Below are 57671 nucleotides of genomic sequence, written 5' to 3' on the forward strand. Positions count from 1 at the left end.
GTGAGACCCCGCAGACGCGCAGCGTCGAGGAGGCTTACCGACCGCCCGCGGAAAGCGAAGTGCCTGGAGCGCAAATCAACAGACTTATTTAACAACCATTGAAAAAATAATGTTGTATTCTTTAGGATAATGGTATTCTACATTGTTTTGCTGTAAAATAAGGTGAATCTTTTATTAGAGAAATTTTTAAAAGTAGAAATTGGTTTTTTTTGCAAAAAGGCAAGAGAGGATTTGAGATATGAAACTACAGAACCTACTTCAACAATTGCACCTCCTCGTTCCTTATCAAGGGATTAATCCTGAAATCACTTCGATTGAAAACGACAATCGAAAGGTGCAACAGGGAAGCTTATTTATTTGTATTAAAGGTTATACCGTCGATGGGCATGATTTTGCTGAATCGGCAGTGAAAAGTGGTGCTGCCGCAGTACTAGCCGAGAGAGAATTAGCTCTTTCAGTCCCCGTGATAATCGTAAATGACACTACTCGAGCAATGGCAGTACTTGCTGATGCTTTTTATAACCATCCAACTAAATCACTGCATTTAATTGGAATCACAGGGACAAATGGAAAGACGACGACCAGTCATCTAATCGAAAAAATATTTTCTGATGTAAACCGGAGCACTGGGTTAATCGGTACCATGTATACAAAAATTGGTGATCAAAAGTTTGAAACGAAAAATACAACTCCAGAGAGTCTTGTTCTCCAAAAAGGTTTTCACCAAATGCTTGAAGCAGGTGTTGATACAGCTATAATGGAAGTTTCATCGCATGCCCTACATATGGGAAGAGTCCATGGTTGTGACTACGATATCGCTGTATTTACTAACCTTACCCAAGACCATTTAGACTATCATAAAACGATGGATGACTATATGCATGCCAAGGGTTTATTGTTTTCGCAGCTTGGAAATACCTTTGACGCTAATAAACCTAAATTTGCAGTTTTGAATGCTGATGACTCCGCCTCCGAACTATACCGGAAATCGACTGCTGCACATGTTGTTACATATGGAATTGATCATGAGGCAGATTTCCATGCTAGAAATATTCAAATGACTTCTGCAGGAACTAGCTTTGAAATAGTCATAAAAGAGAAGGTTTATCCAATCAACATTCAGTTAATTGGGAAGTTTAGTGTTTATAATGTGCTGGCGAGTATTGCAGCTGCTTTTATTTCAAGGATTCCGATGGAGGATATTATCGATTCTATTGAGAGTGTTAAGGGAGTAGATGGTAGATTTGAGTTAGTCAATGCAGGTCAAGAATTTACTGTTATCGTAGATTATGCACATACACCAGATAGTTTAGAAAATGTTTTAAAAACAGTACAAAGTTTTGCGAAAAAACGTATCTATGTAATAGTAGGCTGTGGAGGAGACCGTGATAAAACGAAGCGGCCGCTTATGGCAGAAATTGCTTGTCGTTATGCTACAGATCCGATATTTACCTCTGATAATCCAAGGAGTGAAGATCCATTAGCCATTTTAAAAGAGATGGAAGATGGTGTCATGGGGAAAAGTTACATCACAATTCCTGATAGAAAAGAGGCCATAAGAGCAGCTATAAACCAGGCTGATGCTGGTGATGTTATCTTAGTTGCAGGTAAAGGTCACGAAACCTACCAGATTATTGGCAGTAAAGTTTATGATTTTGATGACCGAGTGGTGGCTCGGGAAGCTATCGAGGAGAGATAGAAATGTATTTAGCATTTAATGATTTAGTAACATTATTCTCTGATTTTAAGGGAGTAAAAGAGGCAGACCATTTATATTTTACGATAACAGACAATGCCGCTGTAGCTCAGCCGAGAGGTTTGTTTATACCGTTAAATGATAATTCCGGGGAACTTTTAGATGCGATTGCCAACGGGGCCATCGCGGCTATTTGGGAAAGAAATAAACCAATACCTAAGTATGCACCTAATCATTTTCCAATCTTTTTTACAGATAACCCCATCGAAGGAATGACACAACTATTACGATTTTACTATGAAAAAATAAACGGAGATAATGCTAAGAAAATGAATGTGACCAAATTCGTATTTTTAAATAAAAAACTTCTCAAAGAAAATAAAGAAACATATGATATAGCTGTAATGTTAGAAAAAGGATTGTTAAAAAATACTAATGATAATTCAGAGGGGAGGGAATAAAATGCTGGAGCAAGTTATTTTTTTCACAATTTTAATGGGTTTTCTTATTACCGTTCTACTTTCTCCCATATTTATTCCCTTCTTAAGAAGGTTGAAATTTGGACAAAGCATCCGTGAGGAAGGTCCTAAGTCCCATCAAATAAAAACAGGTACACCAACGATGGGTGGAATCATGATTTTATTTTCAATTATTATTACCACTCTTGTCATGACAGAGAAGTTTTCTGAACCGACTGTAAAAACATACCTATTGATTCTTGTGACATTTGGTTTTGGATTACTCGGATTTTTGGATGATTTTATCAAAGTAGCCCTAAAGCGTAATTTAGGATTAACCTCTAAACAAAAGCTTTTAGGACAGATTATTATATCTGTTATTTTTTATCTTGTTTATAAACAAAATGGATTCCCGACAGATGTAACAGTCCCAGGTACAGATTACTCCATTGAACTAGGCTGGTTTTTTGTATTTTTCATTGTTTTTTGGCTCGTAGGATTTTCAAATGCTGTCAATCTAACCGATGGTCTGGATGGATTACTGTCAGGTACTGCTGCTATTGCATTTGGCGCCTTTGCGGTACTAGCCTGGAACCAATCGCAGATGGAAGTAGCAATTTTTTCAGTTGCAGTAGCTGGAGCAGTACTAGGTTTTCTTGTTTTTAATGCCCATCCTGCAAAAGTGTTTATGGGTGATACTGGATCGCTGGCACTTGGTGGCGCGATTGCGACTATTGCTATTTTAACTAAATTAGAGCTATTGTTAGTCATTATTGGTGGAGTATTTGTTATTGAAACACTATCTGTTATTCTTCAGGTTATCTCATTTAAAACGACAGGTAAGCGAATATTTCGTATGAGTCCACTCCATCACCATTATGAATTGCTTGGCTGGTCAGAATGGAAGGTTGTTGTAACGTTTTGGAGTGTTGGATTACTATTAGCGATACTAGGTATCTATATTGAGGTGTGGTTATAAATGAAGCAGATAAAAACGTATCTTCATAAGAAAATTCTTGTCCTTGGTTTAGCGAAAAGCGGGGTAACAGCTGCAGCGCTATTACATAAGCTTGGAGCGTTCGTAACAGTAAATGATAAAAAGCCATTATCAGAAAATCCAGAAGCTCGAGGGTTGTTAGAGCAAGGAATAAAAGTCATCTGTGGTGAACATCCTGTAGAACTTTTAGATGAGGGTTTCGAACTCATTGTTAAAAATCCAGGAATTCCATACGAAAACCCCATTATTAAAGGTGCTATAGAGAAGGGCATCCCCGTATTAACCGAGGTGGAGCTTGCCTATCAAATTTCAGAAGCACCTTTTATCGGAATTACAGGTACGAATGGGAAAACGACGACGACGACACTTATTTTCGAAATCTTAAATCAAGGCAAGAAGAACCCTTTAATTGCTGGGAATATTGGAACGGTTGCATCTGGTGTTGCAGAAGAGGCATCCCAAGATAATAATATTGTGATTGAGTTATCTTCCTTTCAATTAATGGGGATAGAAACCTTTACTCCTAAGATAGCAATTATTACTAATCTTTACGATGCTCATTTGGATTATCATGGAACTCGTGATGAGTATTTTAAAGCAAAAGCAAATATCACTAAAAATCAGACTATAGAAGACTACTTTATTTATAATGCAGATCAGCAGGAAGTAAGGGAGGTTGCTGAACACTCTCTTGCCACAACGATTCCATTTTCAACGAAGAAAGTCCTTAATGAAGGGGCTTATTTAAGCGAAGGTTACATTTGTTTTAATGGTGAAAAAGTTATGTTAGTGGAGGAAATCGCCCTTCCTGGAACTCATAATCTTGAAAATATCTTATCCGCAATGGCAGCTGCTAAGTTAACAGGTGTTAGTAATGAAGCCATTCAAAACGTTCTTAGAACATTTGCTGGCGTTAAACATCGTCTTCAGTATGTTACCGAAATGTCTGGGAGAAAGTTTTATAACGACTCAAAAGCTACAAACATACTAGCGACTATTCCTGCGTTACAGGCATTCAAGAATCCAATTATCTTGTTAGCGGGCGGCCTTGATCGTGGAAATGAATTTGATGAATTACTACCATATTTAAAACATGTAAAAGCATTACTTACCTTTGGGCAAACAGCAGCAAAAATTGAACGTGTTGGAAGAGAGGCAGGAATAAAACAAATCACTCGTGTCGATAATGTTGAAAAGGCCGTGCCGGTTGCTTATCAGTATTCAGAACCAGGCGACGTGATTTTGTTATCTCCTGCATGTGCAAGCTGGGATCAATATAAAACTTTTGAAGTCAGGGGAGACATTTTTATCGAAGCGGTGCATAAGCTTAAGTAAGGGCAGCTTGTCCAACGAAAGGCTCCCAGCGACTGTCGCTGGATCTGGACAACAATTAATGCCCTAAAACTTGCTACTCGAGGTGTTAGGTGTGCCGACAAAGAGAACTACTCCTGATTTTATATTATTAATTGTAACCATTACCTTATTGGCTGTAGGGCTGATTATGGTTTATAGTGCGAGTGCAGTATGGGCTGAATTTAAATTTGATGACTCCTTCTTCTTTGCAAAAAGACAAACGCTTTTTGCTGGTGTCGGGATTGCTGCTATGTTTTTTATTATGAATATTAATTATTGGACTTGGAGAGAGTGGTCAAAGGTCATATTGATTGTCTGCTTTGTGTTACTCATACTTGTTCTTATCCCTGGAGTCGGAAATGTTAGAAATGGTTCTCGCAGCTGGATTGGAGTTGGGGCTTTTTCCGTTCAGCCGTCAGAGTTTATGAAGCTCGCAATGATTGCCTTTTTAGCCAAATTTCTTTCTGAGCGGCAAAAATTAATAACGTCCTTTCGGCAAGGACTAGTTCCTTCATTAGGACTTGCATTTATCGCCTTTGCTTTAATTATGCTCCAGCCAGATTTAGGTACTGGAACTGTAATGATTGGAACCTGTGTTGTCATGATATTTATTGCAGGTGCAAGAGTTGGCCATTTTGCTTTTCTAGGATTATTAGGCTTAGCAGGCTTTGTTGGCTTAGTTGCTTCAGCACCATATAGGATAAAAAGAATAACTTCCTTTTTAGACCCATGGCAAGACCCATTAGGCAGTGGATTTCAAATTATTCAATCACTTTATGCGATTGGACCAGGTGGACTATTCGGACTAGGACTTGGTGAAAGCAGACAGAAGTTTTTTTACTTGCCTGAGCCTCAAACTGATTTTATATTTGCAATTTTGTCTGAAGAACTAGGATTTATTGGCGGCTCCTTCATTTTACTTTTATTCGCCCTGTTACTGTGGAGGGGAATACGCATCGCCCTGGGGGCACCTGATTTATATGGGAGTTTTTTAGCGGTAGGTATTATTTCTATGGTTGCCATTCAGGTAATGATTAATGTCGGAGTTGTAACAGGTTTAATGCCTGTTACCGGAATCACGCTTCCGTTCCTAAGTTATGGGGGATCTTCACTAACCTTAATGTTAATGGCAATAGGTGTTCTTTTAAATATTAGCCGTTATGCGAGATATTAAATTACCCTGTTGCGAAGGCAGGGTTCTTTTTATTTATCGGTTTATTTGTTTACAATTAGATAACAATCTTTTTTCAATCATTAACTTCTGTTAATTTTATAGTAAGATAGGATAAGAAATGAACTTGATGCAATTAATTATTGGGGTGGACATATGAAAATAGTAGTAAGTGGGGGCGGGACTGGCGGACATATTTATCCAGCTCTTGCTCTCATAAGGGAAATACAAAAAGAAAATAAAGACGCTCAAGTTTTATACATAGGCACAAAGAACGGTTTGGAAAGCACGATTGTTACACGGGAAAAGATACCTTTTAAATCTATCCATATTACTGGGTTTAAAAGAAAACTTTCCTTGGATAATATCAAAACAGTAGTAAGATTTTTAAAGGGTGTTAAAGATAGCAAAAAAATGTTAAAAGAATTTAAGCCTGATATCGTGATTGGTACTGGTGGTTATGTTTGTGGGCCAGTTGTCTATGCAGCAGCAAAATTGAATATACCTACGATTATTCATGAGCAAAATAGTGTGCCTGGGTTAACAAATAAATTCCTAAGTAGATATGTTAATAAGGTTGCTATATGTTTTGAAGAGGCTAGAGAATATTTTCCAAATGAGAAAGTTGAATTTACAGGAAACCCAAGAGCTTCGGAAGTCATTGGTAAAGATGGAATTAGAGGAAGACTTTCCGCGGGATTAAGTACGACAATGCCGGCAGTATTAATATTCGGTGGGAGCCGTGGTGCTAGACCGATTAATGAAGCGGTTGTGAAGGCACTATCTGAATTTGCCGATAAACCATATCAGGTACTTTACATCACTGGTGATGCACATTTTAATGACGTACAGAATGAAGTGGAACTAGTGGGGAATCCGAAAAACGTAGTGATAAAACCTTTTATTCATAACATGCCAGAGGTTTTGGCGGGCATTGATCTAGTTGTTTCTAGAGCTGGTGCAACAACGTTGGCTGAAATCACTTCATTAGGAATTCCGAGTATACTCATACCAAGCCCGTATGTTACAAATAATCATCAAGAAAAAAATGCAAGGTCACTTAGTGATCATGGCGCAGCAGAGCTGCTTCTTGAAAAAGACTTAACGAGTAACAGTTTAATTCAACATATTGATAAAATTCTGTTAGACACTGAAAATCAGAAAATGATGAAAATGAAAGCAAAGAAATTAGGTGTACCTAATTCAGCTGAAAAACTATATAAACTTATGAAACAGCTAATACAAGGAAAACAAAAGTAGCCCAAATAGGTTTTTAGCATAAACTAAAACTATACGTTTGTTTTGAAAGATAGGGTGATAGGAATGGACGGATTATTAACTGAAATTCAAGAATTGAATATTGGGAAAGTGAAAAAAAATGAACTGCTTTCATTGCATACGACAATGAAAATTGGCGGACCTGCAGACCTCTTAATTGAACCATCTTCTTTGGAAAATATTCAAAAAGTAATGAGCATTATTAAGGACCGTCAACTCCCATGGAGAGCGATTGGCAGAGGATCTAATTTACTTGTTTCTGATAAAGGGATTGAAGGTGTAGTAATTAAACTAGGTTCGGGGTTAGACCATCTATCGATAAATGATTCTACAATTACAGTTGGGGGTGGTCATTCCTTAGTGAGCTTATCTACCATAATTTCCAAGAAAGGGTTGTCCGGACTTGAATTTGCAAGTGGCATCCCAGGTTCAGTTGGTGGAGCAGTTTATATGAATGCAGGGGCACATGGATCAGATATTAGTAAGATCTTAACGAAGGCGCATATACTGTTTGAAGACGGGTCAATCGAATGGTTGTCTAATGATGAAATGGAGTTCACCTACAGAACCTCAGCCCTTCAAAAGAAGCGTCCGGGTATCGTTTTAGAAGCGGAATTCAAATTAACCAAGGGTGATAGGACGGCTATCGTTTCCCAAATGCAAAAAAACAAAGATTATCGCAAAGAAACCCAACCATGGAATTTTCCTTGTGCAGGAAGTATCTTTCGTAACCCACTGCCTCATTATGCGGGAAAACTGATTGAAGATGCTGGCTTAAAAGGGTATCAAATTGGCGGGGCAAAAATATCAGAAATGCATGGGAATTTTATTGTAAATGCAGGTAATGCAACAGCAAAGGACGTTCTTGATTTAATTCAATTTATAAAAGACACCATCCTAAATTCTTATGGAGTGAAAATTGAAACTGAGGTAGAAATTGTTGGGAGACAATAAAGAAATAGTCGTACTAATTACAAATTTTGTGTTATAATTACACATTATAAATATGGAAAAAAACTAAGAAAATGAATGACGGCATGATTTTTCGTGCCGTTGTTTTCGCTTTTTTGGCAGTAAAAGCGAGTAGTAATACATAGGTTTTCTTTTGGGACATGCTAAGTGTTATTCTTGATGGGGGGAAGTGTATGGATAAAGGTAAGATTGTTGCCCTTGAGGACCGAATACCGAAGCTTAAAGAGCAAAGACGGCGCAAAGCTAACAGAAGGCTAATTTTTCTTCTGTTTTTGTTCTTTACCATGATTGTCATTGTCGCTTATGGACAATCACCCTTAAGTCATGTGAAAAAGATAACCGTAAAAGGAAATGAATTACTGTCAGCAAGTGAAATTATTAAAAACACCGGAATATCAAAAAAGACAAATATTTGGAGTATCAAGAAAGAAACAATTACCCATGACCTCCAAAAGCTGAGTGTGATAAAGAAAGCAGAAGTAAAAATTAATTGGCCAAATACGGTAATTATTGAAATCAAGGAACGGAATAAAATAGCCTATTATGAGTTGGATAAATCCTATTATCCGGTCCTGGAAAATGGAAAAGTTCTTAAAGATAGACAAGTTGCTGAAATACCTGTAAATGCACCAATTCTTTTTAAATTTGATGAAGGTTCTATGCTTAAAGAGATGGTATCTGCCCTGGAAGAACTTCCTGATGAGATTCGAAATGCTATTTCAGAGATACACTATACCCCAAAAAAAACGGATGATTATCATATATCGTTATTCATGAACGATGGTTTTGAGGTAAGTGCCACGCTGCGAACTTTTTCGAAAAAAATGATACATTACCCTTCAATCATAAGTCAATTAGATCCGAGTATTAAGGGTATTATCGATTTAGAGGTCGGCTCATACTTTAAGGCCTATGAATTGGAAGCGGAGGATACAAAAATTGAAAATGATAAAGGTGAAGGGTAAGCATGTAATATTATCCCTAGTCTGCCTTGTTCTTGGGTTTATGATAGCATTTTCCTATCATTTTACTCAAAAAGAAATCAATCAACAAAGCACAAATATATCAAGTAAACAGTGGGAAAAGACATTAGACCTTCGAAATCAACTGATTGAATTAGAGGAATTAAATCTCAAGCTCCAGAAGGAATTAAACCAAAAGCAAGAAAAGGTGTTACAAAACGAAAAGGATCTTTCCAAAGAAGCAGAGGTTTACTCTACCCTAGCTGAAGATGCAGAGAAATACAGAATGTTCTTAGGTAAAGTTAAGGTTAAGGGCCAAGGGGTAATGGTGCAGCTTTCAGATGGCGAATACGATCCCAAGGAAGCAAATATTAATAACTACCTTGTCCATGAATACCATGTATTTAAAGTAATTAATGAGCTATACATTTCTGGTGCAGCCGCCATTGCCATTAATGGCCAAAGGTTGACAAGTCAGTCTTATATTCTTTGTAATGGTCCCGTTATTACGGTAGATGGCATTCAACATCCAGCACCTTTTGTCATTACAGCTATTGGTGACCCTGAGGTATTAACTTCTGCCCTGAATTTAACAGGCGGAGTTAAAGACCAACTTGTAAATGATAATATTGTTTTTACCCTTGAAAAAATGAATGAAATCATTCTAAATCCAATTTTAGGAAAATCATAAATATTCGATATGTCCACATAAGGAAAAAATAAAAGGTTAGGTGAAAAAAGTGGACAAGCATAAAAAAAATATAAGTTTTATTGCAATCTCTGCTGTGATTGGTTTTATGATTGCGATTCAATTTCAAACGGTCAAAAATCCCGTTGAGCGGGATACTCGTGATTTATGGCAGCTGCGGGAAGCATTACTTCAGGAAAAAGAAATGCAATCTGATTTACTTAGAGAAATTCGTTCCAATGAGGAAAAATTGCTCGCTTATGAATCAAAACAGAAACAGAGTAAGGAACAGACATTGATTGACACGATTCAAGAATTAAAGATTGAGGCTGGAATGACAGAGGTTCAAGCTCCCGGAATAACGCTGAGAATCGAACCAATACTTGAGAAAGTTCAAATTGGTGCACCAATATCAAATAGCGTGTCACCTGAACTTCTAAAAAGACTATTGAATGAATTGAATAGGTATGACGCTAAATACGTATCTGTTGATGATCAACGTATCATTAATACAACGGTTATTAGAGACATTAACAATGAAACGAAAATTGATGGTCACGCACTGTCAAGTTTACCAATCGAAGTGAAGGTAGCTGTTGATAAAATGGCAACTGCTGAAAAGTTATATAATCAGATGAAAGTCTCTAAAGCTACAGAAGAATTTTTCATTGAAAACCTCAAGCTAAAGGTTTTGGAACCCAATCCTGAAATCACGATTCCAGGATATGATAATCCCATCCGGATTCGATACTTAGAGTCAATAAAGGCGTCTGAAGGAGGGAATTCATAATGTGGCTCCCGTTATTAGGGTTGATTGTGGGAATAACACTTGGGTTATTAACAGATATAAGTATTCCAGAAGAGTATTCTAATTATCTATCTATAGCAGTTTTGGCTGCTCTTGATACGTTATTTGGTGGAATAAGGGCACATCTGCAAAATATATATGATGAAAAAGTATTTGTTTCTGGATTCTTTTTTAATATTATACTTGCTGCAAGTTTAGCTTTTCTAGGCGTTCATCTTGGTGTAGACTTGTATTTAGCAGCAGTTTTCGCCTTTGGTGTCCGCTTATTTCAAAATATTGCGGTAATAAGACGAATATTATTGACAAAATGGTCAACAAACAAAGAAAAATAAGAAAAAAATTGAGTTTTTTTAAAGGGAATTATTCAGTTGTGACGAATAATTTTATAAGATATAGGTATGAATTGTTTATTTATATATCTTGTTAAAATGAAATTGTTGTTCGACTCAAAGGAAAGCTAAGGAGGTGCCAAAGAATGAACAGCAATGAAATATATGTAAGTCTTGACATCGGTACATCCAGTGTAAAAGTAATCATTGGTGAAATTGTCAACGACACGATAAATATAATTGGTGTTGGAAACGTTAATTCTGAAGGGTTACGTAAAGGGTCTATCATTGACATCAATGATACCGTTCATTCTATTAAACGTGCAATTGAAGAAGCAGAGAGAATGATTGGAATGGAAATCCGACAGGTGATTGTTGGGATTTCTGGCAATCAGGTTGCTCTGGAACCGTGTCGGGGAATTGTTGGTGTTTCCAGTCAAAATCGTGAAATCACAAATGAAGATGTTAGACGTGTTATTGAAGAGGCTCAAGTTGTTTCCATCTCTCAGGATCGAGAAATTATTGGAGTTATACGGAAACAATTTATTCTTGATGGCAAGGATGAAATTAATAATCCATGTGGTATGATTGGTGTCCGCTTAGAAGTAGAGGGTACACTTATTACGGGTTCCAATGCAATCATTACGAATACACTGCGATGTGTAGAACGGGCTGGATTAGAGATTACGGACATTATTCTACAGCCGCTTGCTGCTGGGGAATATGCACTATCAAAGGATGAGAAAAATTTAGGGGTTGCTTTAATTGACTTAGGTGGTGGTTCAACAACCATTGCTTATTTTGAGGAAGGATTCCTGGCAGCTACTAGTGTTTTACCAGTAGGTGGAGATATGATTACAAACGACCTTTCAAAGGTTTTGCACACTTCTACCGAAGATGCCGAAAAAATTAAAGTAAAATATGGACATGCTTTTTACGATGATGCATCAGAAGATGAGTTTTTTAGTGTTCCCATTATCGGAAGTGATCAACATCAACAATTTAATCAACTTTATGTTTCTGAGATCATTGAAGCCCGAATGGAAGAAATCTTTGAATTGATTGCCCATGAACTAAAGCGATTAGGTATAAATGATTTACCAGGTGGATTTGTATTTACAGGCGGTACTGCAAATATGCAAGGCGTATTAGAGCTAGCTCAATCAATTTTCCAAAGCCCAGTTCGTAAGGCCGTTCCTAATTATATAGGTGTAAGAGAACCTCAATATACAACAGCGGTTGGTTTGATTAAATATGCTTACAAGAATGCTAGATTACCAGGTGGGACATTTGTTGCTTCTGCACCTGTTTCTGAACCAATCGAGAAGAAAGTTCAAAAACAACAACAACAGCCAAAAGCAAAAGTAGAAAAACATCCGGAAGATAAGATGTCATCAAAAGTAAAAAAATTCCTTGGTCTCTTTTTCGAATAGGCTAACACGAAAAGGAATATCAATGAATTAGGAGGATTTGTCATGTTAGAGTTTGATACAAATTTAGATTCTCTTGCAACAATAAAAGTAATTGGGGTTGGCGGCGGAGGAAACAACGCGGTAAATCGAATGATTGAACATGGTGTTCAAGGGGTAGAATTTCTAGCAGTAAACACCGATGCACAAGCACTTAACCTTTCAAAGGCAGAAGTTAAAATGCAAATTGGTTCAAAGTTAACACGAGGACTTGGAGCAGGTGCTAATCCTGAAGTTGGGAAGAAAGCTGCAGAAGAAAGTAGAGAGCAATTAGAAGACGCATTACGCGGCGCGGATATGGTGTTTGTTACAGCAGGTATGGGCGGCGGTACTGGTACGGGTGCCGCACCAGTTATTGCTCAAATTGCCAGGGATTTAGGTGCCTTAACGGTTGGCGTTGTTACACGTCCATTTACATTTGAAGGTAAAAAACGTTCAAACCAAGCTGCTGGCGGTATTGGCTCCATGAAAGAAGCTGTGGATACGCTGATTGTTATTCCTAATGATCGACTTCTAGAAATTGTCGATAAAAGTACTCCAATGCTTGAAGCTTTCCGTGAAGCGGATAATGTTCTTCGCCAAGGGGTTCAGGGTATTTCAGATTTAATTGCAGTTCCTGGTCTAATTAACTTGGACTTTGCAGATGTAAAAACAATTATGTCAAACAAAGGATCCGCATTAATGGGAATTGGAATGGCAACAGGGGAAAATCGTGCCACTGAGGCAGCAAAGAAAGCAATTAGTTCTCCTTTGTTAGAAACCTCTATAGATGGAGCACAGGGAGTTCTAATGAATATTACAGGCGGCAGTAACTTGAGTCTTTATGAAGTCCAAGAAGCAGCTGATATAGTTGCTACAGCCTCTGATCAAGAAGTAAATATGATCTTTGGATCTGTAATTAATGAAAATCATAAGGATGAAATTATTGTTACCGTTATTGCCACCGGCTTTAATGAAGAAGTAGTACAACCTAAAGCTGTTCGTCCAACATTTGGCCAAGCCAAACCACAGGTGAACACTAGTAAGAGAGAGCAAAAACGTGAAGAGGTCCCACAGGAATCGGTTCGCAATAACAATGTTTCTCAAGAGGATGCTTTAGATATCCCTACTTTCTTACGAAACAGAAATCGTAGAAGATAATTTTTTATAGAAGGGCATGGTCCAATAGGACTATGCCCTTTTTGATGTCAAAAAAAATAGACAAAATACGTTGTTTATAGTGAAAATTTCTGTTTTTTTGATTACATAAAGTGACACACTTCAGCCCCTAAGGTAGGTTATACTTTTTCCTAAACAGATTAATAGATATGAATAGATGGTAATAACACATATGTATAATCGATCATGCTACTAACTTGCTGGAGACATTAAAGGGGGAAGGCTAGTTGTCGGTATATTTAGACGTTATTTGGGCCCTTAATATGTTATTCGATAGCCTGCTTCTGTATCTCTCAGCCATTTTTTTAAAAAGACGAATTAAGATTTGGAGGTTATTAGCAGGTGGTTTTATCGGTTCATTAATTATTCTATTTTCGTTTACACCATTACATTCCTATTCGAACCACCCGATATCCAAGCTTCTTTTTTCGGTTGTAATGGTATTGATTGTCTTCGGTTATAAACGCCTATCCTTTTTTATTAAGGCATTAATGACTCTTTATGTAACAACGTTTTTAATTGGAGGAGCATTAATTGGAGCTCATTATTTTGTTCAATTTGACTCTGAAATGTCAACAAAGGTAATGATTGCAAGTGTTACTGGGTTTGGTGATCCGGTTAGCTGGCTTTTTGTTTTGTTAGGTTTTCCAATTGCATGGCATTTCTCAAAAAGGAATATTGAAAACATGGAAATGACTAAGATTCAATTTGATCAGATTGTTACTGTCACACTAAAAATAAATAATGAATCCTTTACTTTTAAAGGGCTTGTTGACAGTGGTAATCAGCTTTATGATCCATTATCCAAACTTCCAGTAATGTTTGTCTCAATAAAGAATATGGTAGAAGGGTTGAGCGAACCAATTCAAAAAATGGCAACCGATCCCGAATCTCTGATTCTTGGAAATCTAGAGTTTCCGGTAGATTGGCAAAATAGGCTAAGGATTGTTCCTTGCCGGGTGGTGGGACAAGAGAATCAGCTCATCGTGGCCGTAAAGCCTGATACAATTTTGATTGCTTCTAAAGGTGAGAGTTATTTATGCGAAAAGGGTCTTGTATCATTTACTATGCAGCAATTATCTGCTGATGATGCTTTTCAATGCATTGTTCATCCCAAAATGCTCACCGGACCAAAGCAGCATGATGATTCGGTGAAGGTAAGCTAATAATACTATACTCGTAAAGAACATATTTTAGAAGGAGGAACTTGCGTGAAAAAATGGAGACTTCGCTTATCCTACTACTGGTATAAGATACTAATCAAATTAGGAATTAAAAGTGATGAAGTTTATTATATTGGCGGCAGTGAAGCCTTACCGCCTCCTTTAAGTAAGGATGAAGAAGAGCTGCTTTTAAATAAGCTTCCAGGTGGGGATAAGGCGGCAAGATCGATACTAATAGAACGAAATCTACGACTTGTTGTCTACATCGCCAGGAAATTTGAGAATACCGGAATTAATATTGAGGACTTAATTAGTATTGGTACCATCGGCTTAATTAAGGCTGTCAACACGTTTAATCCAGAGAAAAAAATTAAGCTAGCTACATATGCCTCCAGATGTATTGAAAATGAAATTCTCATGTATTTGCGAAGAAATAATAAAATTAGATCTGAAGTTTCCTTTGATGAACCATTAAATATTGATTGGGATGGGAATGAATTACTTTTATCTGATGTATTGGGAACGGATGATGATATTATTACCAAGGATTTAGAAGCAAATGTAGACCGTAAGCTACTGACAAAGGCACTACATCAACTTAGTGACAGAGAGAAGCAAATTATGGAACTGCGCTTCGGACTTATCAATGGTGAGGAAAAGACACAGAAGGACGTAGCTGATATGTTGGGAATATCGCAATCATATATTTCCAGGTTAGAAAAAAGAATCATCAAAAGATTACGAAAAGAGTTCAATAAAATGGTATAAGTACGAAAAGCGGAAGCGCCTTGTTCAGCCCCGACAAGCGTAAGACGAGCGCTGACAGAAGGCGCTCTTTTTGCCTTCCGAAGCGATTGGCTTATGACCTCGAGGGGCTAGGCGCTGGAGCTAGACAAAAAAGAAAAAAGAAATTTTTTCTTGCTAAGTTATCTATAAAAATTGAGATTTCATCAGACTTTTGACAATTTCATGGCAATTCCTTGGAAAGTACAAGTGCATATTTTTCCTGCTCAAGGAAATACTGTTTTTTGTACAGCAACTCCTATGAGGAGGGAAAAGGGATTGACTCGAAATAAAGTTGAAATTTGTGGCGTGGATACATCAAAACTTCCTGTATTAAAAAATGAAGAAATGCGAATACTCTTCAGGCAAATGCAAGAGGGCGAAATTACAGCACGAGAAAAACTCGTCAACGGAAATTTACGACTCGTTTTAAGTGTCATTCAGCGGTTTAACAACCGAGGTGAGTTTGTTGATGATCTGTTTCAGGTTGGCTGTATTGGGCTTATGAAATCGATTGATAACTTTGATTTAGGTCAAAACGTAAAGTTTTCCACGTATGCCGTACCAATGATTATTGGCGAAATTCGCAGGTACCTGCGCGATAACAATCCAATTCGCGTTTCGAGGTCCTTGAGGGATATCGCTTATAAGGCACTTCAAGTTAGGGAACGATTAATGAGTGAAACTTCACGGGAACCAACGGCGGAGGAAATTGCAAAAGTATTGGAAGTCCCTCACGAAGAAATAGTATTTGCATTAGACGCGATTCAAGACCCGGTATCCCTATTTGAGCCAATCTATAACGATGGTGGGGACCCAATTTATGTGGTGGACCAATTAAGCGATGAGAAAAGTAAAGATATCCATTGGATTGAAGAAATAGCCTTAAAAGAAGGTATGCGGAGATTAAATGAACGTGAAAAACTAATTTTAAGAAAACGATTCTTCCAAGGTAAAACGCAAATGGAAGTAGCCGATGAAATCGGAATATCACAAGCACAGGTTTCACGGTTAGAGAAAGCTGCCATAAAACAAATGAATAAAAATATTCAAAGTTAAAGCTGTCCTACAAGGGCAGCTTTATTTTTTCTTTCATTTACAGATAAAATAGCGAAACAAATCATATATTCTTATAAGGATAAAATAGTGGGAGAGTGGGAAAAAATGGTGAAAATCTCTGAATTTCAAATAAAAGATGTTGTAAATGTATCTGATGGCAAAAAACTAGGTAACATTGGTGATATCGAAATTAACCTTACTACTGGTAAAATAGAAGCGGTTATTGTTAGTGGTAACGGTAAAGTGCTGGGCTTTTTTGGGAGGGAAGAGGATATTATTATTCCTTGGAAAAATATTATTAAAATTGGTCAGGATGTAATCTTAGTAAGATACAAGTTAATGGAAGAAAGGTCCGCGGAGGAAATGGAAGGTTAGGATATCATTGTCATCTTACGGTGACCAATTAAACGATTCATGGTACACTAGAAAAAAACAAAAGAGGTTGAATATGGAGCCCTTTGTATATGATCATCAATCCTATTTTTCAATTAACCACTGGATACACCAGTATCCTGGGCTTGTTGCCGGCATAACAACAAAAAAAGGCGGCAGCAGCAAAAATATTTATGAAAGTTTTAATATGGGTTTTCACGTTGGAGACCTAAATGAGGCAGTTTGTTTAAATAGGAACAAGCTGGCCGAATTAATTCACTTTCCTGTTCAACAATGGGTAGGGGCAGAACAGACCCACGATACTCTAATCAGAAAAATTTCTAAGGCTGACCGAGGGACAGGGGCAGATTCCTATGAATATGCTTTTAAGGGGACAGATGGCTTTTACACAAATGAAGAGGGGATTTTATTAACATTATGCTATGCAGATTGTGTCCCTCTTTTTTTTATTTCTCCTGAACATAAAATGATTGGTACTGCTCATGCTGGCTGGAAAGGTACGGTAAATAAAATTGCACAAAAAATGATCGACCATTGGAAAGCCGAAGGGATTGCAGCGAATCAAATTCTAGTAGCAATAGGTCCGTCAATTTGTGAAAAATGTTATATTGTTAATGATTATGTTATTAACTTTGTAGAAAATACACTAGTAGATGTCGAAAAAAAACCATATAATTTAATTAGTGATGGTCAATATACATTAGACTTAAAGGAAATAAATAAACGGATTCTTCTGAAGGCAGGGGTTCCTGAAGAAAATATTACCATTTCTAAACTTTGCTCCAGCTGTGACCAATCTGAATTTTTTTCTCACCGCCGAGATAAGGGACAAACGGGAAGGATGTTAAGTTTTATTGGATGGAAGGAGACCTCAGAACAGAATGAAAGTAGCAGATAATCTCTTACATATTAAACAGCAAATAAGTCATGCTTGCCAAAAGGTAAATCGGGCTCCTGATGAGGTGAAACTGATTGCAGTTACTAAATATGTCAGCACTGAAAGAGCCCAAGAAGCGTTGGATGCAGGGATCATAAATCTCGGTGAAAATCGTGATGAAGGACTCTTGGCTAAGTGGGAAGTATTAGCGGACAAGCCCTTATGGCATTTTATTGGAACCCTGCAGACACGTAAAGTTAAAAATATTATTGATAAGGTAGAATATATTCATTCCTTAGATCGAATTTCACTTGCTGAGGAAATTAACAAACGTGCAGTGAAAAAAATGAAATGTCTTGTTCAAGTAAACGTATCTCAAGAAGAATCAAAGCATGGTTTAGCTCCAGAGGATGTTCTGGACTTCATCGAAAGCCTGCGTCCTTTTGAAAATATTATCATTGCAGGATTAATGACGATGGCACCATTTACGGAGGATGAAGAACAACTTCGAAATTGTTTCCGAAAGTTAAAGGAGCTTCGTGAACAAATAAAAAATTGCAATTTTGATTTTGCCCCTTGTAATGAACTTTCTATGGGAATGTCTAATGACTTTGGTATTGCCATAGAAGAAGGCGCAACGATGATTAGAATTGGAACTGCACTTGTCGGTGAAACAGGTGAGGAGGAAAAGAAATGACGATTAAATCAAAATTAAAAACATTTTTCTTTTTAGATGATGATTATGATGATAATAATCAGGATGAATATGAAAAGGTAGAGCCGATAAAGCCTCAAAAGCAGCCAACTAAGCCTCAAAATGTTGTAAGTTTACAGAGTGTACAAAAAGCGGCAAAAGTAATTTTAGTAGAACCTAGAGTATATGCGGAGGCACAAGACGTTACGGACCATTTAAAAAGCAGACGTGCCGTAATTGTGAATCTTCAGCGTATTGGTCATGAAGAAGGAAGGCAAATTGTTGACTTTTTAAGCGGAGCTGTCTATGCATTAAGCGGAGACATACAAAAAGTAGGCTCAAATATATTTTTGTGTACCCCTGATAATGTTGAGATATCCGGCAATATCTCCGAATTAATTAAGGAACAAGAAGAATATCAAGATACGAGGTGGTAGATAGAAATGGATATAATTTTTAACGTTTTGGTCCAATTACTTGGGATCTATAAATGGATGCTTATTATCTATATCCTTTTATCGTGGTTCCCGAATATGAGAGATTCACAAATAGGAGCGATTCTTGGTAAGTTATGTGAACCATTTCTAGAGCCTTTTAGAAAAATTATTCCCCCTTTAGGGATGGTGGATCTCTCTCCTTTAGCAGCTTTCTTGGTTTTATCTTTTGCCCCTAATGGCTTAAGAGTAATTCAAAGCTTAATTTCTTAATCTAGCCAATTGGTCTAAGGAGTCAAACATGAATATTTATCAGCATTTTCGCCCAGAGGAACGGGAATTTATTGATCAAGTATTATCTTGGAAGGATTATGTTGAATCCAGCTATTCACCTAAACTAACCGATTTTCTAGATCCAAGAGAGCAGCATATCTTAAAGGTTTTAATTGGTGAGCATGGGAGTGTAAAGGTTCAGCTTTTTGGCGGGATATCAAATAGTGAAAGAAAAAGGGCATTAATCATGCCCGATTATTTGGTTCCTACTGAAGAGGAATTTCAAATTAATCTCTTTGAAATTGATTATCCGATTAAATTTGTTTCCATTGAGCATCCACAAGTGTTAGGTTCACTTATGTCTTTAGGATTAAAACGCGGGAAATTTGGCGACATCCTTATCAAGGATGGACGGATACAGTTTTTCATTGCAGTAGAAATCAGTGACTACATTAAAATTAATTTGGAATCGATTGGCAGGGCATCAATACGCTTAAAAGAGTTAGCACTTGAGGAAGCTGTTACAACAGATGAAGTATGGATGGAGCAAGACATAACCGTTTCATCCTTACGTCTTGATACGATTATTTCAGGTATTCACCATATATCTAGGCAAAAATCACAGCTTTTTATTCAACAAGGATTGATAAAGGTGAACTGGACAACGATTGAAAATCATTCGTTTGAATGTGCAGAGGGTGATTTGTTATCAGCTAGAGGCTATGGCAGGGTGAAAATTTTGTCAATAGAAGGTAGAACAAAAAAGGATAAGTGGCGAATAGTTGTCGGAAAGCAAAAATAAATTTATTATTTAAGCAGGGAATTTGAAAACTTTGTCGAATATTTGCTTATACATATATTTAGAAGAAAGATTCTTGGAGGTGGCATCATGCCGTTAACGCCGTTAGATATTCACAATAAAGAATTTAACAAAGGTTTTCGTGGTTACGATGAGGACGAGGTAAATGAATTTTTAGACCAAGTCATAAAGGATTATGAATTAGTCCTTCGTGAAAAAAAAGAAATAGAAGAACGTTTAAATGAAATGAAAGACCGTCTTGGTCACTTTGTAAATATTGAGGAAACGTTAAACAAATCAATTATTATTGCTCAAGAAGCTGGTGAAGATGTAAAAAGAAATGCCCAAAAGGAAGCAAAGCTGATTATTAAAGAGGCAGAAAAGAATGCTGATCGGATTGTAAATGAGTCACTTTCAAAAGCTAGAAAAATTGCTCTTGAAATTGAGGATTTGAAAAAGCAATCAAAAGTGTTCCGTACCCGTTTCAAAATGTTGATCGAAGCTCAGCTTGATATGTTAAACACGGATGACTGGGATCATCTATTAGAGTATGAAGTTGACGCCACAGAACTTAAAATCCATGAGGAAGAAGATTCCTTAGCTTGACGAATTGGTATTATTTCGCATATAATTTCTTAATAGATTATAAAGATTGTTAAATGGCAATGACAGGGACAGTACAATTTTTCATAAACTTTTGGCAGCGAGCTGGGGATGGTGGAAGCCTGGTAAAAGAGAGGAATTGGAAGATCACCCTTGAGTCCCATACTGAAACTTTTTTTTAAAGAGGATTAAGTTATGGCGGGTTATTCACGTTACGAATCTTCAAGAGGATAGTACCTAGTTGTACTATCTATCAGGGTGGTACCGCGGGAATAAAACCTTCTCGTCCCTTTTATGGGATGAGAGGGTTTTTTTATTTGGAAAAAAGGCCATTCTGTTTATATAGGAATACAGGAGGATGAAAAAAATGGAATATAAAGATACGTTATTAATGCTAAAAACTGAATTTCCAATGCGTGGAAATCTTCCGCAAAGAGAGCCTGAGATTCAGGCAAAGTGGGAGGAATTAAATATTTACAAAAAGGTTCAGGAGCGAACTGCAGGACGTCCCATGTTTGTGCTCCATGACGGCCCACCATATGCAAATGGTGATATTCATATGGGTCATGCCCTCAATAAAGTATTGAAAGACTTTATTGTGCGCTACAAATCGATGAGCGGCTTTCATGCACCATATGTACCGGGTTGGGATACACATGGTTTGCCAATTGAACAGGCATTAACAAATAAGGGAGTAAAACGTAAAGAGATGACGGTTGCTGAATTCCGTCAGCTTTGTACAAAATATGCTCTTGAACAAGTGAGTAATCAGCGTGAACAATTTAAACGTATCGGCGTTCGTGGAGATTGGGAAAACCCGTATATTACACTTAAGCCTGAGTATGAAGCACAGCAAATTAAAGTCTTTGGAGAAATGGCGAAGAAGGGCTACATTTATAAAGGTCTTAAACCTGTATATTGGTCCCCGTCAAGTGAATCAGCTCTTGCAGAAGCAGAAATTGAATATCAAGATAAAAAGTCACCCTCTATCTATGTTGGCTTTAAAGTTAAAGATGGAAAAGGCGTTCTTGATACGGATGTCCAAATTGTCATCTGGACGACTACTCCTTGGACGATTCCAGCTAACTTAGGAATTTCCGTACACCCAGACCTAACCTATGTAGTTGTAGCAGCAAATGGAAACAAATACTTAGTAGCAGAAGCTCTTCTAGAAGCAGTAACGAAGGAAGTTGGTTGGGAAGATGCTGCTGTTGTCCAAAAGGTAAAGGGCAATGAATTAGAGAATATTCTTGCAGCACACCCATTATATGACCGTGACTCCTTACTAATGCTTGGTGAACATGTCACAACTGATGCTGGAACAGGCTGCGTTCATACAGCTCCAGGACACGGGGAGGATGACTTCCAAGTTGGTCAAAAGTATGGACTTGAAGTACTTTGCCCTGTAGATGATAAAGGTGTAATGACAAGTGAAGCGCCTGGTTTCGAAGGATTATTTTACGATACGGCCAACAAGCCAATTTCTCAAGCATTAGAAGATGCTGGAGCGCTTTTAAAACTTTCATTCATCACTCACTCCTATCCACATGATTGGAGAACAAAAAAGCCAGTAATCTTCCGTGCTACAGCGCAATGGTTTGCATCGATAAAAGACTTCCGTGATGACCTGCTTGAAGCTGTTAAAGAAACAAAGTGGGTACCGGCCTGGGGTGAAACCCGACTATTTAACATGGTCCGTGACCGCGGTGACTGGTGTATTTCACGTCAGCGTGTATGGGGAGTTCCAATTCCAGTGTTTTATGATGAAAGTGGTAAGGAAATCATCACAGATGAAACGATTGAACATGTTTCTGGTTTGTTCCGAGAATACGGTTCAAATATTTGGTTTGAGCGTGATGCAAAAGACCTTCTACCTGAAGGATTTACGCACCCGGGAAGTCCGAATGGTTTGTTTACAAAAGAAACAGATATCATGGACGTTTGGTTTGACTCTGGATCTTCTCACCAAGCCGTACTTCTAGAAAGAGAAGACCTAGTTAGACCAGCTGATTTATATCTAGAAGGTTCAGACCAATATCGTGGCTGGTTCAATTCTTCGTTATCAACTGCTGTAGCCGTCACAGGGAAAGCTCCATATAAAGGTGTACTAAGCCATGGATTTGCCCTGGATGGTGAAGGAAGAAAGATGAGTAAGTCAATAGGAAATGTTGTTGTTCCTGAGAAGGTAATGAAACAATTAGGTGCAGATATTTTAAGGCTTTGGGTTGCTTCTGTTGATTATCAGGCGGATGTTCGTGTATCGGATGCTATTTTAAAGCAGGTTGCTGAGGTTTATCGAAAAATCCGTAATACCCTCCGTTTCTTGCTGGGTAACTTATCCGATTTCAATCCTACAACCGATAGGGTTTCATATGAAAACCTTCGTGAAGTGGATCAATTTATGCTGGTAAAATTAAATAAGCTGATCAAATATTCTTTAAATGCCTATGAAAATTACGAGTTTGCTGGAATTTACCATGCGGTTAACAATTTCTGCACTCTAGACTTAAGTTCCTTCTATCTTGATTTTGCTAAGGATGTTCTTTATATTGAGGCTGTTAACAACCATGAACGTCGTGCAATCCAAACGGTTCTCTACGATTCATTAGTGGCATTAACTAAGTTAGTTACTCCAATTCTTCCTCATACTGCAGATGAGGTCTGGAAATTCATTCCTGCAGTTTCAGAAGAAAGTGTACAATTAACCGATATGCCTGCGTATCAGGAACTTGCGAATGCAAAAGCCATAGAAGAGAAGTGGACTGCATTCATGAAGCTGCGTGATGATGTTTTAAAAGCACTTGAAGAGGCTAGAAATCAAAAGGTTATTGGTAAATCTTTAACGGCGAAGGTTTCTTTATATGTGAATGAGAATACGAAAGACTTGTTAAACTCCATTGATGAAAATGTACAACAGTTATTTATCATCTCAGCATTTGAAGTTGCGGGTAGTTATGATCAAGCACCTGAAAATGCAATTAAATTAGATACGGCTGCCATTGTTGTTACGAAAGCAGATGGCGAAATCTGTGAACGCTGCTGGGTAGTTACTCCTGAAGTAGGTCAGGACAGTGAGCACCCTACACTTTGCCCACGCTGTGCTGAAGTAGTTAAAGGGAACTATTCCCACTTAGCATAAAGAGAAAACCCCATGATTAAATCATGGGGTTTTTTCAATTTTTAACCTTTTCCGTTAATTGTTGTAGGGGTTGTCAAATCTTTTTCCGGTTCACTTGTTGATACTAGGAGATACTATTAGAAATCAATATAACGGAGGTTACAACTATGAATGCATTGCAGGAACAGCTGTTTTGGGAACTCCGTAAAACTCAAGTAGAACTTTTAAGATCATTAAAGAATAAACAGCAAGACGATTGGTTAATCCCGATATTGCAGGATGAACTTGCAGATATTTCATCCGCTATTTATAAGATAGAACATGGCAACTTTGGTCAGTGTGAGATGTCAGGTGAACCATTGCCCGAATATCTTTTGAAAATAATGCCAACGATAAAATCCTCTAAGGATTCCGATGATTTAGAAAACTACTATAGGAAACCGATTATTTCCGCCTTTTACTAACCTTTCATTGTTGTTTCGTCCAAGATTATGCTAAAATGCTAAGGGTAAAGTCAACGCATGAGATGGGGGTATTCCTTAGTGTTTTATTATTTAATCGCAATTGTTATTATTTTTTTAGATCAAGTGACGAAGTGGCTGATTGTCTCTAAAATGTATCTTGGAGAAAGTATCCCTGTTGTTGATAATTTCTTGTATATTACTTCTCATCGAAATCGGGGAGCAGCATGGGGTATCTTGCAAGGTCAAATGTGGTTCTTTTACGTAATTACCATTATAGTAATCATTGCGATCGTTTTTTACATTCAAAAAGAGGCGAAAGGTAAATGGCTGTTAGGTGTTGCCCTGGCTTTCATGCTTGGTGGGGCAATAGGTAACTTTATTGACCGTGTGCTTCGTAAAGAAGTTGTTGATTTTATTCATACGTATATTTTCAATTATAACTTCCCAGTATTTAATATAGCGGATTCGGCTTTAGTCATTGGCGTAGTATTATTAATGATTCAAATGCTGCGTGATGAGCGAGGAACAAAGGAGAAATCATATGGAGAAAATGGAACACATCATTCTTGAACAACAAAAAGGTGATCGAATTGATAAGGTTATTTCAACTTTAGATGAAGAATGGTCACGAACGCAAGTTCAACAATGGATAAAAGAAGGAAATGTTCTTGTTAATGGACAAAAGATAAAAACAAATTATAAGTGCAGTTTAAACGATCAAATTGAGATTACCATTCCAGACCCTGAACTATTAGATGTTATTCCTGAAGAGATGGATTTGGAAATCTATTTTGAAGATAGGGATGTATTAGTGGTTAATAAACCAAGCGGAATGGTCGTTCACCCTGCTCCAGGTCATTTGACAGGTACACTTGTTAATGGCTTAATGGCCCATTGTAAGGATTTATCAGGGATAAATGGTGTTCTACGCCCTGGGATCGTTCATCGCATTGATAAAGACACCTCAGGTCTTCTCATGGTGGCTAAAAATGACATGGCTCATGAAAAGCTTGTTAATCAATTAGTGGAAAAAACAGTAACTCGAAAATATCGAGCCATTGTTCATGGGGTAATCCCGCATGATTTTGGAACAATCGATGCACCACTTGGAAGAGATACAAAAGACCGACAAAGTATGACCGTTGTGGATAATGGAAAGCATGCCGTTACTCATTTCCATGTAATTGAAAGGTTTAAGGATTTTACATTTGTGGAGTGCCAACTCGAGACAGGCAGAACACACCAAATTCGTGTCCACATGAAGTATATTGGCTACCCGCTAGCTGGGGATCCAAAGTATGGTCCTAAGAAAACACTTGATATAAATGGACAAGCATTACATGCTGGAGTCCTTGGGTTTAACCACCCGAGAACCAACGAATACGTAGAATTCGAAGCTCCCTTACCAAGAGAATTTGATGAGGTTTTAGAACAATTACGAAATAATCATTGACATATTTGTCGAATTAAAGTACGATTACAACAGTTAAATATGCCTTTAAATCAGTCCTGTGAGGCTGAGAAGGAACGGATTAATTAGATGGGATACTTATGCCCATACTAACATGCTCTCGTACCTCTCACCTCAAGGTGAGAGGTTTTTTTATTATAATAGGCAGGTGATGATTATGAACCAAAAAGCCGTAGTGCTAGATACGCAAGCTATTGGTAGAGCATTAACTAGAATATCCCACCAAATTATTGAAAAAAATAAAGGGATTGAAGATTGTGTTCTGGTAGGTATTCGAACCAGAGGAATTTTCATTGCGAAGAGGCTTGCAGCCAAAATCGAAGAAATTGAAGGCAAATCAATTCCTGTTGGTGAATTGGACATTACCCTTTACCGAGATGATTTAACGAAGAAAACAGAAAATCCTCTAGTTAAGGGATCTGATATTCCTGTTGAATTGAGAGATAAAAAAGTGATCCTTGTTGACGATGTTCTATATACAGGTCGAACTGTTAGAGCGGGTTTAGACGCCATTATGGATCTTGGTCGACCATCGGTTATACAACTGGCCGTTCTGGTTGACCGAGGACACCGGGAGCTTCCAATTAGAGCAGATTATGTTGGAAAAAATATCCCAACTTCAAGTAGTGAAAAAGTAATCGTTGAATTACTTGAAGTCGACAAGCTAGACCAAGTGAGTATCTTTGAAAAATAAATAGAAACCCTTTTAATTCCAGTCCTGTGAGGCTGAAAAAGGGGGGATCCTGCCTGAAAACTTTGTTTTCAAGGCAATTCTAAACCCTCTTTGTAAACTCCTAGACAAAGAGGGTTTTTTGTGAAAAAAATACTAACAATAAATGAAAAGATTGTGGAGGAGACAAAATGAACAACAACAAACCCATCTTAGACGTACACGAGATTCCAAAACCTACCCAATGGATTACATTAAGCTTACAGCACTTATTCGCAATGTTCGGAGCAACCATTCTCGTTCCATATCTCGTCGGCTTAAGCCCGGCAATTGCCTTAATATCAAGTGGTTTAGGAACACTTGCCTTTCTAATGATTACAAAATGGCAAGTACCTGCATACTTAGGTTCGTCATTTGCTTTTATTGCACCAGTCATAGCTGCAAAAGCAACTGCCGGACCAGGAGGAGCGATGATTGGTGCCTTCTTAGCAGGTTTGGTTTATGGAATAGTGGCACTAGTGATCAGTAAAGCAGGTCACCGCTGGATTATGAATTTACTTCCTCCGATTGTTGTCGGTCCAGTCATTATCGTAATCGGTTTAGCTCTCGCTGGGACAGCTGTTAGTATGGCGATGAATAACCCTGCAGGTGAATATAGCCTGCTGCACTTCTCGGCAGCTTTGGTAACATTAGCAACAACGATTATTTGTACCATCTACATGCGCGGTATGTTGAGTATAATTCCAATTTTAGCTGGGATTGTCGTTGGTTATCTTTACTCCTTTGCAATAGGAATCGTTGATTTTAAGCCAGTATTGGAAGCAAGCTGGTTTCAAATGCCAGAATTCATTATCCCTTTTGTAAGCTACGAGGTTAAAATAACGTGGGATTTAGCACTATTAATGGTACCAGTCGCAGTTGTAACTCTTTCAGAACACATTGGTCACCAGCTCGTACTTAGTAAAGTCGTTGGCCGTGATTATATTAAAGAACCAGGTTTACACCGCTCCATTTTGGGGGATGGAACAGCAACAATCATCTCAGCTTTGATTGGAGGACCTCCAAAGACTACTTATGGTGAAAATATTGGAGTGCTGGCCATTACACGAGTATATAGTGTGTATGTCGTTGCGGGTGCAGCAGTTCTTGCTACTATCTTTGGATTTGTCGGAAAAATAACAGCATTAATCAGTACAATCCCAACACCTGTTATGGGTGGTGTCTCCATACTACTCTTTGGAATCATCGCATCATCGGGTTTACGTATGCTCGTTGACAGTAATATTGACTTTGGAAACAATCGTAACTTGGTTATATCGTCTGTCATTCTTGTGATCGGAATTGGCGGTGCCTTTATTAAAGTATCAGAGTCCTTCCAAATTCAAGGAATGGCATTAGCCGCAATAGCGGGTGTCCTTTTACACCTAATCCTTCCAGGCAAAGAGCCAGTTAAGGAAGACATGTTTGAACAAAAAGTAGAAAAAGAACATAAAACTGCATAAGGAAAATCAACCTTTTAAAGTAGTCCCAGAGAGGCTATAAGGGTGTAACACTAAGTGCCATGGATGCAGTATCTTCATGGACTTAGTACGATTAATTGCACCCTGATCAATTAGATCAGGGTCTTTTTTTACCAAAGGCTCTTTTCTTAAACTTTGTTGCTTTAGGATTTTAACAACAATCGTTTCGAAAACAGTCTTACCATATTGAGGGATGGGGGAATAGCATGTTAACTCACTTGCTAACCACAAATGAATTGAAGGTAGATGAGATTTACCAAGTACTTTCCGAGGCGCAAGAGTTTGCTGAGGGGAAAACATGGCGGCCGAAAACTCAAATGTTTTCAGCAAACTTATTTTTTGAAGCTAGTACAAGAACAAAGTCCAGTTTTGAGATAGCTGAAAGAAGGTTGGGGCTTGACGTCATTCCGTTTGAAGTGAACACTTCGAGTGTTCAAAAAGGGGAGACCTTGTATGATACTGTAAAAACTCTAGAAGCCATTGGCGTGAATACCATTGTCATCCGCCATGGACAGGATCGTTATTTTGATGAGCTTGTTGGGAAGATAAATATTCCAATTATAAATGGTGGAGATGGCTGTGGCCACCACCCAACACAGTCACTTTTAGACCTTTTAACCATCTACCAGGAGTTTGGTGGATTTTCAGGTTTGAAAATTGCCATCATTGGTGACATAAGACATAGCAGAGTAGCACGCTCAAATGCTGATACACTCACACGACTAGGAGCAGATGTGATTTTCTCAGGACCGCTAGAATGGTTTGACCAACATAGTTTAAGTGCAGCAAGATATAGACCCATAGATGAAGCAATTCGGGATGCCGATGTTGTTATGCTCCTACGTGTACAGCACGAACGTCACCAAAAGAAGGGAAGCTTTACAGCCGCGGATTATCATAGACAATTTGGTCTCACCTTAGAAAGGGAAAAGACAATGAAGCCAAATAGTATTATTATGCATCCGGCCCCTGTAAACCGAAATGTTGAGATATCTGATAGCTTAGTAGAGTGCAAACGTTCAAGAATCTTTAAGCAAATGGAAAACGGTGTATATGTAAGAATGGCTGTCTTAAAAAGATCAATTGCAAGTATAAAAGGAGTGTATGGGAATGAAACTACTTATTCAGAACGCCAGCTACATAGCATTTAACAAGCAAAATAAACAGGCTGATATTTTAATAGAAGATGGGATCATTGTAAAAATTGACACAAAAATAGAAGAAAATGTTGATCGAAAAGTAGATGCTTCAGGAATGTTAGTATCACCAGGTTTTATTGATTTACATGTTCATCTGCGCGAGCCAGGGGGCGAGAAGAAAGAAACAATTGCCACCGGAACCCTCGCTGCTGCAAGAGGTGGTTTTACTACACTAGCGGCAATGCCAAATACGAGACCAGTTCCAGATTCTAAACAACAAATGGAATGGGTGCAAAAACGAATACAAGATACTGCGAATGTACGGGTTTTACCCTATGCTTCGATAACGGTAAGGCAGCTAGGCAGGGAATTAACAGACTTTATGGCGCTGAAGAACGCGGGTGCATTTGCTTTTACCGATGATGGTGTTGGCATTCAATCTGCAGAGATGATGTTAAAAGCGATGAAGAAAGCTGCAGAACTAAATGTAGCGATTGTTGCGCATTGTGAGGAAGATACATTAATCAATAAAGGCTGCGTCCATGAAGGTTCTTTTTCAAAAAGGAATGGTTTAAACGGAATTCCTTCCGTTTGTGAGTCCGTTCAAATTGCAAGGGATGTGCTGTTGGCAGAGGCGGCTGACTGCCATTATCATGTTTGCCATGTAAGTACAAAAGAATCGGTACGCGTGATAAGGGATGCAAAGCGAGCAGGGATTAAAGTCACTGCGGAAGTAACGCCACACCATTTATTATTAACTCAAGAGGATATTCCAGGTCTTGATCCGAATTTTAAAATGAATCCACCGCTTCGTGATAAAAGTGATCGGGAAGCTTTACTCGAAGGACTTTTGGATGGAACGATTGATTTTATTGCCACAGATCATGCACCGCATACGAGTGAAGAAAAAAATGAGGGAATGGAGCTAGCCCCATTTGGGATTGTCGGCTTAGAAACAGCTTTCCCACTCCTTTATACACATTTAGTCTTAAAGAACATCATGACACTTGAACAGTTAATTGGTTATTTGACGAAAAAGCCTGCAGAAAGCTTTGGGCTTCCTTACGGAAAAATTGAAGAAGGTGCCCCAGCTGATATTGTTCTCTTAAATCTTGATGAAGAAAAAGATATTAACCCACAAGAATTTTTATCAAAAGGGAAAAACACCCCATTTACTGGCTGGACTTGTAAGGGTTGGCCGCAAATGACGATCGCGAGTGGCAAAGTAGCTTGGGAAAAAGGAAGTGTAACCGTATGAAAGCACAGCTTATTTTAGAAGATGGAACTATTTTTATCGGTGAAGGTTTTGGCAGTCATATGGATACAATCGGAGAAGTCGTCTTTAATACTGGAATGACTGGCTATCAGGAAATACTTTCCGACCCATCCTATTGCGGTCAAATTGTGATGTTAACATATCCATTGATTGGAAATTACGGGATTAACAGAGATGATTTTGAAACGATTAATCCAGCAGTAAAAGGTTTTATTGTAAAAGATGCGACAGAATTCCCTTCAAATTGGAGAAGTGAATTTACACTTGATGAGTATTTTAAAATGAAAAAAATTCCGGGCATTGCCGGTATTGATACCCGCAAATTAACAAGAATTATCCGTAAATATGGGACATTAAAAGGGGCAATCTGTTCGATTGAAAGGGATCCAAATGAGGTAATAAGTAAACTAAAACAGACAAAGCTTCCAATTGATCAAGTCAGAAGCGTCTCTACAAAAAATTCCTACCCAAGCCCAGGTAGGGGAAAAAGAATTGTGCTCGTTGATTTTGGGATGAAGCATGGTATTTTACGAGAATTAAATAAACGGAATTGTGATGTTGTTGTAGTTCCGTATCATACAACTGCAGACGAAATTCTCCAATTCCGTCCGGATGGAATTATGTTATCGAATGGTCCTGGGGATCCAAAAGATGTCCCAGAAGCCATCCATATGATTAAGCAGATTATGGGGTTAGTACCGTTATTTGGAATCTGCCTTGGGCACCAATTATTTGCCTTAGCTTCCGGCGCAAATACAATCAAAATGAAATTTGGTCATAGAGGTTCTAACCATCCTGTTAAGGATTTAGCAACTGGGAAAATTGCGATAACAGCACAAAACCATGGCTTTACGGTTGAAGAACAATCATTACAAGGTACAAGGCTGGTTGTTACGCATATCGCTTTAAATGATGGAACTGTAGAGGGATTAAAACATTTAGATTATCCTGCCTTTACCGTCCAGTATCATCCAGAGGCATCACCAGGACCTGAGGATGCAAACCATTTATTCGATCAGTTTCTCGCAATGATTGAATCTGAAAAACAGGAGGTTACAACAACATGCCAAAACGTACAGATATAAACTCCATATTGGTGATCGGATCAGGACCAATTGTCATTGGCCAGGCAGCGGAATTTGATTATGCAGGCACTCAGGCTTGTATCGCTTTAAAAGAAGAAGGGTATCGGGTTATTCTGGTTAATTCAAATCCAGCCACGATTATGACGGATACAGAGATTGCAGACGCTGTCTATATTGAGCCCTTAACAGAAGAATTTGTCAGCAGAATTATTCGGAAGGAACGTCCTGATGCACTTTTGGCTACTCTTGGCGGTCAAACAGGTCTGAATCTTGCGGTTGAATTAGCAAACTCCGGAGTCTTAGATGAGTGTGAGGTTGAGATCCTAGGAACGAAATTATCAGCCATCAAACAAGCAGAGGACCGTGATTTATTTCGCAGTCTCATGAATGAACTAAATGAGCCAGTTCCCGATAGTGAAATTATCCATAAATTAGATGAAGCCCGGTCATTCGTTGAAAAAATTGGGTTTCCTGTGATTGTACGCCCGGCCTATACGCTTGGAGGAACAGGTGGAGGTATTTGCCATAATTCAGAAGAGCTTGAAGAAATCGTAGCGAGCGGATTAAAGCATAGCCCAGTAAATCAATGCTTACTAGAAAAAAGCATTGCCGGATATAAAGAGATCGAATACGAAGTCATGCGTGATGGAAATGACAATGCGATTGTTGTCTGTAATATGGAAAACATTGATCCTGTTGGTGTACACACAGGTGACTCAATTGTAGTTGCACCAAGTCAAACGTTAAGTGACCGAGAATATCAGCTATTAAGAAATGTTTCACTTAAAATCATTCGTACACTTGGGATTGAAGGTGGCTGTAATGTTCAGCTAGCCCTAGACCCATATAGCTTTAACTACTATATTATCGAAGTAAATCCCAGGGTAAGCCGTTCTTCCGCTCTTGCCTCAAAAGCAACCGGCTATCCAATTGCCAAGCTTGCAGCAAAAATTGCGGTTGGTTTAACACTGGATGAAATGCTTAATCCTGTAACCGGGAAAACGTATGCAAGCTTTGAACCTGCACTTGATTACATCGTAACCAAAATTCCGAGATGGCCATTTGATAAATTTGAATCAGGGAACCGTTCACTTGGTACCCAAATGAAAGCAACCGGCGAAGTAATGGCAATTGGCCGTACCTTTGAGGAATCATTATTAAAAGCAATTCGTTCCCTTGAAGCTGGAGTTTACCATTTCGAGTTAAATGGAGCAGCAGAAATCAGTAATGAATTACTAGAAAAAAGAATTCACAAAGCTGGAGACGAAAGACTATTTTATATCGCAGAAGCAATTAAGCGAGGGATCACAGTAGATACCATTCACCAATGGAGCCAAATCGATTTATTTTTCCTACACAAATTTCAGGGGATCATCGAATTCGAAACAAAAATAGCTGCCAATCCAAAAAATTTGGAAGTACTTAAGGAAGCTAAACAAAAGGGGTTCTCAGATAAAAAGATTGCCGAGCTTTGGGAACAAACAGAAGAAGATATTTACAGTCTGCGCAAAGATCATCAGTTGATTCCTGTTTATAAAATGGTCGATACCTGTGCAGCTGAATTTGAGTCAGAAACACCATACTATTATGGGACTTATGAAGAAGAAAATGAATCGATTGTAACGGATCGAAAAAGTGTGATTGTGCTTGGCTCCGGTCCAATTCGCATCGGACAGGGAATTGAGTTTGATTATGCAACCGTGCATTCAGTAAAAGCAATTAAAGAAGCCGGCTATGAAGCGATTATTATCAATAATAATCCTGAAACGGTTTCGACAGATTTCAGTATCTCCGATAAGTTGTATTTTGAGCCTTTAACGATAGAAGATGTCATGAGTATTATTGATTTAGAAAAGCCGATGGGAGTCATTGTTCAATTCGGCGGGCAGACAGCCATTAATCTTGCAGCGAAATTAGCAGAACATGGAGTTGAAATTCTCGGAACAAGCCTTGAGGATTTAGATCGTGCTGAGAATCGGGATAAGTTTGAACAAGCTCTTGTACAGCTTGATATTCCAATGCCACTTGGAAAAACGGCATTATCAGTAGAGGAAGCTGTAGAGATTGCAAATGGAATTGGCTATCCAGTCCTTGTTCGTCCTTCTTACGTACTCGGCGGCAGAGCGATGGAAATTGTTTATCGCCAAGAAGAATTGCTTCATTATATGGAAAATGCCGTTAAGATTAATCCAGAGCATCCCGTGTTAATCGACCGCTACTTAACAGGTCAGGAAATTGAAGTAGATGCCATATGTGATGGTGAGAATGTGTTGATACCTGGAATTATGGAACATATTGAGCGTGCCGGGGTCCATTCGGGGGATTCGATTGCAGTATATCCACCGCAAACTTTATCAGAAACTGTGAAAAAAACACTAGTGGAATACACGGAAAGAATGGCTAAAGGTCTAAACATCATAGGTCTGTTAAATATTCAGTATGTATTAGCAAAGGGTCAAGTATATGTCCTTGAAGTCAATCCCCGTTCAAGTCGTACGGTTCCGTTTTTAAGCAAAATAACCAATGTTCCAATGGCTAAAATTGCTACAAAAGCTATCTTAGGAGTTTCGATAACGGAACAGGGATATACACCAGGAATTGTTCCTGAAAAGAAAGGTGTTTATGTAAAAGTTCCAGTTTTCTCTTTTGCTAAGTTAAGAAATGTTGATATCACACTCGGACCTGAAATGAAATCAACGGGTGAGGTTATGGGAAAAGATAGTACGCTGGAAAAAGCACTTTACAAAGGGTTAGTAGCTTCTGGTATGAAAATCCAAAAATTTGGTACTGTCTTGTTTACAGTTGCGGATAAAGATAAGCAAGAATCATTAAAGCTTGCAAAACGATTTGCGGCCAACGGCTACCGTCTAATGGCAACCGGTGGGACAGCAACTGTACTAGAGTCTGCTGGTCTCCAGGTAAAAGTAATTGGAAAAATTGGCTCAGAAGGAAAAACATTACTCGATGTCATTCATAATGGGGAAGCTCAATTCATCATCAACACACTTACAAAGGGAAAACAGCCGGAACGTGATGGCTTTAGAATCCGTAGGGAAGCAGTTGAAAATGGAGTTCCATGCTTAACGTCATTAGATACTGCAGACGCCATTCTGAAAGTAATAGAGTCAATGAATTTTTCAGCTGAAGCCATGGCTATAGAGGAAAAGGAGGCTGTCTTTGCATGATCAAAAAGGAATTATGCAACATCATCTCCCAAGAGGAAATCGCGACAGATATTTTTGAATTAACAGTCGAAGCCCAATTAGTAAATGAAATTACCGCACCTGGTCAGTTTGTCCATATTCGGATTGACAAGGCACTAGATCCACTTTTACGTAGACCTTTAAGTATTTCATCCTTTAATAAGGTGAAATCGCAATTTACCATGATTTATCGAACAGATGGGAAAGGGACAACACTCCTGGCTGAAAAAAGGCAAGGGGTGCAGCTAGATATTCTTGGTCCCTTAGGTAATGGTTTTCCTGTTGATGAAGTGAATGCGGGTGAAACAGCCTTACTAGTTGGGGGAGGGATTGGTGTACCTCCACTATATGAGCTCTCAAAACAGCTGACTGCTAAAGGGGTTAAGGTGATCCATGTCCTTGGCTTCCAAACACAATCAGCAGTTTTCTTTGAACAGAAATTTTTGGAGAACGGAGAAACCTATATTACAACGGTTGATGGGTCATACGGTACCAAAGGATTTGTGACGGATATTATCCGAGATTTAGATTTTGATTGTCTATATACGTGCGGACCAACCCCAATGCTGAAAGCAATTGAAAAAGAGTATGCTCATAAGAAAGTATTTTTATCATTAGAAGAAAGAATGGGCTGCGGGGTAGGTGCATGCTTTGCATGTGTATGTAAAACAAGTAACGAGCAAGAAGATGTATCGTATAAAAAAGTTTGCAGTGATGGTCCAGTATTCCGTGCTGGGGAGGTAGTCCTATGAGCAAGTTGAGACTAGAGTTACCTGGTTTAACATTAAAGAACCCAATCATGCCAGCTTCCGGATGCTTTGGTTTTGGCAAGGAATATAGCCAATTCTATGATTTGAGCAAACTCGGTGCAATTATGATAAAAGCAACAACGGTGGAACCTAGATTTGGAAATCCAACTCCGAGGGTAGCAGAAACATCAGCAGGAATGCTTAATGCCATTGGCCTGCAAAATCCTGGTTTAGCAAGTGTACTGAGCAATGAATTGCCATGGTTAGCACAGTATGATGTCCCGATTATTGCAAATGTCGCAGGTTCGCAAGAAGAGGACTATGTCGCGGTTGCTAAAAGCATATCTAAAGCTTCCAATGTCCATGCATTAGAAATAAATATTTCTTGTCCAAATGTAAAGACAGGGGGAATCGCTTTTGGTACGATACCTGATGTTGCCAAGCATTTAACCAAAAAGGTTAAGGATGTATCCGATGTACCCGTTTATGTAAAGCTTTCACCGAACGTAACAAATATCGTAGAAATGGCCAAAGCTGTAGAAGCAGGCGGGGCTGATGGGTTAACGATGATTAACACGCTTGTTGGCATGAGAATGGATTTAAAAACAGGTAAGCCGATTTTAGCCAATCGCACCGGTGGGCTATCTGGACCAGCGATTAAACCTGTTGCCTTACGAATGATTTATGAAGTAAGCCAAGCAGTAAATATCCCGATCATTGGGATGGGTGGAATTGAGTCTGCTGAAGATGTGATTGAATTCTTTTATGCAGGGGCAAGTGCTGTTGCGGTAGGTACAGCGAATTTTGTAGATCCGTTTGTGTGTCCAACCATCATCGAGGAATTACCTTTGCTGTTAGAAAAATTGGGGTATGAACACATTAGTGAATGTACCGGAAGGAGCTGGCGAAAGCATGGAGAACCCACTTATCATCGCGCTTGATTTTGCAAATCGTCAAGAAGTAGAAAGTTTTTTGCACCCATTTAATGGTGAGCAGCTTTTTCTAAAAGTTGGAATGGAACTGTTTTATCAAGAGGGTCCTGGAATCGTCCATTATTTAAAAGACAGTGGTCATCGTATTTTCTTAGATTTAAAGCTTCATGATATACCGAACACAGTGAAGAGCGCGATGAAGGGTCTTGCAAAGCTGGAATGTGACCTTGTAAACGTCCATGCTGCTGGCGGCAAAGAGATGATGAGTGCTGCAATAGAAGGATTAGAGGCAGGTACAGTTGCAGGACGTAAGCGCCCCGCTTGCATCGCAGTTACACAGCTAACAAGCACATCAGAAGAACAAATGAAAAAAGAACAGCTTATATCTGTTTCGCTGGAGCAATCCGTTCTTCATTATGCATCATTAACGAAAGAAGCAGGCTTAGATGGAGTCGTTTGCTCCGCCTGGGAGGCATTATCCATTCAGGAAGCGTTGGGTAATACCTTTTACAAGGTTACCCCTGGTATCAGGATGGAGAAAGATCATTCAGGAGACCAAAAACGAATTGCTACCCCTGAATTTGCAAGAAATGCTGGCGTGACGTCGATTGTTGTCGGACGCTCAATTACAAGATCAAATGATCCAGTGAGAAGCTATGAAAAATGGATGGAAGCATGGAGGAGTGTTCAGGTATGAAAAAATTAATAGCAGAGAAATTATTATCCATCCATGCGGTTGCATTGAAGCCGAATGAACCGTTTACTTGGACATCAGGATTACGTTCACCAATTTATTGTGACAACCGCCTTACACTTTCGTATCCGGAAGTAAGAAGAGAGATTGCAAAAGGGCTGCAATCACTTATCCAAGAGAATTTTCCAGGAGCTGAAATCATTGCAGGTACAGCAACAGCAGGCATCCCTCATGCGGCGTGGGTCAGTGAGCTATTAGACGCGCCAATGTGCTATGTCCGGTCGAGTGCAAAAGGTCATGGGAAAGGTAATCAGATAGAAGGTAAAGTGGAAAAAGGGCAAAAGGCTGTTGTGGTAGAAGATTTAATTTCTACTGGCGGCAGTGTTATTACTGCTGTTCAAGCACTCAGAGAAGCTGGATGCGAAGTCCTTGGAGTGGTTTCCATTTTCACATACGGACTAGAGAAGGGGAAGGAAGCCTTCTTACAGGAGGATATTAACAGTGAATCACTAACTGATTTTCCTACTTTAGTAGAGGTAGCAATTGAACAGGGGTACATAAGCAAAAATGATCAAGAGAGTTTACTATCTTGGAGTCTAGCCCCAGCAAAATGGAGTAAGAAATACGAATAAGAAAATGCCCCAGCCAGAAAATCTGGGGCATTTTCTTATTTTTTCTTTAGTTTAAGAACAATTTCCTCGTCTGGTGTAACATAAACGGTCTGCTGATTATCATAGATAACAAAACCAGGCTTTGCTCCGTTCGGTTTTTTTACAAAACGTACCTTTGTAAAATCGACAGGCACTGAGCTAGAGTTTCGAGCTTTACTATAATAAGCAGCTAAATTTGCTGCTTCATGAATCGTCTCCTCAATTGGTTCTTTACTGCGAATAACAACGTGGGAACCAGGAATGTCTTTTGTATGAAGCCAGATTTCATCTCTTGCAGCAAGTTTATTGGTTAAATAATCATTTTGCTTGTTATTTTTTCCAACAATAATTTCAGTACCATTTGAGGAAAGGTAATGGTCTAAAATCGGTTTGGCATTAGACATTTTTTTTGCATTTCGTTTTTGACGACTGCGGATATATCCGCCTTCTATAAGTTCTTCACGAATTTCTTGAATGTCCTTAGGGGAGGCAGACTGCACTTGTTGAAGTAGATTCTCAAAGTAAATGACCTCCTCGCGTGCCTTTTCAATCTGTTCAATTACGATGGAAACAGAATTTTTTGCTTTCTGATATTTAGAAAAATACTTTTGTGCATTTTCCGAAGGAGTCCTTCTCGGATCTAGTGTGATGGCAACTGTCCCGCCGTTTTCGTCATAATAATCCATGACTTCAATCTCGTGCATTCCTTTTTTAGCCGCATAAAGATTGGCAGTCAACAGCTCACCAAAACGCTGAAGCTGATCTGCTTTCTCTGCTTCTTTTAAAGTATCCTCCAATTTTTCAATCTTCTTTTCATTCTTCTCTTTTTCATTGATGATTAACCGCTCAATATCATTTCCTTGCTGCTTAACCCTGTCCCGTTCTGCCTTTCCAAAATAAAAGCGATCGAGCATTTCGCTAATAGTTAAGAAGCTTTTGATTTCTCCGTTGACATGTTCCAGCGGAAAAAGGTAGTACACTTCTTTATTTTCGGTTGACATGATGGATGGTTTCAACTCTCCATTTGCAATCCTTTGTATCATTAGAATGAATGTTTTTGGGACCGTTGTTCGATTGGCAATCCCACTTTGGTAAATGACTTCTTTTGCAAATAGAGGAGATGTTCCAGCAAATTGCTCAACGATTTGCCGATCAAGCTTACCGCTATTAAAATCAATTTTCCTCAATAAATCCTCTTCTACTGCAGAGAATGGATTTTGTTTGTTTTGTTCTGGCGGGTATATATAGGGCTGACCTGGTAATATCGCTCGGTGACTGTTAACGGCAAACGAAACATGCTTAACGCTGTCGAGAATAATGTTGCGGGTTTTATCTACTAGAACGATGTTACTGTGCCTGCCCATTATTTCAATAATTAATTGTTTGTAGCTAACATCACCGATTTCATTTCGACCTTTTATCTCAAAAATAATCATCCGATCATTTTCGACCTGATATACATCCTCTAATATATATCCTTCAATATGCTTTCTTAGCAGCATACAAAACATTGGCGGTTCACTGGGATTCTCATAAGCTTCATTCGTAAGCTGTACCCTGGCATAGCTAGGGTGTGCAGAAAATAATAATTTTTGATTTACTCCATTTGCACGAATAGTTAGAATAACTTCATTTTTATAAGGCTGATGAACTTTATTAATTCGTCCACCCTTTAAGGTACTCGCGAGTTCAGCAACAATTGCTTTTGTAAATAAACCATCAAATGACATGGAAAACATCCTTTACTTCAAACATATTTATTCCCTTAGTATAGCTTACAAGGATAAAGTATGTCTCATTTTATCTTGTTCATAGAGTAATCATAACTTGTCTTAATTATCATAGCATTTTTTTGGACGAGTCTGAATAAACATTCTTTAGAGCTAGTCTCAATGAAAAAAGGAGAAAGTGAGATGGTCGGATGAAATTTCATGAGATGGAGATCAATCAAGTAGAAAAGACCTTAGATACCGACTTTTCTGCTGGGTTATCTACAGAAACAGTAAAGAAACGAATAGCCAAACATGGACTAAATGAACTTGTGGAAGGGGAAAAGCAATCTGCTTTACTCTTATTTTTTAGTCAGTTTAAAGATTTTATGGTTTTAGTGCTGCTTGCAGCCACATTATTATCAGGATTACTTGGTGAGTATATTGATGCGGTAGCGATTATCGCTATTGTCATTATTAATGGTTTCCTAGGCTTTTTTCAAGAAAGAAGAGCAGAGAAATCATTACAGGCGCTAAAAGAATTATCCGCTCCACAGGTTTCTGCCTTACGTGAAGGACAGTGGGTGAAAATCCCTTCTAAGGAAATTGTTGTCGGCGATATTATAAAATTTTCTAGCGGAGACAGAATTGGAGCGGATGTAAGGATTATTGAATCCAGAAGCTTAGAAATCGAAGAGTCCGCTCTCACTGGCGAGTCTGTTCCAGTTTCAAAGCATACGGATGGCTTAAAGACAATGAACCCTGGAATCGGGGACATGGAGAATATTGCTTTTATGGGTACCATGATTACTAGAGGAAGCGGGGTAGGAGTAGTCATTGCAACAGGCATGAAAACAGCGATGGGGCAAATAGCAGACTTACTGCAAAATGCAGAAACCCAGGATACTCCTTTGCAACGTCGTTTGGAACAGCTGGGTAAAATTCTAATAACCGTTGCTTTAGTATTAACCGTTCTTGTTGTTGCGATTGGTGTCCTACAGGGACACGAACTTTATACGATGTTTCTAGCAGGTGTTTCACTGGCTGTTGCGGCTATACCAGAGGGATTGCCGGCAATCGTTACTGTTGCATTGTCGCTCGGGGTCCAAAAAATGATTAAGAAAAACGCCATTGTCAGGAAGCTGCCAGCAGTAGAAACATTAGGCTGTGCTTCTGTTATTTGTTCTGATAAAACAGGGACATTGACGCAAAACAAAATGACAGTTACCCACTTATGGAGCGGTGGCAATACTTGGACAGTTGATGGCGTTGGCTATCAACCAATGGGAGATTTTTACCGCGACAATACTCGTATACATCCAAAAGAAGAGAAAGCTTTGCAGCAAATGCTGGTTTTTGGGATGATTTGTAATCATTCAGATTTAGTCATTAAGGATGAAGACTACATTCTTGACGGAGATCCAACAGAAGGAGCATTACTCGTTAGTGCGATGAAGGCTGGGTTGGACCGTTCAAATTTATTAGATGAGTTCACAATCATCAAGGAATTTCCGTTTGATTCTGTCAGAAAAATGATGAGTATGCACGTTAAAGATAAACAAGGCAGGAATTTTATTGTTACCAAAGGTGCACCAGATGTGATAATAGGGAAGAGTGAATCAATCCTCTGGGATGGCAAAACACAATATCTTGGCCAGAAAGTCCAGAGTCAGGTGCAAGAGGCCATCAATCATCTTGCATCAAAAGCGCTTAGAACCATTGCAATAGCCTTTAAACCTGTTCCAGAGAATACAATTATCCTTAGCGAACAGGAAGCCGAGAAGAAATTAACGTTTATTGGTGTTCAAGGGATGATTGATCCGCCAAGACCAGAAGTGAAAGACGCCGTGAAAGAATGTAAGGAGGCAGGAATAAAAACGATCATGATAACGGGTGATCATGTCATTACTGCGAAAGCCATTGCGGCCGAACTCGGAATTTTAACCAAAAAAAGCAAGGTTCTCGATGGTAATGCTTTATCAACAATGTCGATTGATGAGCTTGAAGATGTAGTAGATGAAGTATCCGTATTTGCTCGTGTTTCACCCGAGCATAAATTGAAAATCGTCAAGGCATTACAAAATAGAGGGCATATTGTAGCGATGACAGGTGATGGAATAAACGATGCACCAGCCATAAAAGCTGCAGATATCGGTGTTGCAATGGGGATTACAGGAACAGACGTAGCCAAAGAAGCATCTTCTCTTGTTTTACTTGATGATAATTTTGCAACCATAAAAGCAGCAATTAAAGAAGGCAGAAATATCTATGAAAATATTCGAAAATTTGTCCGCTACCTACTTGCTTCAAACGTAGGGGAAATTTTAGTTATGTTATTTGCGATGATTTTAGCGCTGCCGCTTCCACTCGTTCCGATTCAAATTCTTTGGGTAAATTTAGTGACCGATGGTTTACCTGCAATGGCTTTAGGACTAGACCGGCCTGAAGAGGATGTAATGAGGCGCAAACCACGTAGTCCTAATGAAGGTGTCTTTGCCAGAGGGTTAGGCTGGAAAGTAGTCTCACGGGGTTTTCTTATTGGAATCGTAACGCTGTTTGCCTTTATCATTGTTTATGATCAGAATCCGGCTAATCTTGAATATGCACAAACAATCGCTTTTGCAACGCTAGTTATGGCACAGCTTATTCACGTATTTGATTGTAGAAGTGAAAAGTCTGTCTTATCAAGAAACCCATTTGGGAATCAATACCTTGTTTGGGCAGTAATTTCATCACTTGCGCTGATGATTGTAGTGATCTACTACCCGCCTTTCCAACCAATATTTCATACCTTGCCAATCCTAGCAAAAGACTGGCTATTGATTATTGGACTATCATCCATTCCAACTTTTTTACTAGCCGGATCATTTTTGTTAAGAAAAACAAAATAAAGTGTGTTATAATCCAAAAGGTAGTAGAGATGACTCTATTACCTTTTGTTAGTTACCAGAATAATACAATATACTATACATAACATAATTGCTCATCTTCAATAGATTGGAGTGTACTTAATGGTTATAAGTATGACGGGCTTTGGGAGAAGCAGGATTGTTTCAGCCTCTTTTTCTGTAAATGTAGAAGTAAAAACAGTCAACCATCGTTTTAATGAAATAAATGTTCGGATGCCTAGACAGCTATTAAAGATTGAAGATAAGATTAAGAAAAAATTGAATGAGCATCTCCGTCGTGGCAGAGCAGAAGTTTATATAATGATAGAAGGGGATGGTACGGTTACAAGAAAAATCCAGGTTGATTGGAAACTGCTTGAAGAGTACTACATGATTATCAATCAAACACGCGAAAAATTCAATATTGAAGGAAATCTATCACTTCAAGATGTATTGTCACGCCAGGAATTTTTACATATCGAAGAAATGGATGCAGGCACCGAAGAATTAGAAAATTTAGTCCTTAGAGCAACAGAGGAAGCAGTTTTACAATGTAAACAAATGCGAGTAACAGAAGGAGTAGAGCTAAGCAAGGATCTACATACTTCTATACAACAATTAGATACAAATATTGATGAAGTAAAAGAAATTGCTCCATTTGTTGTTTCAGCCTATAGAGAACGGTTAATGAAAAAAATAGCGGAACTCGTCCAGGGACAATTTGATGAAACGCGCGTATTGACCGAAGTGGCATTATTCTCTGATAAAATTGATATTAATGAAGAATTAACGAGGTTAAAAAGCCATGTACAGCAATTTAACCAAACATTAAACGACCAAGAGCCAATTGGAAGAAAGCTTGATTTTCTTGTACAAGAAATGAATAGAGAAGCGAATACAATTGGTTCAAAAGCAAATGACTCAACGATTACTAAAAAAGTAGTAGATATTAAAAGTTTGCTTGAGAAGCTGAAAGAACAAGTTCAAAACATTGAATAAATGTGTTTAGGAATTGTTAGACACGGCAAAAATATATTATTGATGATTGGATGATAATCATGTCGATTAAGTTGATTAATATTGGATTTGGAAATATCGTATCTGCCAATCGGATCATTTCAATTGTAAGCCCTGAATCTGCACCGATAAAAAGGATTATCCAAGATGCACGAGATCGGGGATCATTGATTGATGCTACATACGGAAGACGTACACGTGCAGTAATTGTCATGGATAGTGACCATGTTATTCTTTCTGCTGTACAACCTGAAACGGTCGCCCATCGACTGGCAGACCGTGATGAAATTATGGATGAAGGGTAGGATTATAGAAAATGCAGGAAAAAGGATTGCTTATCGTATTTTCTGGTCCATCAGGTGTCGGAAAAGGAACCGTTAGAAAAGAAATATTTTCTCATCCTGACACGGCTTTTGAGTACTCAATATCAGCAACAACCCGCGCGCCTCGTCCAGGTGAAGTTAATGGGGTAGATTACTTCTTTAAGTCACGAGAAGAATTCGAAACTTTAATTGAACAAGGGAAACTTTTAGAGTATGCAGAGTTCGTCGGTAATTATTACGGTACACCTGTGGATTATGTCCGTGAAACCTTAGACGCTGGGAAAGATGTTTTCTTAGAAATCGAAGTAAAGGGTGCACGACAAGTTAGGGAAAAGTTTCCGGAAGGTTTATTTATCTTCCTGATGCCCCCAAGTCTGTCCGAGTTAAAGAATCGGATCGTTACTAGGGGAACTGAAACAGAAGAGTTAATCAATAATCGGATGTTATCTGCACGTGAGGAAATTGAAATGATGGAATTATATGATTATGTCGTAGAAAATGATCAAGTAGAAATGGCTTGTGAACGGGTAAAAGCTATTGTTGTTGCTGAACATTGTCGCAGAGAACGTGTGGAATACAGATATAAAAAATTACTGGAGGTTGAATAAATGTTATATCCTTCTATTGATTCATTACTTAATAAAATAGATTCAAAATACTCGCTTGTTTCGGTTGCAGCTAAACGTGCCAGATCCATGCAGCAAACAAAGGATGAAAGATTACCAAAATATGTTTCCTATAAGCATGTAGGCAAGGCTCTGGAAGAAATATACAGTGGGGAGCTAACCTATCGGGTTCCTAAGAAATCAGAAACAGGTGCTATTTACGGAAAAGACAGCTCAATAGGCAAGTAATAATCAGAAAGGTCTGACAGCAGCAGGATGTCAGCCTTTTTATTTTTCCAATTTAAAAGACATTTTTGTCGAAAAAGAGCTGTAAAAGATGAAAAAATCATGTAATTCTAGCATAATAAAAGAATAGATACTGATGGATTAGAAGTGGGGGATATTTGACGATGAATAAAAAGATATTATTGTGTGTAACAGGTGGAATAGCTGTTTATAAAGCAGCTGCATTAACAAGCAAACTTGTTCAAGCAGGTGCAATGGTCAAAGTAATACTAAGTGATTCTGCAGCAAAGTTTGTTCCCCCTTTAACTTTTCAGGCACTTTCCCGCAATGAAGTATATACGGACACCTTCGATGAAAAAAATCCGACTGTGATTGCTCACATTGATTTAGCTGATTGGGCAGATTTAATCGTAGTTGCACCTGCAACAGCAAATACGATTGCAAAGCTTGCAAATGGTATTGCTGACAATATGATTACAACTACCTTACTTGCAGCAACTGCTCCAGTTTGGATTGCTCCCGCCATGAATGTTCATATGTATGACCATCCCGCGGTGAAAAAGAATATTGCAACTTTGTCATCATACCATTATCAATTTATTGAACCAAGTGAAGGCTATCTGGCTTGTGGCTATGTTGGAAAGGGTCGTTTAGAGGAACCTGAGAAAATTGTTGAATTGATAAAACAACATTTTTTGAAAAAAAACTCCTTGAAGCTTAAAGGGAAAAATGTCCTAATCACAGCTGGTCCTACAAGAGAAAAAATTGACCCCGTCCGTTTTATCACCAATCATTCCTCTGGGAAAATGGGATACGCCTTAGCCGAAGCTGCGAAGAATGCAGGAGCAAGGGTCATTTTGATTTCTGGACCTGTCCATTTATCTCCACCATCCGGTGTGGAGTTAATTGAGATTGAGAGTGCGGATGAGATGTATCGCGCAGTGATGAACAACTATGACAATGCCGACATTATTATAAAAACTGCTGCAGTTGCGGATTATCGCCCTAAGGTTTCCTTTGACCATAAAATGAAAAAACAGCCAGGGGACCAAGTAATTGAACTTGAACGAACAAAGGATATTTTGTTTGAGCTGGGGACATTGAAGAAGGAGCAGATTCTAGTTGGGTTTGCTGCTGAAACCGAAAATGTTGACGAATATGCGAGAAAAAAATTACAGACTAAAAATGCCGATATGATTGTAGCTAATAATGTAAAATCACCGGGCGCTGGATTTGGAATGGATACAAATATTGTAACGTTAATAAAACGAGATGGCAGTAAAATAGAGCTGCCGCTAATGTCAAAAAAAGAAGTTGCTGAAAAAATTATCGAAGAAATAGCTGCTTTACCAAAGGATTTGGAACAAGAATGAAAATTGCCAGTGTTATTGTGGATGTGCCAGCCAAACAAACAGATAGATCGTTTGATTATTTAATTCCAGCTGAATGGATCGATACCATTCAACCTGGAATGAGAGTGATTGTTCCATTTGGTCCTAGGAAAATCCAAGGATTTGTAACCGAGATAAAAGCTGAATCAGAATTTAAAAAGCTTCGTGAAATCTGTGAGCCGATGGACTTAAAACCCGTTCTTAACCAAGAGTTACTAGAAATTGGCAATTGGCTGACTGAAAATACTTTGTGCTTCAAAATTAATGCCTTTCAGGCGATGCTGCCTGCAGCCTTGAAAGCGAAATATGAAAAGAAAGTAAAGCTGTCTTTGGGTGTAAAGGCAACTGAATTGCCAATAGAGCTTCAAGAACTTTTTAAGAATGAGGATGCAATACTTTGGGATGATGCCTTGAAGTTGGGGCTAGTTCCAATGCTCCAACGAGAAGCATCCAAAGGCCATTTAGAAGTGATTCATATTGTTAAAGGAAAGTTAAAGAAAAAGTTTTTAAAGGTGGTTACTCCGCTTCTCCCTTCTGCGGACTTAGAAGAAGAACTCAATAACTTACCAGTAAGAGCTGAAAAACAAAAAGAAGTATTAAGGTATTTTGTTAAGAATCCAGAACCTATTGAACTTAGACATTTGTTAACGGTCTTAAACATCTCAGCAGCAACCGTTAAAGTTCTGGTAGAAAAGGGACTTCTTTCGGAACAGGACATGGAAACTTATCGTGATCCTTATGAAAATCGGTCTTTTACTCGCACGGAACCCTTACCTTTAACCGCTGACCAGCAAAGAGCAATTGAACCAATTCTAGATTCAATTGAAAATAAACTCCATCATGTTTTTTTACTTTATGGTGTTACAGGCAGTGGAAAAACAGAAATATACCTGCAATCTATTCAGGATGTAATTGAAAAAGGCAGAGAAGCGATTGTCCTTGTTCCAGAAATCGCACTAACACCACAAATGGTAAATCGTTTTAAGGGTCGGTTCGGCAACTTAGTAGCTGTTATGCACAGTGGACTTTCAGCTGGTGAAAAATATGATGAATGGCGGAAAATTCAGCGGAAAGAAGTTAAAGTTGTCGTTGGTGCCAGATCTGCGATTTTTGCTCCTTTTGAAAACCTGGGCATTATTATTATCGATGAAGAACATGAAACAAGTTACAAACAGGAAGAAATGCCGCGCTATCATGCACGAGAGGTAGCAATTGAACGGGCACAAAAAAACAACTGTCCAGTCGTACTCGGGAGTGCTACACCAGCGCTTGAGTCATTTGCTAGAGCTCAAAAAGGGGTGTACAAACTGTTATCTCTTCCAAATCGGATGAATCAGCGAGCACTTCCTGCGGTAGAGATTGTTGATATGCGTGAAGAACTTAGAGCTGGGAATCGCTCCATGTTTTCGAGAAAGTTATTTGAATTGCTGAAAGAAAGAATCGAAAGAAAAGAACAGTCTGTATTATTTTTGAATAAACGCGGTCATTCTTCATTTGTTATGTGCAGGGATTGTGGGTATGTAATGAATTGCCCAAATTGCGATATCTCTTTAACCTATCATAGGGTTAGAGAACAAATGAAATGTCATTATTGCGGTTACGATAGTCATGTCCCTAATCAATGCCCTGAGTGCTCAAGTGATTATATCCGCTATTTTGGTACGGGCACACAAAAGGTTGAGGATGAGCTTGGTAAAATTCTTCCAGAGGCTAAAGTGGTTCGTATGGATGTGGATACAACGGGACAAAAGGGCTCGCATGAAAGACTGTTAAAGGAATTTCATGAAGGTAAAGCAGATATTCTTTTAGGGACCCAGATGATTGCAAAAGGTTTAGACTTTCCGAACATAACACTTGTTGGAGTTTTGTCAGCAGATACAATGCTTCATTTACCAGATTTCCGGTCATCGGAAAAAACGTTTCAATTATTAACACAAGTTAGTGGAAGGGCAGGACGCCATGAGTTACCTGGTGAAGTCATTATCCAAACCTATACACCTGAACATTATAGTGTAGAACTGGCTGGAACACAGGATTTTGACCTTTTCTATAATCGTGAAATGATGATGAGAAAAGCTCATCACTATCCTCCCTTTTATTATTTGGCATTAATCACCATTAGCCATGAACAGTTAATGAATGTGGTATCGGCAACAGAAAAAATTGCAGCCTTTGTAAGGTCTCGCCTTTCAAATCAAGCCGTTGTCCTAGGACCTGCTGCATCACCAATACCTCGAATAAAAAATCGATACCGCTATCATTGTTTAATTAAATATAAGCGAGAACCTGAACTTACTAAGACGTTAAAAACTATTCTTGACCAGTATCAGGCCGATCCGAAAAGTGGATTACTTGTTTCCATTGACGTGAACCCGTTCATATTAATGTAAAGTACCCAAAAAACCTTGATATAAAAGGTTATGATAAGGTAAATTGGGTGAAAATGAATAGTAATAATATAAAAAAAGAATCGGACAACTACATCCAGATGGAGGAACACCTTGGCTATACAAAAAATCGTTACCTACCCAGCAGAAATACTTGAAAAACAATGCAGACCAGTCGAGAAATTTGATAAAAAACTGGCAAAATTACTTGATAATATGTATGACACGATGATTGAATACGACGGTGTCGGCCTGGCTGCCCCTCAAATTGGAATTGATGAAAGAATTGCAATCGTTGATATTGATAATGAGCTAGGAACGATAGAAATGATTAATCCTCGCATTATCAAAACAGCTGGCGAGCAAACGGGACCAGAAGGCTGTTTAAGTTTCCCAGATCTTTTTGGCGAAGTAACTAGACCAAATTATGTAAAGATTGAAGCATATGATCGCAAAGGTAAAAAATACTCTCTTGAAGCTGAGGAATTTCTCGCACGAGCAATCCAACATGAAATTGACCATTTAGATGGGATATTATTCACGACAAAGGTTAGTCGATATCTCACAGAAGATGAATTAAAAGGAGTAGAAATAGAATGACGAAAATCGTTTTTATGGGTACACCTGACTTTTCTGTACCTGTGTTACGAAAAATTATTGATGATGGGTACGAAGTGATTGGTGTGGTTACTCAGCCGGACAGACCAGTTGGAAGAAAGAAAATCCTTACGCCTCCACCTGTCAAGGTCGAAGCATTAAAGCACGGAATCCCAGTTTATCAACCTGAAAAAATTCGCCAAAAAGATGAAATGGAAAAAATTCTAGCTTTGAAGCCTGATTTAATCGTAACAGCTGCTTTTGGACAAATATTGCCAAATGAGATCTTAGAAGCTCCAACGTATGGGTGTATTAATGTCCATGCATCTCTTCTTCCAGAACTTCGCGGTGGAGCACCTATTCATTATGCCCTCATCCAAGGAAAGAAGAAAACAGGTATAACCATAATGTACATGGTAGAAAAGCTTGATGCAGGTGATATCTTAACACAGGCAGAGGTTGAGATTACCGAAGAGGATAATGTTGGAACTCTCCATAGTAAACTTAGTGAAGCAGGATCTGTATTATTATCTGAAACACTTCCTAAGCTACTAGAAGGTAAATTAACCTCTATCCCACAAAATAATGACGAAGCATCGTTTGCTTATAATATTAAAAGGGATCAGGAAAGAATCGACTGGTCTAAAACGGGAGAAGAAGTTTATAATCATATTCGAGGATTAAACCCTTGGCCAGTAGCTTTTACAACACTTGAGGGTCAGACATTAAAAGTATGGCAGTCTGTGAAGGTAACCGGGGTAAAAAATGAGCTCCCAGGTACGATTATAAAAAACGAATCTGATGGTATCACCGTATCAACAGGTAATGAAACAGCTATCAAGATAAAAGAACTGCAGCCAGCTGGTAAAACCAAAATGACAAGTGAGGAGTTTTACAGAGGTGCAGGTTCGAAAATCGTTGTTGGCAGCAGACTAGGAGAACCTAATGACCAATAAAAGAAAAAATGTGCGTGAAGCAGCAATGGATTTACTTGAAACAATAGAAAAGAACCAATCATATAGTAATTTATTGCTAAATAGTACGATTGAGAAAAATAAGCTGACCTCAATTGATATTGGCCTATTGACTGAATTAACCTATGGAACCTTACAAAGAAAGATGGCACTAGACTACTTTTTAAAACCGTTTATTAATAACACCAAAAAACTGGAAAATTGGGTGCTTCAATTACTACGGATTACCCTGTATCAAATGGTTTACCTTGATAAGATTCCAGACAGAGCAGCCATTTTTGAGGCAGTAGAAATTGCGAAAAAGCGTGGTCACAAGGGAATTGCTGGAATGGTAAATGGTGTACTAAGAAATATTCAGCGTCAAGGCCTCCCTTCAATGGATAAAGTTAGTGATCCAGTAGAAAGATTATCAATCGAAACGAGTCACCCAGAATGGTTAGTTACAAGATGGGTTAATCAATTTGGTTATGAAAAAACAAAAGAAATGTGTGAAGTCAACTTGACGGCTCCCCTTCAAACAGCCAGAGTTAACTTAACAAAAACGTCAGTCCGAGAATGTATTGAAGATCTTGATGAAGAAGGCTTCCAAGTTGAAAAAAGCCCGATAATTCCAGAAGCCATTAGGGCATTAAGAGGAAATTTAGCTTTTTCTAGAGCATTTAAAAAAGGTTTTATCACCATTCAAGATGAAAGTTCAATGCTAGTATCTTATGTATTAGCCGCTGATAAGAATGAAAAAATTCTCGACGCATGTGCAGCACCAGGAGGGAAAAGTACCCATATTGCTGAGAAAATGGAATTGACTGGGGTAGTGTACTCGCTTGATCTACATGAACACAAAGTGAAATTAATTAATGCTAATGCCAGCCGTTTAGGTTTGGGTAACATAAAGACAATGGTAATGGATTCAAGACATGCCGGAGACCATTTAGAAAAAGAATCTTTTGATAGAGTTTTGCTGGACGCTCCTTGTTCAGGACTTGGAGTCATGAGACGAAAGCCAGATATGAAATACACAAAAAAAGAGCAAGATATTTATCAATTAAGTACGATTCAGCAGAATTTACTAGACGCCGTCTCACCATTAGTGAAAAAGGGTGGAATTCTTGTCTACAGTACGTGTACAGTAGATAAAGAGGAAAATGAAAATGCTGTTAGCAAGTTTTTACAAGGTCATCCGGAATTTAATTTGGATAGTACGATGAAGGATAGATTGCCCGAGCCAATCCAACCGCTGGTATCAGGCGGAACTTTGCAAATTTTCCCGCAAGATTTGGGCTCGGACGGATTTTTTATCGCATGCTTAAGAAAGAAGGTGTAACAGTTGGAACAACTAAATACAACTGAGACGAACACAACATTGGAAACTAAAAAAACTTCTATTTATTCACTAGAGCTTCATGAAATCAAGGATTGGCTAGCTGCTAATGGTGAAAAACCATTCCGAGCAGAACAAATCTTTGATTGGCTATATAAAAAAAGGATCACTTCATTTGAGGACATGAATAATTTATCAAAAAGTTTACGGGAAAAACTTTCCGAGAATTTTCAAATTACTACATTAAAAACGGTAATAAAACAAACTTCCTCGGATGGTACCATTAAATTTTTGTTTGAGCTTCATGATGGTTACTCGATTGAAACGGTCTTAATGCGCCATGATTACGGTAATTCGGTTTGTGTAACAACTCAAGTTGGATGCCGCATTGGATGTACCTTTTGTGCCTCAACGCTTGGCGGTCTTAAGCGTCACTTAGAGGCAGGCGAAATTGTTTCGCAAGTTGTAACAGTGCAGCAGGCCATTGATGAAACAGATGAGCGGGTCAGCTCGGTTGTTATCATGGGGATTGGTGAACCTTTTGACAACTATGACAATATGATGTCTTTCCTCAAAATAATTAATCATGATAAAGGGCTTAACATTGGAGCACGTCATATTACGGTTTCAACAAGTGGAATTGTTCCAAAGATTTATCAATTTGCAGACGAGGATATGCAGATTAATTTTGCGATATCACTCCATGCGCCGAACACAGAAATAAGATCACGGTTAATGCCAATCAACAGGGCATATAAACTTGATGACTTAATGAAATCTGTAAGGTATTATATCGATAAGACGGGGCGTAGAATTAGCTTCGAATACGGACTCTTTGGCGGTGTAAATGATTCTGTTGAACATGCGGAAGAGTTAGCCGACCTGTTGAAGGGATTAAAATGCCATGTTAATTTAATTCCCGTTAATTATGTTCCCGAAAGAGACTATGTTCGTACCCCGAAGGATAAAATTTTTGCGTTTGAAAAAGCACTTAAAAATCGTGGTATTAATGTTACAATTCGCAGGGAGCAAGGTCACGATATTGACGCAGCATGTGGACAACTTCGTGCAAAGGAGCGAAAAGAAGAGACGAGGTGACAGCATTGAAAGCTGTATATAAGACAGACGTAGGGAGAATTCGAAAGAATAACGAAGATAGTGTTGGTATATTTATTAACAATGACGGACAGCGCCTTGCCATCGTAGCAGATGGTATGGGCGGTCACCGTGCAGGTGACGTTGCGAGCTCAATGACATTAACTGCATTAAAAGAAATGTGGGAGGAATCTGAAAGGATTCAAACCGCAGATCAAGCAGAAGAATGGTTAAAATCAAAAATAGTACAAGTAAACAGGGATTTGTTTGAACACTCAAATAATCATGCTGAATGTGAAGGAATGGGTACAACCATTGAAGCGGTGATTACAACAAATCTATTTGCAACCATCGCCCATGTAGGTGACAGTCGTTGTTATATATTAAATGAATCGGGATTTCAACAATTGACTGAAGATCATACGTTAGTTAATGAATTAGTTCGGACAGGGCAAATATCAAAAGAGGATGCCGAACATCATCCAAGAAAAAACGTTATCTTGCGCGCTCTGGGAACAGAACAGACTGTAAACATTGATATTAAAACGATTACTTTTGAAGAAGGGGACAACCTATTATTATGTTCTGACGGTCTTTCTAACAAAGTAAGTGAAGAAGAAATGGCTGAAATTCTTAAGAATGACATTAATTTAGATAAAAAGGCAGAAACACTGATTTCTTTAGCAAATGAGCATGGCGGCGAGGACAATATTTCACTTGCAATTGTGGAGTTTTCTGAATTCAGCGAGGGTGATGAATAATGTTGATAGGAAAACGTTTAAGCGGTCGATATAAAGTTTTGGAAATGATTGGCGGAGGCGGTATGGCTAACGTGTATTTAGCCCACGACATGATTCTTGACCGTGATGTTGCAGTTAAAATGCTGCGCCTTGATTTTGCAAATGATGAAGAATTTATACGCAGGTTTCGAAGAGAAGCCCAATCTGCTACAAGTTTAGCACACCCAAATATCGTAAACATTTATGATGTTGGTGAAGAAGATGATCTTTATTATATTGTGATGGAATATGTAGAAGGTCAAACATTAAAACAATACATACAACAGAATTCACCTTTACAGGTAGAAAAAACGATTGAAATCATGAAACAGCTAACATCTGCTATTACACACGCCCATCAAAACCATATTGTTCACAGGGATATCAAGCCTCAAAATATACTTGTTGACCGGTTTAGTAATGTGAAAATTACTGATTTTGGAATTGCGATGGCATTAAGTGCAACAAGCATTACCCAAACGAATTCCGTTCTGGGCTCAGTTCATTATTTGTCACCAGAACAAGCACGCGGGGGCATGGCAAATAAGAAATCTGATATCTATTCCTTAGGAATTGTCATGTTCGAATTATTAACAGGAAGACTGCCGTTCTCAGGTGAATCCGCTGTCTCCATTGCTCTGAAACATTTGCAATCGGAAACTCCCTCTGTTAGAAGATGGAACCCGACCATTCCACAAAGTGTTGAAAATATTGTTTTGAAGGCAACAGCAAAGGATTCTTTTCATCGGTATAACAGTGTAGATGAAATGGAAAATGATTTAAGAACCGCGCTTGATTCTGAGAGAATAAACGAAGCAAAATTTGCTATTCCTATTGATGATGAAGCAACAAAAGCAATACCAGTAATTACGAATGATCGTCCGTTCCAAAATCTTGACGAGACATTAGTACATAGTCAAACTAAAGGCATTGATGATGCTTCAAAAAAGGGAAAAAAACAAAAAAAACGTAAAAAGTGGCCTATTATTTTAATTTCAACCTTTTTATTGTTAGTATTGCTAGGAATATTCACCATTACAGTCTTACCAGACTTATTATCACCTAAAGATGTAAGCATACCTGATATCAGCGGGATGGAACTAGAAGAAGCAATTGCTGAATTGGAAGCATCCGGGCTTAAGGCTGGCGAGGAAGAAAAGATACCTGATGATGAAATTGAAGAGGGAAAAGTCATCAAAACAAGTCCTGAAGCTGAAAGTACGGTAAAAGAAAATACATCTGTCAAAATATTTGTAAGTTCTGGTAAGGAAATGATAGAGCTAGAAGATTATGTTGAAAAGAACTATGATGATATAAGTAGTCTATTGGAGGATCTAAACTTTAAAGACATTGATATTACTGAAGTTTTTGATGATAGTGAGGCTGGTACAATTCTTAGTCAATCGCCTGAAGGCGGGCAAGAAATAATACCGGATGAAACTATTTTAAAATTGGAAGTAAGTAAGGGTCCTGAACCGGTCGTCTTAAGAGATTTAACACAATACAGCACAAAGGGTGCACAGGAATATTTAGATTCTGTTGGGCTTAAATTTGAAATTTCAGAAGAAAAGTATGATGATTTGATTTCTAAGGGCAGCATTATTTCACAGTTACCACTGCCTAATTCGGAATTGAAAAAGGGTGACAAGGTTTCTGTTGTTATTTCAAAAGGCAAGGAAGAAAAACCGCCTAAAGATGTAACAAGAGATATCACAATTGAGTACAAACCCTTAGTACCAGGGCAAAAACAGAGAGTTCTTATTTATATTGAGGATATGAATCATAGTATGACAGAACCTGCGGAAGACTTTGAAATTACTTCTACAACAAGAGTTCCAATCACATTGAAAATTCCATTCAATGGAAAAGGCGGTTACAGAGTACAACTTGATGATAGGGTTATTGCACAAGAAACGCTTAATTATCAAGATTTAGAATAAACTTCAAGGAGTGTGGCTATGCCCGAGGGGAAAATTGTAAAAGCATTAAGTGGTTTTTATTATGTATTATGTAATGGTCAAATGATCCAATGCCGGGGAAGAGGTGTATTTCGAAAAAACAAGATTACACCACTTGTCGGCGATGAAGTGGTTTTTCAGGCCGAGAATGACCGTGAGGGTTATATAATGGAAGTTAAGGAAAGAAAAAATGAACTTGTTCGACCACCGATTGCGAATGTTGATCAAGCGATTCTTGTTTTTTCTGCTGTTGAGCCGAGTTTTAGTACCGTGCTTTTGGATCGGTTCCTCGTTCTTGTCGAATACAACCATATTAAACCACTAATATGTATTACAAAAATGGATTTAACCAATGATGATGAAAAACAGGCAATTTCAGAATATGCTGAGCAATACAGAGATATTGGGTATGAAGTATTACTTACTTCATCCGAAACAGAAGTGGGTATTGAAGGTTTAAATCCGCATGTCGAGGATAAAATATCAGTTTTTGCAGGGCAATCTGGTGTCGGTAAGTCGTCACTGCTAAATGTATTGCGGCCAGATCTTGAACTAAAAACAAATGATATTTCCTCGCATTTAGGCAGAGGAAAGCATACCACCCGCCATGTTGAATTAATTAGTGTCGGGGATGGTCTCATTGCTGATACCCCGGGATTTAGTTCATTGGAGTTCACCAATATCGAAGCAGAAGAGCTGACTTTTTGCTTTCCGGAATTCGCAAGGGAAAGTGAAAATTGCAAATTCCGAGCCTGTTTACATATTAGTGAGCCTAAATGTGCAGTGAAAGCAGCAGTTGAATCACAAAAGATAACCCAATATCGGTATAAGCATTATGTTGACTTCCTACAAGAAATAAAAGATAGAAAGCCGAGGTATTAATAATGGTAAAAATTGCACCATCCATCCTTTCAGCCGATTTCGCCAAATTAGGTGAAGAAATCGTTGCTGTTGAAAGTGCAGGAGCTGACTATATCCATATCGATGTGATGGACGGTCATTTTGTTCCTAATATTACGATAGGACCTTTAATTGTGGAAGCGATTCGTCCAGTTACCAAGCTTCCCCTAGACGTTCATTTAATGATTGAAAACCCTGACCTATATATCGAGAGCTTTGCTAAAGCAGGTGCGGATTATATTACCGTTCATGTTGAGGCTTGCAGACACCTTCACCGGACTATTCACCATATTAAATCTTTTGGAATTAAAGCAGGCGTGGTGTTAAACCCAGCTACTCCTGTAGAAACCATTCAGCATATATTGGCAGATATTGATATGGTATTATTAATGTCAGTGAATCCAGGGTTTGGCGGACAAACCTTCATTCCTGAAGTCCTTCCTAAAATCAAGAAAGTAAAGGAAATGGCTGAAGCATTAGGAAGAGATATGGAGATTGAAATAGATGGCGGGGTAAATCAAGAAACAGCAAAATTATGTATTGAAGCAGGGGCCAATGTGCTAGTGGCAGGTTCTGCTATTTATAATCAAAAGGATTATGCAGCAGCTATATCCTTAATAAGAGGTTAAAGAAGGCCAGCAATCGTGCTGGCTTTTTGTATAGCAATGAGGAGGCAATGGAGTGCATATCAATATTTTAGCAGGAGGTCCTGAGGAACTTCTTCCTGATTTAAATGAATATACTGGTGGAGATGAGATATGGATTGGTGTTGACAGAGGCGTGTATACCCTAATCAAAAGGAATATTACCCCATCGATTGCTTTTGGGGATTTCGATTCCGTCTCTAACCATGAAATTTCCGTAATTGAAGAATATGTAAAAGAAATGAAAAGGTTTAAGCCTGAAAAAAATGAAACAGATATGGAGCTTGCATTGAATTGGGCAATTGAACAAAATCCAGATTTTATCCGAATTTTTGGGGCAACTGGCGGGAGATTAGATCATCTTTTAGCGAATGTTCACTTATTGGTTAAGCCTTTGATGGAAGCAAATGTTATGAATATTTTTCTTATTGATAATCAAAATATTTTATCATTAAAAGGGCCGGGAAGTTATAAAATTGAAGAAAGGGTGGATAAAAAGTATGTTTCTTTTGTTCCTCTAACCCTTAATGTAAAAGGTCTTACACTTGATGGATTTAAATATCCGCTACAAAATCGTCATATTTCCATCGGATCCACATTATGCATTAGTAATGAACTTATTAATGAATATGGTACTTTTTCATTTTCAGAAGGCATATTATTAGTGATAAGAAGTAATGATTAATCGTTTATTATGGTGGTACTGATTTCGTCCGTGTGAATAAAATAGTAAGGGCGTACGAGAGAAGTTAGATGTGTGAGATGGTGAGGAGGGACATAAATGAAGTTTTATACAATTAAACTGCCAAAGTTTTTAGGTGGACTTGTCCGAGCGATGATTGGTGCATTTAAAAAAGAATGAATAGAGTAACTGTCTAAGCACCTGTTATATGGGTGCTTTTTTATTTTTAGGCTGTGTTAAACTTGGCTGTTGATTTGAGCTCCAGGCGCTACGCTTTCCGCGGGCGGTACGGGGAGCCTCCTCGGCGCTGTAGCGCCTGCGGGGTCTCCCCTGCCCCGTACTCCCGCAGGAGTCGAGCGCCTTCCGCTCAAATCAACAGGTTATTAAAACAACAATACCCTTTAACACAGCCTATTTTTAAGAGGAATTGGGTAAGATAATTAAGAAAGGGCACCCTTAAAGGATGCCCAGACATATTATACGCGTTCTACTTTACCAGATCTTAACGCTCTTGTAGAAACCCAAACACGCTTAGGCTTTCCATCAACAAGAATACGTACTTTTTGTAGGTTAGCACCCCATGTACGCTTGTTAGCGTTCATAGCGTGAGAACGTGCGTTACCAGTTGTAGTTTTTCTTCCAGTTACAACACATTTACGTGGCATAATGATTCCCTCCTTAATACCCAAAGCTTTATACAGCATTTACGTTATTGTCTAAAGATACCTTAATAATTTATCACACAAAAAGTTTGATTGCAATAGTGATTA

56 protein-coding genes and 1 other annotated feature are annotated in these 57671 nt (G+C 38.5%); of the genes, 54 read left to right on the top strand and 2 right to left on the bottom strand.

What is annotated here, in order from left to right; genetic code table 11:
* Positions 1–238: 238 nt before the first annotated feature.
* The 37 genes from V7124_RS00480 (at position 239) to pyrE (ending at position 37370) form a co-directional block, all read left to right on the top strand.
* Entirely contained in the window at positions 239–1699 is a 1461-nt protein-coding gene (locus tag V7124_RS00480; RefSeq protein ID WP_335484987.1) for a UDP-N-acetylmuramoyl-L-alanyl-D-glutamate--2,6-diaminopimelate ligase, read from the top strand.
* A gap of 2 nt (positions 1700–1701) precedes the next feature.
* The gene (locus V7124_RS00485) at positions 1702–2157 is read left to right on the top strand and encodes a hypothetical protein (RefSeq protein WP_335411801.1); all 456 of its coding nucleotides are present in this window, start codon (positions 1702–1704) and stop codon (positions 2155–2157) included.
* A 1-nt stretch (position 2158) separates the two neighbouring features.
* A complete protein-coding gene (mraY, locus tag V7124_RS00490) occupies positions 2159–3133 on the top strand; it encodes a phospho-N-acetylmuramoyl-pentapeptide-transferase (RefSeq protein WP_335411799.1) in 975 nt (324 codons plus the stop codon).
* Positions 3134–4486, top strand: a complete 1353-nt coding sequence (gene murD / locus V7124_RS00495; protein WP_335411797.1) for a UDP-N-acetylmuramoyl-L-alanine--D-glutamate ligase — start codon at positions 3134–3136, stop codon at positions 4484–4486.
* A 91-nt stretch (positions 4487–4577) separates the two neighbouring features.
* The gene (gene spoVE, locus V7124_RS00500; protein WP_335411795.1) at positions 4578–5678 is read left to right on the top strand and encodes a stage V sporulation protein E; all 1101 of its coding nucleotides are present in this window, start codon (positions 4578–4580) and stop codon (positions 5676–5678) included.
* A 153-nt stretch (positions 5679–5831) separates the two neighbouring features.
* Positions 5832–6935, top strand: a complete 1104-nt coding sequence (gene murG / locus V7124_RS00505; protein ID WP_335411793.1) for an undecaprenyldiphospho-muramoylpentapeptide beta-N-acetylglucosaminyltransferase — start codon at positions 5832–5834, stop codon at positions 6933–6935.
* A 63-nt stretch (positions 6936–6998) separates the two neighbouring features.
* Positions 6999–7907: a UDP-N-acetylmuramate dehydrogenase gene (gene murB / locus V7124_RS00510; RefSeq protein WP_335484990.1), complete on the top strand. Its 909-nt coding sequence runs from the start codon at positions 6999–7001 to the stop codon at positions 7905–7907.
* A 191-nt stretch (positions 7908–8098) separates the two neighbouring features.
* A complete protein-coding gene (locus V7124_RS00515; RefSeq protein WP_335484993.1) occupies positions 8099–8890 on the top strand; it encodes a cell division protein FtsQ/DivIB in 792 nt (263 codons plus the stop codon).
* Positions 8871–9578, top strand: a complete 708-nt coding sequence (locus V7124_RS00520; RefSeq protein WP_335411917.1) for a DUF881 domain-containing protein — start codon at positions 8871–8873, stop codon at positions 9576–9578. The genes V7124_RS00515 and V7124_RS00520 overlap by 20 nt, the downstream gene beginning before the upstream one ends.
* A gap of 49 nt (positions 9579–9627) precedes the next feature.
* On the top strand, positions 9628–10365 hold the full coding sequence (locus tag V7124_RS00525) for a DUF881 domain-containing protein (RefSeq protein WP_335411787.1): 738 nt from the start codon (positions 9628–9630) through the stop codon (positions 10363–10365).
* A complete protein-coding gene (locus V7124_RS00530; protein WP_335411785.1) occupies positions 10365–10715 on the top strand; it encodes a small basic family protein in 351 nt (116 codons plus the stop codon). Before V7124_RS00525 ends, V7124_RS00530 begins: the two co-directional genes overlap by 1 nt.
* Positions 10716–10858: 143 nt before the next feature.
* Positions 10859–12145 (top strand): cell division protein FtsA, encoded by a 1287-nt coding sequence (gene ftsA, locus V7124_RS00535; RefSeq protein ID WP_335411783.1) that lies wholly within the window; start codon positions 10859–10861, stop codon positions 12143–12145.
* Between the two features lie 42 nt (positions 12146–12187).
* Positions 12188–13321: a cell division protein FtsZ gene (ftsZ, locus tag V7124_RS00540; RefSeq protein WP_335411781.1), complete on the top strand. Its 1134-nt coding sequence runs from the start codon at positions 12188–12190 to the stop codon at positions 13319–13321.
* Between the two features lie 245 nt (positions 13322–13566).
* Positions 13567–14505, top strand: a complete 939-nt coding sequence (spoIIGA, locus tag V7124_RS00545; RefSeq protein ID WP_335484998.1) for a sigma-E processing peptidase SpoIIGA — start codon at positions 13567–13569, stop codon at positions 14503–14505.
* A 45-nt stretch (positions 14506–14550) separates the two neighbouring features.
* Positions 14551–15270, top strand: a complete 720-nt coding sequence (sigE, locus tag V7124_RS00550) for an RNA polymerase sporulation sigma factor SigE (protein WP_335411777.1) — start codon at positions 14551–14553, stop codon at positions 15268–15270.
* Positions 15271–15564: 294 nt separating this feature from the next.
* Positions 15565–16344, top strand: coding sequence for an RNA polymerase sporulation sigma factor SigG (sigG, locus tag V7124_RS00555; RefSeq protein ID WP_335485001.1), 780 nt, complete (start codon positions 15565–15567; stop codon positions 16342–16344).
* Between the two features lie 105 nt (positions 16345–16449).
* Complete coding sequence (locus V7124_RS00560) at positions 16450–16719, top strand: YlmC/YmxH family sporulation protein (RefSeq protein ID WP_335411774.1); 270 nt, start codon at positions 16450–16452, stop codon at positions 16717–16719.
* A 73-nt stretch (positions 16720–16792) separates the two neighbouring features.
* A complete protein-coding gene (gene pgeF, locus V7124_RS00565) occupies positions 16793–17635 on the top strand; it encodes a peptidoglycan editing factor PgeF (RefSeq protein ID WP_335411772.1) in 843 nt (280 codons plus the stop codon).
* The gene (locus V7124_RS00570) at positions 17619–18311 is read left to right on the top strand and encodes a YggS family pyridoxal phosphate-dependent enzyme (protein WP_335485003.1); all 693 of its coding nucleotides are present in this window, start codon (positions 17619–17621) and stop codon (positions 18309–18311) included. The genes pgeF and V7124_RS00570 overlap by 17 nt, the downstream gene beginning before the upstream one ends.
* Entirely contained in the window at positions 18308–18745 is a 438-nt protein-coding gene (locus tag V7124_RS00575; RefSeq protein ID WP_335411770.1) for a cell division protein SepF, read from the top strand. The genes V7124_RS00570 and V7124_RS00575 overlap by 4 nt, the downstream gene beginning before the upstream one ends.
* Positions 18746–18751: 6 nt before the next feature.
* Positions 18752–19015, top strand: a complete 264-nt coding sequence (locus tag V7124_RS00580; protein WP_335411768.1) for a YggT family protein — start codon at positions 18752–18754, stop codon at positions 19013–19015.
* Positions 19016–19043: 28 nt separating this feature from the next.
* The gene (locus V7124_RS00585) at positions 19044–19817 is read left to right on the top strand and encodes an RNA-binding protein (protein WP_335485005.1); all 774 of its coding nucleotides are present in this window, start codon (positions 19044–19046) and stop codon (positions 19815–19817) included.
* Between the two features lie 87 nt (positions 19818–19904).
* On the top strand, positions 19905–20420 hold the full coding sequence (locus V7124_RS00590) for a DivIVA domain-containing protein (RefSeq protein ID WP_179597292.1): 516 nt from the start codon (positions 19905–19907) through the stop codon (positions 20418–20420).
* 50 nt (positions 20421–20470) lie between these two features.
* Positions 20471–20711: a binding site (T-box leader), on the top strand.
* 73 nt (positions 20712–20784) lie between these two features.
* Positions 20785–23556 carry an isoleucine--tRNA ligase gene (gene ileS / locus V7124_RS00595; RefSeq protein WP_335485008.1) on the top strand — a complete coding sequence of 924 codons (2772 nt, stop codon included), beginning with the start codon at positions 20785–20787 and terminating at the stop codon, positions 23554–23556.
* Positions 23557–23702: 146 nt separating this feature from the next.
* The gene (locus V7124_RS00600; RefSeq protein ID WP_335485011.1) at positions 23703–23999 is read left to right on the top strand and encodes a hypothetical protein; all 297 of its coding nucleotides are present in this window, start codon (positions 23703–23705) and stop codon (positions 23997–23999) included.
* A gap of 78 nt (positions 24000–24077) precedes the next feature.
* Entirely contained in the window at positions 24078–24569 is a 492-nt protein-coding gene (lspA, locus tag V7124_RS00605; RefSeq protein ID WP_335411757.1) for a signal peptidase II, read from the top strand.
* On the top strand, positions 24541–25452 hold the full coding sequence (locus tag V7124_RS00610) for an RluA family pseudouridine synthase (protein ID WP_335485014.1): 912 nt from the start codon (positions 24541–24543) through the stop codon (positions 25450–25452). The genes lspA and V7124_RS00610 overlap by 29 nt, the downstream gene beginning before the upstream one ends.
* A gap of 175 nt (positions 25453–25627) precedes the next feature.
* On the top strand, positions 25628–26164 hold the full coding sequence (pyrR, locus tag V7124_RS00615) for a bifunctional pyr operon transcriptional regulator/uracil phosphoribosyltransferase PyrR (RefSeq protein WP_335411753.1): 537 nt from the start codon (positions 25628–25630) through the stop codon (positions 26162–26164).
* 167 nt (positions 26165–26331) lie between these two features.
* A complete protein-coding gene (locus V7124_RS00620) occupies positions 26332–27642 on the top strand; it encodes a solute carrier family 23 protein (RefSeq protein ID WP_335411751.1) in 1311 nt (436 codons plus the stop codon).
* Between the two features lie 224 nt (positions 27643–27866).
* Positions 27867–28811 carry an aspartate carbamoyltransferase catalytic subunit gene (locus tag V7124_RS00625; RefSeq protein WP_335411748.1) on the top strand — a complete coding sequence of 315 codons (945 nt, stop codon included), beginning with the start codon at positions 27867–27869 and terminating at the stop codon, positions 28809–28811.
* Entirely contained in the window at positions 28771–30057 is a 1287-nt protein-coding gene (locus V7124_RS00630; protein WP_335485016.1) for a dihydroorotase, read from the top strand. The genes V7124_RS00625 and V7124_RS00630 overlap by 41 nt, the downstream gene beginning before the upstream one ends.
* The gene (locus V7124_RS00635; protein WP_335411743.1) at positions 30054–31160 is read left to right on the top strand and encodes a carbamoyl phosphate synthase small subunit; all 1107 of its coding nucleotides are present in this window, start codon (positions 30054–30056) and stop codon (positions 31158–31160) included. Before V7124_RS00630 ends, V7124_RS00635 begins: the two co-directional genes overlap by 4 nt.
* Complete coding sequence (carB, locus tag V7124_RS00640) at positions 31139–34345, top strand: carbamoyl-phosphate synthase large subunit (protein ID WP_335411741.1); 3207 nt, start codon at positions 31139–31141, stop codon at positions 34343–34345. The genes V7124_RS00635 and carB overlap by 22 nt, the downstream gene beginning before the upstream one ends.
* A complete protein-coding gene (locus V7124_RS00645; protein WP_335485019.1) occupies positions 34342–35115 on the top strand; it encodes a dihydroorotate dehydrogenase electron transfer subunit in 774 nt (257 codons plus the stop codon). Before carB ends, V7124_RS00645 begins: the two co-directional genes overlap by 4 nt.
* Positions 35112–36053: a dihydroorotate dehydrogenase gene (locus V7124_RS00650; protein ID WP_335485022.1), complete on the top strand. Its 942-nt coding sequence runs from the start codon at positions 35112–35114 to the stop codon at positions 36051–36053. Before V7124_RS00645 ends, V7124_RS00650 begins: the two co-directional genes overlap by 4 nt.
* On the top strand, positions 36025–36741 hold the full coding sequence (gene pyrF / locus V7124_RS00655; RefSeq protein WP_335485025.1) for an orotidine-5'-phosphate decarboxylase: 717 nt from the start codon (positions 36025–36027) through the stop codon (positions 36739–36741). Before V7124_RS00650 ends, pyrF begins: the two co-directional genes overlap by 29 nt.
* Complete coding sequence (gene pyrE, locus V7124_RS00660; RefSeq protein WP_335411733.1) at positions 36738–37370, top strand: orotate phosphoribosyltransferase; 633 nt, start codon at positions 36738–36740, stop codon at positions 37368–37370. Before pyrF ends, pyrE begins: the two co-directional genes overlap by 4 nt.
* A 35-nt stretch (positions 37371–37405) precedes the next feature.
* On the opposite strand, the gene V7124_RS00665 is transcribed toward pyrE, so the two are convergent.
* Positions 37406–39118 carry an Rqc2 family fibronectin-binding protein gene (locus tag V7124_RS00665; RefSeq protein WP_335485027.1) on the bottom strand — a complete coding sequence of 571 codons (1713 nt, stop codon included), beginning with the start codon at positions 39116–39118 and terminating at the stop codon, positions 37406–37408.
* Between the two features lie 191 nt (positions 39119–39309).
* Between V7124_RS00665 and V7124_RS00670 the strand changes: the two genes are divergently transcribed.
* The 17 genes from V7124_RS00670 to spoVM all read left to right on the top strand — a co-directional run bounded on the left by V7124_RS00670 (position 39310) and on the right by spoVM (position 57081).
* The gene (locus V7124_RS00670) at positions 39310–41988 is read left to right on the top strand and encodes a calcium-translocating P-type ATPase, SERCA-type (RefSeq protein WP_335411729.1); all 2679 of its coding nucleotides are present in this window, start codon (positions 39310–39312) and stop codon (positions 41986–41988) included.
* A 120-nt stretch (positions 41989–42108) separates the two neighbouring features.
* Positions 42109–42984: a YicC/YloC family endoribonuclease gene (locus tag V7124_RS00675; protein WP_335411727.1), complete on the top strand. Its 876-nt coding sequence runs from the start codon at positions 42109–42111 to the stop codon at positions 42982–42984.
* Between the two features lie 59 nt (positions 42985–43043).
* Positions 43044–43307, top strand: a complete 264-nt coding sequence (gene remA, locus V7124_RS00680; protein WP_090758253.1) for an extracellular matrix/biofilm regulator RemA — start codon at positions 43044–43046, stop codon at positions 43305–43307.
* Between the two features lie 11 nt (positions 43308–43318).
* A complete protein-coding gene (gene gmk / locus V7124_RS00685) occupies positions 43319–43933 on the top strand; it encodes a guanylate kinase (protein ID WP_335411723.1) in 615 nt (204 codons plus the stop codon).
* Complete coding sequence (rpoZ, locus tag V7124_RS00690) at positions 43934–44179, top strand: DNA-directed RNA polymerase subunit omega (RefSeq protein WP_335411721.1); 246 nt, start codon at positions 43934–43936, stop codon at positions 44177–44179.
* A 155-nt stretch (positions 44180–44334) separates the two neighbouring features.
* Entirely contained in the window at positions 44335–45549 is a 1215-nt protein-coding gene (gene coaBC / locus V7124_RS00695; RefSeq protein WP_335485030.1) for a bifunctional phosphopantothenoylcysteine decarboxylase/phosphopantothenate--cysteine ligase CoaBC, read from the top strand.
* Complete coding sequence (gene priA / locus V7124_RS00700) at positions 45546–47957, top strand: primosomal protein N' (RefSeq protein ID WP_335485033.1); 2412 nt, start codon at positions 45546–45548, stop codon at positions 47955–47957. Before coaBC ends, priA begins: the two co-directional genes overlap by 4 nt.
* Positions 47958–48068: 111 nt before the next feature.
* Positions 48069–48554 carry a peptide deformylase gene (gene def, locus V7124_RS00705; protein ID WP_335485035.1) on the top strand — a complete coding sequence of 162 codons (486 nt, stop codon included), beginning with the start codon at positions 48069–48071 and terminating at the stop codon, positions 48552–48554.
* The gene (gene fmt, locus V7124_RS00710; protein ID WP_335411712.1) at positions 48551–49507 is read left to right on the top strand and encodes a methionyl-tRNA formyltransferase; all 957 of its coding nucleotides are present in this window, start codon (positions 48551–48553) and stop codon (positions 49505–49507) included. Before def ends, fmt begins: the two co-directional genes overlap by 4 nt.
* Positions 49497–50846: a 16S rRNA (cytosine(967)-C(5))-methyltransferase RsmB gene (gene rsmB / locus V7124_RS00715; protein ID WP_335485038.1), complete on the top strand. Its 1350-nt coding sequence runs from the start codon at positions 49497–49499 to the stop codon at positions 50844–50846. The genes fmt and rsmB overlap by 11 nt, the downstream gene beginning before the upstream one ends.
* A 3-nt stretch (positions 50847–50849) precedes the next feature.
* Positions 50850–51941 carry a 23S rRNA (adenine(2503)-C(2))-methyltransferase RlmN gene (rlmN, locus tag V7124_RS00720; protein ID WP_335411706.1) on the top strand — a complete coding sequence of 364 codons (1092 nt, stop codon included), beginning with the start codon at positions 50850–50852 and terminating at the stop codon, positions 51939–51941.
* 5 nt (positions 51942–51946) lie between these two features.
* Positions 51947–52699, top strand: coding sequence for a Stp1/IreP family PP2C-type Ser/Thr phosphatase (locus V7124_RS00725; protein ID WP_335485192.1), 753 nt, complete (start codon positions 51947–51949; stop codon positions 52697–52699).
* Entirely contained in the window at positions 52699–54657 is a 1959-nt protein-coding gene (gene pknB, locus V7124_RS00730) for a Stk1 family PASTA domain-containing Ser/Thr kinase (protein WP_335485041.1), read from the top strand. Before V7124_RS00725 ends, pknB begins: the two co-directional genes overlap by 1 nt.
* A gap of 18 nt (positions 54658–54675) precedes the next feature.
* Positions 54676–55557, top strand: coding sequence for a ribosome small subunit-dependent GTPase A (gene rsgA / locus V7124_RS00735; protein WP_335411703.1), 882 nt, complete (start codon positions 54676–54678; stop codon positions 55555–55557).
* A 2-nt stretch (positions 55558–55559) separates the two neighbouring features.
* Positions 55560–56204, top strand: a complete 645-nt coding sequence (rpe, locus tag V7124_RS00740; protein ID WP_335485043.1) for a ribulose-phosphate 3-epimerase — start codon at positions 55560–55562, stop codon at positions 56202–56204.
* A gap of 52 nt (positions 56205–56256) precedes the next feature.
* Positions 56257–56904, top strand: coding sequence for a thiamine diphosphokinase (locus tag V7124_RS00745; RefSeq protein WP_335411697.1), 648 nt, complete (start codon positions 56257–56259; stop codon positions 56902–56904).
* 96 nt (positions 56905–57000) lie between these two features.
* Positions 57001–57081 (top strand): stage V sporulation protein SpoVM, encoded by an 81-nt coding sequence (gene spoVM / locus V7124_RS00750; RefSeq protein ID WP_090758061.1) that lies wholly within the window; start codon positions 57001–57003, stop codon positions 57079–57081.
* A 296-nt stretch (positions 57082–57377) separates the two neighbouring features.
* Here spoVM and rpmB read toward each other — a convergent pair whose 3' ends face one another.
* A complete protein-coding gene (rpmB, locus tag V7124_RS00755; RefSeq protein WP_057769765.1) occupies positions 57378–57566 on the bottom strand; it encodes a 50S ribosomal protein L28 in 189 nt (62 codons plus the stop codon).
* Positions 57567–57671: the final 105 nt, after the last annotated feature.

Origin of the sequence: Neobacillus niacini, from assembly GCF_036961885.1 — a bacterium.
In the GTDB taxonomy this organism is placed as follows: domain Bacteria; phylum Bacillota; class Bacilli; order Bacillales; family Cytobacillaceae; genus Neobacillus; species Neobacillus niacini_H.

Coding starts and splice junctions, on each gene's coding strand:
- V7124_RS00480 (WP_335484987.1), top strand. CDS start 239: ATGAAACTACAGAACCTACTTCAACAATTGCACCTCCTCGTTCCTTAT.
- V7124_RS00485 (WP_335411801.1), top strand. CDS start 1,702: ATGTATTTAGCATTTAATGATTTAGTAACATTATTCTCTGATTTTAAG.
- mraY (WP_335411799.1), top strand. CDS start 2,159: ATGCTGGAGCAAGTTATTTTTTTCACAATTTTAATGGGTTTTCTTATT.
- murD (WP_335411797.1), top strand. CDS start 3,134: ATGAAGCAGATAAAAACGTATCTTCATAAGAAAATTCTTGTCCTTGGT.
- murG (WP_335411793.1), top strand. CDS start 5,832: ATGAAAATAGTAGTAAGTGGGGGCGGGACTGGCGGACATATTTATCCA.
- murB (WP_335484990.1), top strand. CDS start 6,999: ATGGACGGATTATTAACTGAAATTCAAGAATTGAATATTGGGAAAGTG.
- V7124_RS00515 (WP_335484993.1), top strand. CDS start 8,099: ATGGATAAAGGTAAGATTGTTGCCCTTGAGGACCGAATACCGAAGCTT.
- V7124_RS00520 (WP_335411917.1), top strand. CDS start 8,871: ATGATAAAGGTGAAGGGTAAGCATGTAATATTATCCCTAGTCTGCCTT.
- V7124_RS00530 (WP_335411785.1), top strand. CDS start 10,365: ATGTGGCTCCCGTTATTAGGGTTGATTGTGGGAATAACACTTGGGTTA.
- ftsA (WP_335411783.1), top strand. CDS start 10,859: ATGAACAGCAATGAAATATATGTAAGTCTTGACATCGGTACATCCAGT.
- ftsZ (WP_335411781.1), top strand. CDS start 12,188: ATGTTAGAGTTTGATACAAATTTAGATTCTCTTGCAACAATAAAAGTA.
- V7124_RS00560 (WP_335411774.1), top strand. CDS start 16,450: ATGGTGAAAATCTCTGAATTTCAAATAAAAGATGTTGTAAATGTATCT.
- pgeF (WP_335411772.1), top strand. CDS start 16,793: ATGGAGCCCTTTGTATATGATCATCAATCCTATTTTTCAATTAACCAC.
- V7124_RS00570 (WP_335485003.1), top strand. CDS start 17,619: ATGAAAGTAGCAGATAATCTCTTACATATTAAACAGCAAATAAGTCAT.
- V7124_RS00575 (WP_335411770.1), top strand. CDS start 18,308: ATGACGATTAAATCAAAATTAAAAACATTTTTCTTTTTAGATGATGAT.
- V7124_RS00580 (WP_335411768.1), top strand. CDS start 18,752: ATGGATATAATTTTTAACGTTTTGGTCCAATTACTTGGGATCTATAAA.
- V7124_RS00585 (WP_335485005.1), top strand. CDS start 19,044: ATGAATATTTATCAGCATTTTCGCCCAGAGGAACGGGAATTTATTGAT.
- V7124_RS00590 (WP_179597292.1), top strand. CDS start 19,905: ATGCCGTTAACGCCGTTAGATATTCACAATAAAGAATTTAACAAAGGT.
- ileS (WP_335485008.1), top strand. CDS start 20,785: ATGGAATATAAAGATACGTTATTAATGCTAAAAACTGAATTTCCAATG.
- V7124_RS00600 (WP_335485011.1), top strand. CDS start 23,703: ATGAATGCATTGCAGGAACAGCTGTTTTGGGAACTCCGTAAAACTCAA.
- V7124_RS00610 (WP_335485014.1), top strand. CDS start 24,541: ATGGAGAAAATGGAACACATCATTCTTGAACAACAAAAAGGTGATCGA.
- pyrR (WP_335411753.1), top strand. CDS start 25,628: ATGAACCAAAAAGCCGTAGTGCTAGATACGCAAGCTATTGGTAGAGCA.
- V7124_RS00620 (WP_335411751.1), top strand. CDS start 26,332: ATGAACAACAACAAACCCATCTTAGACGTACACGAGATTCCAAAACCT.
- V7124_RS00625 (WP_335411748.1), top strand. CDS start 27,867: ATGTTAACTCACTTGCTAACCACAAATGAATTGAAGGTAGATGAGATT.
- V7124_RS00630 (WP_335485016.1), top strand. CDS start 28,771: ATGAAACTACTTATTCAGAACGCCAGCTACATAGCATTTAACAAGCAA.
- V7124_RS00635 (WP_335411743.1), top strand. CDS start 30,054: ATGAAAGCACAGCTTATTTTAGAAGATGGAACTATTTTTATCGGTGAA.
- carB (WP_335411741.1), top strand. CDS start 31,139: ATGCCAAAACGTACAGATATAAACTCCATATTGGTGATCGGATCAGGA.
- V7124_RS00645 (WP_335485019.1), top strand. CDS start 34,342: ATGATCAAAAAGGAATTATGCAACATCATCTCCCAAGAGGAAATCGCG.
- V7124_RS00650 (WP_335485022.1), top strand. CDS start 35,112: ATGAGCAAGTTGAGACTAGAGTTACCTGGTTTAACATTAAAGAACCCA.
- pyrF (WP_335485025.1), top strand. CDS start 36,025: ATGGAGAACCCACTTATCATCGCGCTTGATTTTGCAAATCGTCAAGAA.
- pyrE (WP_335411733.1), top strand. CDS start 36,738: ATGAAAAAATTAATAGCAGAGAAATTATTATCCATCCATGCGGTTGCA.
- V7124_RS00665 (WP_335485027.1), bottom strand. CDS start 39,118: ATGTCATTTGATGGTTTATTTACAAAAGCAATTGTTGCTGAACTCGCG.
- V7124_RS00670 (WP_335411729.1), top strand. CDS start 39,310: ATGAAATTTCATGAGATGGAGATCAATCAAGTAGAAAAGACCTTAGAT.
- V7124_RS00675 (WP_335411727.1), top strand. CDS start 42,109: ATGGTTATAAGTATGACGGGCTTTGGGAGAAGCAGGATTGTTTCAGCC.
- remA (WP_090758253.1), top strand. CDS start 43,044: ATGTCGATTAAGTTGATTAATATTGGATTTGGAAATATCGTATCTGCC.
- gmk (WP_335411723.1), top strand. CDS start 43,319: ATGCAGGAAAAAGGATTGCTTATCGTATTTTCTGGTCCATCAGGTGTC.
- rpoZ (WP_335411721.1), top strand. CDS start 43,934: ATGTTATATCCTTCTATTGATTCATTACTTAATAAAATAGATTCAAAA.
- priA (WP_335485033.1), top strand. CDS start 45,546: ATGAAAATTGCCAGTGTTATTGTGGATGTGCCAGCCAAACAAACAGAT.
- fmt (WP_335411712.1), top strand. CDS start 48,551: ATGACGAAAATCGTTTTTATGGGTACACCTGACTTTTCTGTACCTGTG.
- rsmB (WP_335485038.1), top strand. CDS start 49,497: ATGACCAATAAAAGAAAAAATGTGCGTGAAGCAGCAATGGATTTACTT.
- pknB (WP_335485041.1), top strand. CDS start 52,699: ATGTTGATAGGAAAACGTTTAAGCGGTCGATATAAAGTTTTGGAAATG.
- rsgA (WP_335411703.1), top strand. CDS start 54,676: ATGCCCGAGGGGAAAATTGTAAAAGCATTAAGTGGTTTTTATTATGTA.
- rpe (WP_335485043.1), top strand. CDS start 55,560: ATGGTAAAAATTGCACCATCCATCCTTTCAGCCGATTTCGCCAAATTA.
- spoVM (WP_090758061.1), top strand. CDS start 57,001: ATGAAGTTTTATACAATTAAACTGCCAAAGTTTTTAGGTGGACTTGTC.
- rpmB (WP_057769765.1), bottom strand. CDS start 57,566: ATGCCACGTAAATGTGTTGTAACTGGAAGAAAAACTACAACTGGTAAC.